This is a genomic window from Alteraurantiacibacter palmitatis, from assembly GCF_037154115.1.
Lineage (GTDB): Bacteria > Pseudomonadota > Alphaproteobacteria > Sphingomonadales > Sphingomonadaceae > Alteraurantiacibacter > Alteraurantiacibacter palmitatis.
Window position 1 is genome coordinate 54,731 of record NZ_JBANRO010000006.1, and the last position, 52,386, is coordinate 107,116.

The window sequence follows — 52,386 nt, forward strand, 5'->3', positions numbered from 1 at the left end:
CACGCAAGGGCACGTCGCTGCCCATAGCGATATAGGTGGCATAAGGATCGCGCGTGCCGATATCCGCTGCAAAATAATGCGGCACGGTCAGCGAATTGCCATCCGTGCCTGCGGCGCAACCCAGCGGCAAGATCGCTTCCAGCTCTTCCCACAGGCCATATTCGGGATCGGTCAGCCGCGCGCGCAGCGTGTCCACGCCCGCGCCGCCGCCGAAATCAAGGCCAATCGCCGGATCAGCCAGCGCCACAAGCGCATCCGCATCGCGGGCAATCACCGCCTGCGCCAAAGCGCGGCGAAATTCGGGCGCGCCCGCGAGATTGAGACATTCGTCACGCGGCGCGAACTCGCCTGCGGGCGACAAGGCCGTGTAGCGGGTGAGCAGTTCCTCCGGCGTTCCGGGCGCGGCGGTTGCCGCTTGCGTATCGCTGGCGACCGGCGGGCCTTCGGCTTCGCCGCAGGCGGCCATGGCGAGCAGCACTGGCAAGGTCAGGGCAAGGCGGGCGGGGAAAGCAGCCATCGTTTCACTCCTTCAACGGTAATGCCTTGCCAACGGCGGGGGCGTTATCCTGTTCCGGCATATCGGCGGCGTCTGCCTCACCATAACGCGGCAACGATTCAACCAGAGCAACTTCCTCAATTTCGCGGGAAATTTCCAGCCCCTTATCTGCCATGCGCCGCCCGCTGGCAAGAACGTTGCGTTCAAAGCTGCCGACGAATTTGTTGTAATTGGCGACCGCCGTTTCCAGCCCTCCGCCCACGCGTTTCAGATGCTCCGCCGCCACGCGCAGTCGGTCATACAATTCGGCCCCCATCCGCCCGATCTCGCGCGCCTCGTTCGCCATCTTGTCCTGTCGCCAGACCTGCGCCACAGTGCGGGCGATGGCAACGAGGTTGGTAGGCGTGGCCAGCAGCACGCCGTTCTTGAAGGCAAAGTCCCACAGCTCCGGATCGGTTTCGAGCGCGGCGGCTACGAAATGTTCGCCCGGCACGAACATCACCACATAATCGGGCGCTTCCTCGAACTGGTTCTGATAGCCCTTGCTGCCCAGCGTCTGCACATGGCCGCGCATGGATTTGGCGTGCAGTTCCAGATGCCGCCGCCTTTCGTCATCGCTATCCGCCTCGAACGCGGCCTGGTAGGCGTTGAGCGAGACCTTGGCGTCGATCACCAGCTTCTTCTGGCCCGGCACATGGACGATGGCATCGGGCCGCAGCCGCCCGCCATCGGTTTCCAACGAATGCTCCAGAATGAAATCGGTGTGCTGCGACAGCCCGCATTGTTCGAGCACATTCTGCAAGGCCCGCTCCCCCCAGCGGCCGCGCGCCTTGGGCGCGTTGGTGAGCGAATTGCCCAGCCGCTGCGCCTCGCGCTTCACTTCCTCCTGCCCCTTGCGCATCTCCTCGATCACACCGGCAAGTTGCCCGAAGGCATCGACGCGCTTTGATTCCAGCTCCGCCACCTGCTTTTCATAGCTTTCAAGCCGCTGGCCGACGGGCGCCAGCAGCGCTTTCAGCTTCTCCTCGCCCTTTTCCTCGGCCTGCTGGAAGCGCTGATCGGCGCGGGCCAGAAAGGCCTCCTGCGCCTTGGAGAGAACCGCATGGCCTGTGTTCTGGAACTCTTTGAGCAAGTCCTCGCGCGCCTGGATCAGCAGCCGCTTCTGCTCCTCAAAGTGTGCAGCATTGGCTTCCAGCGTGGCAAGGCGTGCGGCCAGCCCCTCCTTCTCGCCGCGCGTCTTATCGAGATCACTTGCCAGCGCGTCGGCGCGCGCGGCGCGCTCACTCATCGTCGCCAGATCGCGCACCAGCGCTTTGGTCTGTTCCTCCCGCTCGGCAGCGGCAGATTTCAGATCAGCCAGTGGACGGCTGGCGAAGAACCAGCCGAGGCCTGCGCCGATCAGCAGGGCGACAAGCACGGCGGCGAGGAGTAACAAGGGATCCATAAATATCCGGCACTATGGGAACGAAAAGAGAACCTAACGCAGGCGGAGCAACCGCGCAAGCGCGCGGGCCGCTTATCCCCACCCTGCCTATCGCTCGCCGGGCGCACAATCCGCTTGAGAAACGCGCCCGCAAAATTGTATGGGGTGCTTACAAATTCAGATTCGCGAAATTTTCGCGGCTGTGAAATGGACTGGTGAAACTTCTGCGGGAAGTCACATCCCGCCAGACACGAGAGGACGCCCCGATGCCCACCGATATCGAGATTGCCCGTCAGGCGACGCTTATCCCCATCACGCAAGTGGCGAAGAACGCCGGTGTGCCCGATGAGGCGCTGATCCCCTATGGCAAGTACAAGGCCAAGGTCGATACCGCCGCCCTGCCCACCACCAGCAACGGCAAGCTGATCCTTGTCACCGCGATCAACCCCACGCCTGCGGGCGAAGGCAAGACCACCACCTCGGTCGGCCTGTCGGACGCGCTGCACCGCATCGGCAAGAAGGCGCTGCTGTGCCTGCGCGAACCCAGCCTTGGGCCCTGCTTCGGCGTCAAGGGCGGCGGCGCGGGCGGCGGCAAGAGCCAGGTGATGCCGATGGACGAAATCAACCTGCACTTCACGGGCGATTTCCACGCGATCACCAGCGCGCACAACCTGCTGTCGGCCATGATCGACAACCACATCTACTGGGGCAATTCGCTCGATCTCGACCTGCGCCGCGTCACCTGGCGCCGTGTGATCGACATGAACGACCGCGCCCTGCGCCAGATCGTCGGCCCGCTGGGCGGCGTGTCGAACGGCTTCCCGCGCGAAACCGGTTTCGATATCACCGTGGCATCGGAAATCATGGCGATCCTGTGTCTGGCGGCTGACCTCGAAGACCTCGAAAAGCGTCTGGGCGACATCATCATCGGCTACCGCCGCGACAAGACCCCGGTGTTCTGCCGCGATGTGAAGGCAGAGCGCGCCATGGCCGTGCTGCTGAAGGATGCGATCCTGCCCAATCTGGTGCAGACGCTGGAAAACCGCCCCGCTTTCCTGCACGGCGGCCCCTTCGCCAACATTGCGCACGGCTGCAACAGCGTGATCGCCACCAAGACCGCGCTGCGCATGGCCGATTATGTCGTGACCGAAGCCGGCTTTGGCGCCGACCTTGGCGCGGAAAAGTTCATGGACATCAAGTGCCGTCTGGCAGGGCTCAAGCCCGATGCGGTGGTGCTGGTCGCCACGGTGCGCGCGCTCAAGATGAATGGCGGCGTGTCCAAGGCCGACCTGACCAAGGGCGAGAATGTGGACGCGGTGCGCAAGGGTGCGGTGAACCTGAAGCGTCACATCGAAAATGTGAAGAAGTTCGGCATCACGCCGACCATCGCGATCAACCACTTCTACCTTGATACCGATGCCGAAATCGCGGTGATCCAGGAAATGGCCGCCGAATACGGCGCGGAAGCGGTGATTTGCAAGCACTGGGCCGAAGGCGGCGCGGGCGCGGAGGAACTGGCCCGGATCGTGGCGGCCAAGGCCGACAAGGGCGCGCCCGATTTCAACCAGCTCTACCCGTCCGAAATGAAGCTGGCCGACAAGATCACCACCATCGCGACCGAAATCTACCGCGCGGGTTCGGTGACGATCCCGGCAGGCGTCCGCAGCCAGCTCAAGGCATGGGAAGAGATGGGTTACGGCCATCTGCCCATCTGCATGGCCAAGACGCAGTATTCCTTCAGCACCGATCCCACCGCTTTGGGTGCGCCGGAAAACCACGATGTGGCGATCCGCGAAGTGCGGCTGTCGGCGGGCGCCGGCTTCGTGGTGGCGATTGCGGGCGAGATCATGACCATGCCGGGCCTGCCAAAGGTTCCCAGCGCCGAGGCGATCTACCTCGACGAAAACGGCCAGATCGAAGGTCTGTTCTGATCGGATAGTGGGGGGTCCCAGCGCAGGCTGGGACCTCAGGCAGTCTGGCATAAGGCCTGAGACCCAAGCCTTCGCTGGGGTGCCGATGGCCAAGGAAAAAGGGCCGCTCCCACACGGGGGCGGCCCTTTTTGTTTGACGTTGCAGAAAGTTGCAGCGCCGCTCAGGCCGCCTGGCGCGCCTTTTGCAGCTTCTTGAGCGCCATGCTGCGCTTGAGGCGGCTGAGGTGATCGATGAACAGAACACCGTTCAGGTGATCCATCTCGTGCTGGATGCACACCGCCATCAGCCCGTCCATCGCCTCCTCATGTACATTGCCTTCCAGATCCTGCCAGCGCACCCGGCAGGTGGCGGGCCGGTCGACATCGGCATAGATATCGGGCACTGACAGGCAGCCTTCCTGATAGCTCTTGGTTTCGGCCGAAGGGTCGAGGATTTCCGGGTTCACGAACACGCGCGGTTCGCGCTTGGTCGGCTGGTGATGGTGAAGATGGCCGTCCCCATGGTCATGATCGCAGGGTTCCGGCTCGGCATCCGGGTCTTCGGGTTGCAGGTCGATCACCAGCAGGCGCAGCGGCACGCCCACCTGAATGGCGGCAAGCCCGATGCCATGCGCGGCGTACATCGTCTCGAACATATCATCGACAAGGATCTTGAGCTGATCGTCAAACGTGTCGACGGGCTTGGAGACGGTCTTCAGGCGCGGATCGGGCGCTTCGAGTATTTCAAGGATGGCCATGCAGCGTCATTTAGTAGCGGATGTGCCCGCTCGCAAGGCTGACCCGACCTGCTACCCCACCGGCCGACGCGCCCGCAGCGCCTGCGCCAGCGTCCCTTCGTCGAGGTAATCCAGTTCACCCCCCACCGGCAGGCCATGCGCCAATTGCGTGATGCGCACCGGATAGGTTTCCAGCCGCTCGGCAAGGTAATGCGCGGTCGTCTGCCCTTCCAGCGTGGCGTTCATCGCCAGCACCACCTCGTCCACGCCGCCATCCGCAACGCGCGCCAGCAGCCGGTCGATGCTGAGGTCCTCCGGACGCACCCCGTCCAGCGCGGAGAGCCTGCCGCCCAGCACGTGATAGCGCCCGGTGAACAGTTTCGCACGGTCGAGCGCCCAGAGGTCGGCCACATCCTCCACCACGCAGATCGCGCGCGCATCGCGGCGCGGATCGGTGCAGATGGCGCAGGGGCTTTGCGTGTCGACATTGCCGCATTGCGGGCATTCGGCCAACCGGTCACGCACCGCCGCCAGCGCCTCGATCACCTGGAGCAACGCAGTTTCGCGCCGCTTCACCAGCCACAGCACCGCGCGCCGGGCCGAGCGCGGCCCAAGGCCGGGCAGCTTGGACAGGGCGGAAGCCAGCGTCTCGATCTCTTGCGATGCCATAGTGCTACCCTCTTACCGCTCGGGCTGAGCTTGTCGAAGCCCATTTACGCGGCAGCGTGTCAGTTCACCCTTCGACAAGCTCAGGGTGAGCGGCTAGAGGGCCGGAATGCGCATCATCTATATCGGAACCCCCGATTTCGCCGTCCCGGCTTTGCAGGCGCTGGTGGCGGCGGGGCATGAGGTGATCTGCGCCTATACCCAGCCCCCGCGCCCCGGCGGGCGGCGCGGCAAGGAAGTGACGCCAACCCCGGTGCACAAGGCGGCAGAGGCGCTGGGCATACCGGTTCGCCACCCTGTTTCGCTGAAAAATGCCGACGCGCAGGCCGAGTTTGCCGCGCTGAACGCCGATATCGCGGTGGTGGCCGCCTATGGCCTGATCCTGCCGCCGGCGGTGCTCGACGCACCGCGCCTTGGCTGCGTCAATATCCACGGCTCGCTCCTTCCCCGCTGGCGCGGTGCGGCGCCGGTGCAGCGCGCGATTCTGGCGGGCGATGCGGAAACGGGCGTGGGGATCATGCAGATGGAGGCGGGCCTCGATACCGGCCCCGTGCGGGCCGAGGCACGCACCGCGGTAGATGGCAAAACCTGCGGCGAACTGACAGCAGAACTGGCGCAGATGGGCGCGGCGCTGGTGGTGCAAGTGCTGGCCGATTTCGAAGGTCACCCCGCCATTCCCCAGCCTGCCGATGGCGTGACCTATGCGCACAAGATCGCCAAGGCGGAAACCCGGCTCGATTTCAGCCAGCCCGCCGCGCAAGTGGAACGGCAGGTGCGCGCCTTTCACCCCGCCGCATGGTTTGCATGGCAAGGCGAGCGCTTCCGCGTGCTTGGGGCCGATGTCGGGGATAGGTCGGGAGAACCCGGCACCGTGCAGGATGATGCGCTGACCATCGCCTGCGGCTCCGGCGCAATCCGGCCGACAATAGTGCAACGCGCCGGGCGACCAGCCATGCCCACCGCTGACCTGCTGCGCGGCTTTCCCATCCCGGCAGGCAGCGTGCTGGCATGACCCGCTTTGCCCTCACCCTCGAATTTGACGGCGGCCCCTTCATGGGCCTGCAACGGCAGGATCACGGGCCATCTGTGCAGCAGGCGGTGGAGGAAGCCGCTTTCCGCGTGACGGGGGAGGATGTGCGGATGCACGCCGCCGGGCGCACCGACAGCGGCGTGCACGCGCTGGGCATGGTGGCGCATATCGATGTCGAAAAGCCCTTTGACCCCTTCCGCCTGATGGAGGCGCTGAATTACCATCTGAAGCCCGATCCGGTGGCCGTGCTCGCCTGCGCAGTGAAGCCGGATGATTGGCACGCGCGCTTTTCCTGCATTGGCCGGGCCTATGAATACCGCATCGTAAACCGCCGCGCGCCGCTGACGCTGGACAAGGGCCGCGCCTGGGCCGTCACCCGGCCACTGGATGCAGAGGCGATGCACGCGGCGGCGCAAAGCCTTGTCGGGCGGCACGATTTCACCACCTTCCGCTCCGTCCATTGCCAGTCGCAAAGCCCGGAAAAGACGCTCGACCGGCTCGATGTCAGCCGCCAGGGGGACAATGTGATCGTGCGGGCCGAAGCGCGCAGTTTCCTCCACCATCAGGTGCGCAGCATGGTCGGCACGCTGGCACTGGTGGGTCTGGGCCAATGGCGGGTGGAGCAGGTGGCCGAGGCGCTGCACGCGCGCGACCGCAGCGCGCTGGGCCTCAACGCACCGCCCGACGGCCTGTATTTCGTGCGCGCGGTGTATCCCGACGAGACCGTGACTAAGGCGGAGGCGGCTGGCCGCTGGGGGTGACGGTTAGTCCGTCGCCGTCCACCCGGATATCCAGCCCCACGCCTTCCACGCTGGTCGAAACGGTCGCGCCCTGCCCGTCCACGCTGAGGCGCGTCTGCCCGTCCTGCGTGAGCGGAATATTCTCCAGCCCCTCCACATCCAGCGGCTGCACCGGCCCGCCGGGGTCTTCGGACGCGGTGGGGCGCGGCGCGGGCCGTGTGCGTTCGCCCAGCGCGGCACTCATGAAATCACGCCAGATGCGCGCAGGCAGCCCGCCACCCGTCAGGCCGCGAATGGGGGAGTTGTCGTCGTTGCCGATCCATACGCCCACCACCAGCCGGTCATCTCCTTCGCCCGCATAGCCCACGAACAGCGCGTCGCGGCTGTCCTGTGTGGTGCCGGTCTTGCCGAAATTGGCGCTGCGCAGCATCGCCGCGCGGCCCGTGCCGCGGTTGATTGCCTGCCGCAACATCGCCTCGATATCGCCATGCACGCGGGACGAGAATGTGTCCGGCCCGTCGAACAGCCAGTCCCACCAGCCTTGTTCAGGCCGGGCGAGCGCGTGCGGTTCCACCGGATAGCCATTGCCCGCCACCCCGGCGTAAGCGGCCACCAGTTCCATCAACGTCATGGTGGACGTGCCCAGCGCCAGACTGGGATCGCCCCGGTCGAGCGGCGATGTGACGCCCAGCGCGCGCGCCATGTCGATCACGGCGTCATCGCCCACCTGCTCCTGCAAGCGCACGGCCGCGACATTGGAGCTTTGCGCAAAGGCATCGGCCAGCGTGATCTGGTTCGAATAGCGCCCATTGGCATTGCGGGGGCGGTAGGAGCCTTCGACAATCTCGGCATTTGAAATCGTGTCGTCAGGCCGCCAGCCCGCCTCCAGCGCGGCAAGATAGACGAACAGCTTGAAGGTGGAGCCGACCTGCCGCCGTGCCTGCGTGGCGCGGTTGAAAGGCGATTTGGCGTAATCGGTGCCGCCGATCATCGCCACCACTTCGCCATTGGGACGCATCGCCACCAACGCCACCTGCGCCCCACCCAAGGGCGCCCGCTGCACCGCCTGCCGGGCAATGTTCTGGAGCCGCGAATCGAGCGTGGTGGTCAGCGTCTGGCTGACATAACCCACTTCGCTGCGCGCCCGCGCCTCCGGCAGCGCCCAGTCCGCAAAATAGGTGCCGGTGGGCAGGCTGTCCCGCTGGCGTCGCACGTCGAGCCGTGGCACCGGCATGGCATCGGCCTGTTCCTGCGTCAGATAGCCGGCCGCCACCATGGCGCCCCGCACCAGCGCCATGCGCCGCGCGGCAGCATCAGGATTGCGCGTGGGGGCCAGCCGGCTGGGCGCCTGTAGCAGACCCGCCAGCATCGCCGCCTGTTCGGGCCGCAGGTTTTCCGGCTGGCGGTAGAAGTAATGCAGGCTGGCCGCGCGCAGGCCATAGGTGTTGTCCCCGAAATAGGCGTTGGACAGATAGCGTTCCAGAATCTGGTCCTTGGTCAGCCATGCCTCCAGCCAGAAGGCGATCAGCATTTCGCGCGCCTTGCGTGTCAGGGTCTGTTCGGGGGTCAGGAAGGTGAACTTGGCCAGTTGCTGCGTGATCGTGGAGCCGCCACCCACCCCGGTCAGCGCGGCGCGTGCAATACCACGCGGGTCGATGCCCCAGTGGCTGTAGAAACGCCGATCCTCGATCGCGAGGAAAGGCTGGACCACATGATCCGGCAGCGCCGCCACTTCCACCGGTTCGCCCACAATCGCGCCACTGCGCGCAATCGGCGTGCCATCGCTCGCCAGCAGCGTGATCTGCGGCGGCGCAATGGGTTGCAGCGATTTGGAAAGCGGGGCGGTCACCGCCAGATAGCCGATCAGCAGAATGAAGGCGAACAAGAGGCCTGCCACCCCGCGCACAATCCACCACCGCAGGAGATGGCCGCGCCAGATGCGCCCGGTCGACGGCTCCATCGGCGGCGGCGCGGCGGCGGTCGGCCCCGCGTCAGGCGCAAGCGGCCAGGCGTGGCCATCCCCCTCACCCGCATATTGCGGGTGCCAGGGCGCGCTTTCCAATACCGAGGTTTCGCAAGCCAGCCCGGTTGGGTCCGCCTTGGCCGAGCGATCGGACTGCCTGAATATTGCGCGAAGCCACTTCATTGCGCGCACTGTATTATCCAATCAACACAGCATTGGGTAGCCCCAAATGGCGGCCGCGCGCCGCTATCCGCCCGGTCCTGCAAAAAGGCGTTTGCGCTTGGGCCCTCGCTGGCGTTTAATGCGCGTCACATAACGAGAGGGCACCGGCAAAAGCCGGGCGGGGAGAGGATAATGCAAAGAAGGTTCGCCCTTGTGGCGGCTTTGGTTTCGAGTCTGTGGGCGATGGTGGCATTTGCGCCGCCGGTTGAGGCCCACCATTCCTTCGCCATGTTCGACCGCACGCGCACGGCCACGATCAGCGGCACGGTGCGCGAATTCCAGTGGACCAACCCCCACGCCTATATCCAGCTTGTGGTCCGCGACGCATCCGGGCGGGATGTGGAATACAGCCTGGAAATGGGCGCGCCGATGTATCTGTATGCCCGCGGCTGGCGGCCGCGCACGCTGCGTCCCGGATCGCAGATCAATGTGCAATACAACCCCCTGCGCAGCGGGGAGCCGGGCGGCGTTGTGCTGGAAGTGACCGATCAGGCGGGCAACCGCGTGGGGACCAACCAGTGACGGCGCGGGCATTCGCGTTGCTGGCAACGGCAGCGCTTGCCGTCGGCGCTTTTCCCGCCGCTGCCCAGCCCGAAGCCGCCGCGCGCCGCGTGGAAGCCTTTGCGCAATTGCCCTATTGGCCCGGATATTGGGTGGCCGAAGATCAGGCCGGCACCACCATTACCGGCCTTGCCCCGGTTGCAACCGCATCCACCGGCAGTTCGTTCTCGGTCCCGATCATGCCGCTGCGCGCAACAGATGCGCCGTGGAACGCGGAAGGCCGCCGGCGGTGGGACGAGGTGCGCCAGAGCGCGGGCGGGCGCAAGGCAACCGGCTGGGGCTATCCGATGATGATGGGATCGGCCACGCCGCTGCGCTTTCTGATCACGCCCGAAGAAACGATCATCATCAATTTCTACAACGAGGCGCGGTACATCTACACCGATGGCCGGTCGATGCCGGCAGAGGATGATATGTGGCCGACCACCTACGGCACCTCGATCGGCCATTGGGAGGGCGACACGCTGGTGATCGAAACGGTCATGGTCACCACCCCGTCCGACTTCTTCCACGGCTCCCCGCCCTTCAGCGAGGAAGCCCGCTATGTCGAACGCATCCGGCTGGATGGGCCGGACAGGCTGACGCTGGAAATGACCGTCACCGATCCCGTCACCCTGACCCAGCCGTGGAGCGTGCAGGCCGCATGGGTGCGCGACCCCGGCTTTGACCGGCAGATCACGCTGGACTGGACGAATGACCGCACCGGCAACGAGGACGGGCTCAACACAATCGAACTGGCTCCGGTGGAGTAGGACGCGATGAAAATCCCCTTCCCTTTCGCATTTCTGGCCGCGGCATCGCTCGCAAGCCTGCCCGCCCCGCTCGCCGCGCAGGCGCTGCAACCGGGCGAGGTCGAGGCAGCGATTCCCGCCATTCCCGGCGTGGTGGCTGGGGGCACGGCGTGGCAGACCGTCTGGACCGGCCCGATGACTGCCGACGGCATGACCACCGCGCCTGATGGTTCAATCCTGTTCGCGCAGGAGCAGAGCAACGCAATCTGGCGCCTGTGGCCCGACGGGCGCACCTTTGTCGAATACCCCTATGTGCTGGGCGCAGGCGCGGTTTCGGTGGACGCGCAGGGGCGCGTGCTGGCGGTGGAGCGCGGCTGCACCGATCCCGGCCTTGGCGGCCTCACCTGCTCGCAGCCCTCGCGCGTGGTGGAACTGGGCGAGACGCGAAGGGTGATTGCCGATGCCTTTGCCGATGGTTCATCGCTGGGCCGGTTGAACGACCTGCACGCCGATGGGCGCGGCGGGGCCTGGTTCACGCAGGGCGCGCTGTATCACGCCGCCGCCGATGGCACGGTGACGACGGTGGCGACGATGGACGCCTTCTCCAACGGTGTCGTGACGAGCCCTGATGGCCGCACGCTGTATGTCACCGACAGCCGCACGGTTCGCGCCTTCGATATCGATTCGGATGGCCGGCCTTCAGGCGCGCGCGTTTTCGCGACGCTTTCCCGCGACACGCAGGGATTTGGCGGAGACGGGATGGCGGTGGATGCCACGGGTCGCCTCTATGTCACGGGCGATGCGGGCATCTATGTCTTTGCGCCCGATGGAACCGAACTTGGGGTTATCCCCGCGCCGCGCCGCACGATCACGCTGGCCTTTGGCGGGCCGGATCGCCGCCAGCTCTATGTGGGGGCGATGGGCGCATCCACCCCTGCGGGCGTAGCCTGGGCAACGCCGCAAGGTGTGCGCAATGTGGCGATGACGATCTATCGCCTCGACATGGAAGCCAGCGGCCCGCGCTGAGACAGCGGCACCGCGAGTCAGGCGGCTTTTGGCGCGATGTGCAGCGTGCGGCGCAGATGGTCGAGCACGGCCTCGTGCAGCGGCTGTTCAAAAGCGATGCCGGCATGGGCATCTTCCACCCACACCACTTCGCCTGGCTGATAGGAAAGGCCCGGCAGCTTGACGAGCACCCGGCTGCCCGGTTCCGCCACCGCGCGGCGGCGGTCCACCATGCAGCCGCCATGCGACAGGTCCAACACTTCGAGTTCCTGCGCACCGCCAGTGGAAAAGCGGATGGTTGCCATCAGTTTTCCGGCAATATCGCTGATGCGGCTGCTGATCATCGCACAACTCCCCAATGGCGCCCGCAGCAGGACACTGCACGCCGTTGAGCTGTTTTTAACCGCAAACGGAAAGCAAAGCCTTAAGAACAGGATTTACGCGAACTTAACCCTGACTTCGGCCTGCATCACGCCTTGGAGACAACGCTTTCGGGCAATTCCACACCGAATACGCGCTGGTAATATTCCGCCACCAGCATCCGCTCCGCCTCGTCGCACTTGTTGAGGAAAGTGAGGCGGAAGGCGAAGCCGGGATCGTTGAAGATCTTGGTATTCTCGGCCCAGCTGATCACGGTGCGCGGGCTCATCACGGTGGAAATATCGCCGTTGATGAAGCCTTGCCGCGTCAGATCGGCCACACGGATCATGTCGGCCACCAGCTTGGGATCAAGATCGGTCTTGGCGCCCACGATCTCCCGCTCGGTTTCCTGCGGCAGGTAGTTGAGCGTGGTGACGATGTTCCAGCGGTCCATCTGGCCCTGGTTGATCGCCTGCGTGCCGTGATACAGCCCGCTGGTATCGCCCAGACCCACCGTGTTGGCGGTGGCAAACAGGCGGAACCACGGGTTCGGCCGGATCACGCGGTTCTGGTCGAGCAGCGTCAGCTTGCCCGCTTGTTCCAGCACGCGCTGAATCACGAACATCACGTCCGGGCGGCCCGCATCATATTCGTCAAACACCAGCGCCACGGGGTGCTGGAGCGCCCAGGGCAGCAGGCCTTCGCGGAATTCGGTCACCTGCAAGCCGTCGCGCAGCACGATGGCATCGCGGCCGACAAGGTCGATACGGCTGATATGCGCGTCGAGATTGATCCGGATGCACGGCCATTTCAGGCGCGCGGCCACCTGTTCGATATGCGTCGATTTGCCGGTGCCGTGATAGCCCTGCACCATGACGCGGCGGTTGTGGGCAAAGCCCGCCAGAATCGCCAGCGTGGTATCCGGATCGAACACATAGGTTTCGTCCAGATCGGGCACGCGGTCATCCGCCTGGCTGAAGGCGGGCACTTTCATGTCGATATCGACACCAAAGGTTTCGCGCACGTCGATTTCGGTATCCGGCGCGGCCATCAGCGTGCCGGATTGATCTGCTGTGGTGGTCATGTCGTTCATCTCAGCGGCGTGACTAGGGCGAGTGGCAGCGCGCCGCAAGGGCTAAGCTGCGCGGCGGGCGCCGCCTTCTCAGCGACCGGGGCGCGCGGGCAGGTGAAACAGGTCGATGAAGCAGGCCACCCTTGCCGCATCGCCCTCCACCTTCACCCCCTGATCGGCGTAGCGGGCCGGATCGACCTTGCCATAGATGATCGCGGCCAAGGGGGTGGCATCACTTGCGCGAAAGACGATGTCGGCCCCGTCGATCGGCCCACGCTGAAAAGTGATGGCGCCATCGGCCAGCGTTGCCAGAATCGCGGTTCGGCCAAAGTCGAACCCGGCCCGCATAGGCAAGGCGGCGGCCTTTCCCCGGTCGATCATGATCTGGAAGGAGACCATCAACCCCGCAGGCGACATATGCAGGCGTGGATTATGCAGCGGGGATTGCAGCGCCCAGCGGCCCATTTCCAGCACAACGCCTTCCGCGGCCTTTCCCCACGGCGTCAGCTCATAAACCTGCACCTTTCCCGGCGGCGGCAGCGTGCGCCGCGCCAGCGCGCCCGCCTGTTCCAGCCCCTCCAGACGCTCGGTCAGCACCTTTGCCGATATGCCGGGCAAGGCCGCACGCAGGTCGGAGAAACGCAAAGGGCCATACAGCAGTTCGCGCACCACCAACAGGCTCCAGCGTTCGCCCAGAACTTCCAGCGCCAAAGCCGTGCCGCAGGCATCGTCATACCAGCGGCCATGCCTCACCGAGACAGATTTAGTTTCTTCAAGTAACTTCATGGTTGCCTTCTGTAACTTGCATGGGCAAAATTGGCAAACCTTTGATTCGGAAAAGACAGCAAGCGCATTTTGAAGGGATGATCGTGCCATGCCTGATACCACTACCGGTTCGCCGGACACCCCCACTATCACCGCATTCGACTGGGTGCCCGATTTTGCCCGCGGCCTGGTGCGCGATATCCGCGTGCGCTGGGCGCTGGAAGAACTGGGCCTGCCCTACAGCGTCGAAGTGCTCAACGCATTCGGCGCAAAGCCGGGCAATTATGTGGATCGCCAGCCGTTCGAACAGGTGCCCGCCTACGCCGATGAGGATGTGCAATTGTTCGAAAGCGGGGCCATGCTGCTTTATCTGGCGGACAAGCATCCCGGCCTGCTCCCCGCCGGTCACGCCGCCGCCTGGACGGCGCGCTGCTGGGTCATGGCGGCGTATTCCAGCGTGGAATCCTTTATCAACCGCCTGAACAGCTACGACATTTTCCACGCCGACAAGCCGTGGGCAAAGGACGCGCGTGAACCCGCCGTCGCGCTGGTCAGCCAAAAGCTGAAGCGCGTGGCCGATGCTTTGGGCGGCAAGGACTGGTCGGTGGACGATTTTTCGGTGGCCGACATCGCCATGATCTGCGTGCTGGAAAATCTGCGCCATTCGGGACTGGTGACGCAGCAGCCTGCCCTGGTCGAATATCTGGCGCGCGGCAAATCGCGCGCCGCCTATGGCCGCGCCCTGTCGGCGCAACTGGCCGATTTCACGGGATCCCCACCTGACGGGTGGCAGGGGTAATCGCAAAGGAGGATCGAATGTATATTCAAGGGTTCATCGTACCGGTTCCGGGCGACAAGCAGGACGCCTATATCGAACTGGCCAGTTTCATCGGGGAAATCATGCGCGATTACGGCGCGGTCGAAATCATGGAAGCATGGGAAGCCGATATCAAGGACGGCCACACCACCGATTTCCGCATGGCTGTAAAGGCGGAAGAGGGGGAGAAGATCGTGTTTTCGTGGGTCGTCTGGCCGGACAAGGCCACTTGCGACGGCGCGCATGAAAAGATGATGCAGGACGAACGGATGCAGGGTGAATTTTCCATGCCGTTCGATGGCAAGCGGATGATCCTGGGCGGCTTCACCCCCGTCTGGACGCTGGGGCGCTGACGGTCAGCCGAAGGCGGCGGCGCGGCTGAGCAATTGGTAGGCCTCAACCACGCGTTGCAGGCGATCCTCGTGCGTACGGTCGCCGCCGTTTCTGTCCGGATGGTAACGCCGCACCAGTTCGGAATAGCGGCGGCGCAGCGCGGGCCGGTCGGTGTCGGGCGCAAGCCCCATCACCTGCAGAGCGGCGCGTTCAGGCGGGGTAAAGCGCGTCTGCATGGCGCGGTCAGCCTCGGCCGCCCGTGCACGCCCCGCGGCAGCGCCCCTGATATTCGCCGCGCGCGCACCGATGGCATCGAGCGGATCGGCAAAGTCCGCCCAGCGCGGCCCCTCGCCAAATCCGGCATTGGGGCGAAAGGGGCGGCTGTGCGTGTCCCATCCGGCCAGCGGCGATTGCGCGGCCCAGATTTCCTCCGCGCTCATCCCTTTGAAAAAATCATATCCGGCGTTGAAGGCCCGCACATGGTCAAGGCAGAACCAGCGCCATTCGCCCGGCCCGTCAAAGCCGTGATGCCGTTCACCCGGCGCGCGGTATTCGCCGGCTTCCTGGCACCCCGGCGCTTCGCATCGGCGCCCCTTGCTGTCATACCGTCCGTGTAATCGTCCCTCGCGCATCGGTTGAAAGTGGGGGATCATGCCCCAGATGAAAACCCCAGATGAAACGAAAATTCCCTTTTAAGGAGCACAAATTATGGCCGGCCCCGTTCAGCGCGAAATGGAAACCCTGCTGGCGGCGGCATTGGCGCCCACGCGGCTGGACGTCATCAATGACAGCGCCAGGCATCGCGGCCATTCGGGCGATGACGGCAGCGGCGAATCGCATTTCACCGTGGTGATCGAGAGCGCCGCCTTTTCGGGCAAAAGCCGGCTGGAACGCCAACGCATGGTCAACGCCGCGCTGGGCGACATTCCCGGCACCCGCGTGCACGCGCTTGCCATCAAGGCACTGGCCCCGGAGGAAACCGCATGAGCTTCGATACGATCGCCCCCGTCACCCACGATCTGGGCCAGTTTCAGGTGCGCCGCGTCCTGCCCAGCAGAGGCCGCACCATGGTGGGGCCGTTCATCTTCGTCGATCAGTTCGGCCCGGCCACGCTGGATCTGGGCACGGGGATGGATGTGCGCCCACATCCGCATATCAACCTGGCCACGGTCACATGGCTGTTCGACGGGACACACGCGGGCGCGATCGAGCACCGCGACAGCCTCGGCACCTTTTCCACCATTCGCCCCGGCACGGTAAATCTGATGACCGCAGGCCGCGGCATCGTTCATTCCGAACGCTCCCCTGCGGAGGAGCGGGACAAGGGCGCGCGGCTCTACGGGATGCAGACATGGCTGGCGCTGCCCGACGGGCAGGAGGAAATCGCGCCCGCCTTCGAAGCGGTGAGCGATCTGCCGCTGGTGGAGGACAACTGCGCCAAAGCCACGGTCATCATGGGCAGTCTGTGGGGCGCGCGCGCCGCCACCACCACCCACGCCGACACGATCTATGCCGAAATCAACCTCGCACCCGGCGGTGCCATCCCCATCGACAATGCAGCGGATGAACGCGCGGTGATGCTGGTGGGGGGCGAGGCGAGCCTCGATGGGGAGGCGCTGACGCTCTACACACTGGCGATCCTTGCGCCGGGCCAGGCCATGCGGCTGGCTTCCGACAAGGGCGGCAAGGTCATGCTGCTGGGCGGAGAGGCCTTTGCCACGCGCCGCCATGTCTGGTGGAACTTCGTGTCGTCCGACCGGGAACGGATCAACCAGGCCAAGGCGGACTGGGCCGAAGGCCGCTTTCCCAAAGTGCCCGGCGATGACGAGGAGTTCATCCCGCTGCCGCAGGTCGCCAAGACGGTGAGTTACCCTTGATCCCGAACCGCGCGCGGGGCAGATGGCGTACAATGAAGCTGATCGCCCTTCCTGCTGCCTTTGCAGCCTTCGCCCCCGCCCTCGTTCTGGCCACTCCCGCCGCCGCGCAGGATAGCGGCCCGAACGCCGGCCTGACCCGCGCGGAAATCATGCAATCTTCCGCGTGGTATAACCGCCAGCAGGCCGCGTTGGCCGAGTTGCAGCCGCAGGATGGCTGGGCCACGCTGGAAGGCGGGGTGCGTTTTCGGCGCATTGCGGGCGATGGCACCGGCCCTGCGCCCACTTTGCGCGATATCGTGACGGTGCATTACACCGGCACGTTGACCAACGGGATGGAATTCGATTCCAGCCGCGACGGTGATCCCGCCACTTTCCCCTTGGGCCAGCTGGTGCGCGGTTGGCAGATCGCCATTCCCTATATGGGCGTGGGCGACACCGCCGAAATCGCGCTTCCGGCCGAGATGGGCTATGGCGCGCGGGGCGCGGGGCCGATCCCGCCGGGTGCGACGCTGTTCTTCACCATTGAACTGCTCGACGTGATGGTGCCGCCGGGGCGCTGACCTTCACCCCAGCCAGCGCACCCATGCGCCGTGCGGATGCGCTTCGGCCAGCAGCGTCACCTTGTCCCCGCCAGGCCAGAATTTGACGGTCAATTCGTGGCGGAATGTCGCGCGATTCGTTTCCACGCGCAGCCAGGCAAGTGGCCTCTCCGGCGTCGCCTTCGCGCCCGCCTCCTCCATCATCGCACGGATCGCGGCGCGCGTGGCTTGCGGCAGATATTGCCACATCACCGTGTGGAACAGCACGCGGGAGACGCCTGCGGGCTGGTCAGCAGCAAGTCGCTCGGCCACGAAGGCGGCGGCATCCATCTGCACCAGATCGGGCGGCTGTGCCGTGGCCAGCGCAATCGCCACATCCATGCGCGCCATGCGATCCCTTGCATCGGCCCAGATATAGGCTTTCAGCCGCTGCGCCTGTGCCGGATCGGTCAGATCGACCGGCGCAATGTCGCAGCCCTTCACGCCGACGATCTCCACCGGCCCCGCAGGCGGCGGGGTGCCGCGCCATTCGGGAACAATCTGCATCGGGCTGTCCGTTATGCCCGCTTTCACCCCGCCAAGCCTGTAGCCATAGCGGTGCATCATGGTGTTGATGCCTGCGCTCGCGCCGATTTCGATCAGCTCAAACCGGGGACACAGCCGCTCGCCCAGCCACAGCAGGCCCGCCATCACGCTGGCCGATCTCCCGGCTTCGTTCGTCTGCGGCGGGCCATCCAGCCATGGCAGCAGCGCGGCATCGAAATCCCGCGCCACCCCGGCCACCAATGCATCGACTTCCGCCTGATCGGTTACCTTGCCCGCATAGACCGGGGCCAGCGCATCGGTGGCGCCTGTCAAATGCAGGAAATGCAAGGCGCCCGCCACGCGCAGCGGCATCGCGTCCTCCAGGCTGAGGCCCGGCCAGCTCGCCATGCGCCGCCCCGTCTGCGTATCCGCCGCGATGATCGCGGCCTCTGCCCGGATGATGCGCCCGGTGATCGGCGCGCCCGCTTCTTCGGCATGGCGCGCCTGCCAGGCAATCGCCTGCCCGACATCGGCAATCTCCATCACCTTTTGCGATTGATCTTTTGCGGCCAATGCCGTTGCCCTTTCCCGCCCTTCAAACTACATCGCGCGGGCCATGACTGACCCTGCATCCCGCCCGCTGACCTTTGCCGTGCCCAAGGGCCGCATTCTTGACGAAGCGCTGCCCGTGATGGCGCGCGCAGGCGTGGTGCCGGAAAGCGCGTTTCACGACAAGGCCGACCGTTCGCTCTCTTTCGCCTGCGAAGACCCGGCGCTGCGCCTGATCCGCGTGCGCGCCTTCGATGTGGCGACCTTCGTTGCCTTTGGCGCTGCGGATATGGGCATTGTGGGATCAGATGTGATCGAGGAGTTCAACTACTCCGAACTCTACGCCCCGGTTGATCTGGATATCGGCCATTGCCGCCTGTCGGTGGCTGAGCCTGTCGATGGCGCGGGCGCAGCTGGCCCCTACAATGCCAGCCATTTGCGCGTGGCGACCAAATATCCCGGCATCACCAAACGCTGGTTCGAGGCTGCGGGCGTGCAGGCGGAATGCATCAAGCTGAACGGCGCGATGGAACTGGCGCCGTCGCTTGGCCTTTCAGGCCGGATTGTCGATCTGGTCTCCACCGGCAAGACGCTGGCACAGAACGGTCTCAAGGAAACGCAGGTCATCATGCAGATATCCGCGCGGCTGATCGTCAACCGTGTGGCGCTGAAAACCGATCCGCGCGTGGCCGCTTTGGTGGAACGATTCCGCGCCAATGCCGAAAAGGAAGCCGGCTGATGCAATTCCTGAGCACGGGCGAGCCCGATTTCGAGAAGCGCTTTGCCCGGATCGTCAACGACCGGCGCGAGAGCGACAAGGATGTGGCGGGCGTGGTGCAGTCCATCCTGGCACGCGTGAAGGCCGAAGGTGACGCCGCGCTGGCCGAACTCACCCGCCGGTATGACGGGTTCGATCCGCAAGTGGATGGCTGGCAGATCGGCCGCGATGTGTGCGAGGCCGCCTTTCACGATCTCGACCCGGTGCTGCGCGCCGCACTGGAAACCGCGGCGCAGCGCATCCGCGCCTATCACGAAGCGCAATTGCCCGAAAACCGCGACTATACCGACGCGGCGGGCGTGCGGCTGGGTGCGCGCTGGGGCGCAGTGGAGGCGGCAGGCCTTTACGTGCCCGGCGGCCGCGCGGCCTATCCTTCCAGCCTGCTGATGAACGCGATCCCGGCCAAGGTGGCGGGCGTCGATCGGCTGGTGGTGACAACCCCCACGCCCAAGGGGGAGGTCAACCCGTTGGTGCTGGCCGCGGCGCATCTGGCGGGCGTCGATGAAATCTGGCGCGTGGGCGGCGCACAGGCGGTTGCCGCGCTTGCCTATGGCACCGACATGATTGCGCCGGTCGATGTAATCACCGGGCCGGGCAATGCCTTTGTGGCCGAAGCCAAGCGCCAGCTCTACGGCGTTGTGGGCATCGACATGGTGGCAGGCCCCAGCGAGATTCTGGTTATTTCCGATGCCAAATCCGATCCGGACTGGATTGCCGCCGACCTGCTCAGCCAGGCGGAGCATGATCCCTCCTCGCAATCGATCCTGATTACCGATGACATGGGTTTTGCCCGGCTGGTGGAGGATGCGGTGGATGTGATGTGCGCCGGCCTTCCCACCAACCGCACCGCCCGCGCCAGTTGGGATGATCACGGCGTCATCATCGTGGTGGACGACCTGCTGGCCGAAGCCCCTGCGCTGGCCAACCGGCTGGCGGCAGAGCACGTGGAACTGGCGGTGGACGATCCCGAACCCTTGTTCGCCACCATTCGCCATGCCGGCAGCGTGTTTCTGGGGCGCCACACGCCCGAAGCGGTGGGCGATTATGTCGCCGGGCCGAACCATGTGCTGCCCACCGGGCGGCGCGCGCGTTTTTCCAGCGGGCTTTCGGTGCTGGATTTCATGAAGCGCACCAGCTTTATCGCGCTGGACGAGGCGGCCTTGCGCGCCATCGGCCCCGCTGCCGTGGCGCTGGCCGATGCAGAAGGGCTTCCCGCGCACGCCAAATCGGTGCAGGTGCGCCTGTAATGACCAAAGCTGCCCGCTCCACCGCCCGTTCCGCCGCCCGGCTTGCCGCCGTGCAGGCGCTGTATCAGCACCAGATGGAAGGCACGCCGCAAGCGCGCCTGCTCGACGAGTTCCACCAGCACCGTCTGGGCCGCGAGATCGAGGATGTGCATTACGCCGATGCCGAAGTCGCTTTCTTCGACGATGTGGTGATCGGCGCGATTGCCCGGCTGGAGGAGATCGACGCGCTGGTTGCCTCCAAGCTGGCCGAAGGCTGGACACTGGCCCGGCTGGACAAGACCATGGTGCAGATCCTGCGCGCAGGCACCTACGAACTGCTCGCCCGCGCCGATGTGCCCACGGGCGCGGCGATCAGCGAATATGTCGATGTCGCCCACGCCTTCTTTGACGAGCGCGAGGCGAAATTCGTCAACGGGGTGCTGGATGCCGTGGCGAAACAGGTGCGGTGAGCCGCGAGGCTGCCTTCATTCAATCACTGCGCGCAATCGCCCGCCACCCCGCCGCGCGCAATCTGGACGATGATTGCGCCGTGCTGGAATTGGGCAGCGAGACGCTGATCCTGACGCACGACATGATGGTGGAAGGCACGCATTACCTTCCCACCGCTACCCATGGCGCCGACATGGCCGACGTGGCGTGGAAGCTGGTCGCCACCAATCTGTCCGATCTGGCCGCCAAGGGTGCGCAGCCGCTCGGCGTGCTGGTGGGGCATATGCTGGGAACAGGTGACGACCGCTTTGCCGAAGGTTTGGCCGAGGTGCTGGCCCGCTATGATGTGCCGCTGCTGGGCGGCGATACGGTTTCGGGGAGCGGGCCGAAATCGCACGGCCTCACCGCCATTGGCCGCGCCACGCATACGCCAGTGCCTGCGCGCAGCGGGGCAAGGCCGGGTGATGCGGTGTGGGTCACGGGCACGCTGGGCCGGGCCATGCTGGGCTATGAAGCCTTGCGGAACGGGACAGCCGCGGACAGCAGCGCCTATCGCCGCCCGGTGCCTTTGCTGGCCGAAGGCCGCGCGCTTGCCCCGCGCGTCACCGCGATGATGGATGTGTCCGACGGGTTGCTGCTCGATGCGTTCCGGATGGCGCAGGCAAGCGGCGTGGCGATTGCGCTGGACAGCGCTTCGGTGCCGCTCGCTGCCCCGTCAAGGCCGCTCGACTGCATGACCTGGGGTGATGATTACGAACTGCTCTTCACCCTGCCCCCGGACACCTCGCCGCCTGTGCCGGCCACACGGATCGGCATTGTGGAGCCGCAGGGCTTTGCCCCGCTGTTTCTGGACGGGGAACCGCTGGTGAACCCCGAAGGCCTTGGATACGCCCACAATAGCTAGCAAGGCAGGGGCTATCCCCAGCCAATCCCTTTTGCCCTTGCGCCTGCCTCCCGTCACCGATAGCCCTATGCACTGCTGCGGACCCGGGAAAACCGGGCCGCTTTCTTCTGGGAAGGGGGTAAACGGGTCATGGACCTCGTTGTTGTATCAATCATTCTGGGGGCGCTGGCCGTGGTTTACGGCTTCGTCACCTCCCGCCAGGTGCTGGGCGCCGATGCGGGCTCTGCCAAGATGCAGGAAATCGCCGCCGCCATTCAGGAAGGGGCGCAAGCCTATCTGAAGCGGCAATATACCACCATCGCAGGCGTCGGCGTGGTGGTGGCCGTGCTGGTCTTCGTGTTCCTTGACGCGGTGGCCGCCGCCGGTTTCGTGATCGGCGCGATCCTTTCGGGCGTCGCGGGCTTCATCGGCATGAACATTTCGGTGAAGGCCAATGTGCGCACGGCGCAGGCCGCCAGCACCGGATTGCAGGCGGGCCTGACGATGGCCTTCCGCGCGGGCGCGATTACCGGCCTGCTGGTCGCGGGCCTTGCCCTGCTGGCGATTGCGGTGTTCTACTGGTATCTGACCGGCCCCGGCGGATACACGGTGGGCGGCGAAGATCGCCACGTGGTCGACGGCTTGGTCGGCCTCGCCTTTGGTGCCTCGCTCATCTCCATCTTCGCGCGCCTTGGCGGCGGCATCTTCACCAAGGCGGCCGATGTGGGCGCCGATCTGGTGGGCAAGGTCGAAGCGGGCATTCCAGAGGATGACCCGCGCAACCCCGCCGTGATCGCGGACAATGTGGGCGACAATGTGGGCGATTGCGCCGGCATGGCGGCCGATCTTTTCGAAACCTATGTCGTCACCGTGGGGGCCACCATGGTGCTCACCGCGCTGCTGCTGAAGGGTGCGGGCGATCTGCTTTCGCCGCTGATGGCGCTGCCGCTGCTGATTGGCGGCGTGTGCATCGTCACCAGCATCATCGGCACCTATTTCGTGAAGCTGGGCAAGAGCGGCCCCGGCGCAACGAATGTGATGGGCGCGATGTACAAGGGCTTCCTCGTGTCCGCCGTGCTGGCCATTCCGGCCATCTGGTTCGCCACCGATTATGCCATTGGCACCGCATCGGTCATTCCGGGCACTGAGTTCACGGGCCGGGCGCTGTTCTATTGCGCGCTGCTGGGGCTGGTCATCACCGGCCTCATCATCTGGATCACCGAATATTACACCGGCACGGCCTACCGCCCGGTGCGCAGCATCGCCAAGGCATCGGAAACGGGCCACGGCACCAATGTGATTCAGGGCCTCGCCATCAGCCTTGAAGCAACCGCCCTGCCCACCATCGTGATCGTGGCGGGCATTATCATCGCCTACAACATCGCCGGTCTGATTGGCATTGCCTATGGCGCAACCGCGATGCTGGCGCTGGCGGGCATGGTCGTGGCGCTCGACGCTTACGGCCCTGTTACCGACAATGCCGGCGGCATTGCCGAAATGGCCGGACTGGACGAGAGCGTGCGCGAAAAGACCGACCTGCTCGATGCTGTGGGCAACACCACCAAGGCCGTGACCAAGGGCTATGCCATCGGTTCGGCGGGCCTTGGCGCATTGGTGTTGTTTGCCGCCTATACCACCGACCTGAAGGAGTTCTTCCCCACGCTGACCGTCAATTTCAGTCTGGAGAACCCCTATGTCATCGTGGGCCTGCTGCTGGGCGCTTTGCTGCCCTATCTGTTCGGCGCCATGGGCATGACGGCGGTGGGCCGCGCGGCGGGCGATGTGGTGATCGACGTGCGCGACCAGTTCCGCAATGATCCGGGCATCATGGCGGGCACCAGCAAGCCCAACTATGCCCGCACGGTGGACCTCGTCACCAAGGCGGCGATCAAGGAAATGATCATCCCCAGCCTGCTGCCGGTGCTGGCCCCGGTGGTAGTCTATTTCGTGATCAACGCGGTAGCGGGGCAGGAAAACGCCTTTGCGGCCGTTGGCGCCTTGCTGCTGGGGGTGATCGTGGGCGGCCTTTTCGTGGCGCTTTCGATGACCGCCGGCGGCGGCGCGTGGGACAATGCGAAAAAGTTTATCGAGGACGGCAATCACGGCGGCAAGGGCAGCGAAGCCCACAAGGCTGCCGTGACGGGCGATACGGTGGGCGATCCCTACAAGGATACCGCCGGCCCGGCCGTCAACCCGATGATCAAGATCACCAATATCGTGGCGCTGCTGCTGCTGGCGGCGCTCGCCTGACATATAATTGTCATATTTTGGTCGCTTCCGCCCTGCCCGGCAAAATCGCCGGGCAGGGTTTTCTTTACCTTTTGCCTTAAGCCTTCCTTCGCTGCGCCGTCCTAAAAGTTAACGGACGGATGCAGGGGGCATCCGGGAAAAGGGTTAAGATCGTTGGCCGCATTTGCGCCATTTCCTGCGACAATTCTTACCGGCTCGCCAGCAAATCCTAAGAATGTGAGCGTTACCAGAAGCGCTCCCTTCGTGGAGGTGCGGCGCTGGGCCGATGCCGATTGCCCCCTTTTCCGCGCCGCGTGGGATGCGCTGGCCGCTGCGGCAGGCGAACCCAATCCCTTTTACGAAAGCTGGTATCTTCTTCCCTCGCTGCGGGCACTTGATCCGGCAGGCGAAGTCGCGCTGTTGTGCCTGCATGAAGCGGGGGGCGAACTGGCGGGCGTGATGCCGCTGCGCCTTTACCCCTCCTATTACGGTTATCCCCTGAAGCACTGGCGCAACTGGGTGCATGACCAATGCTTTTGCGGGCAGCCGCTGGTGGTGCGCGGGATGGAGCGGGTGTTCTGGCGCGCGGCACTGGAATGGTGCGATGCGAACAATTCGGGCGGCCTGTTCCTTCACCTGCTGCAAATGCCCGCCAGCGGCCCGTTGCATGATGCCTTGAAGGCCGAACTCGCCGCGCAAGGCCGCCCCGCGGCCACCGTGCTGGAGGAAAGGCGTGCGCTGATCGCCACGCAGGCGTCGCCCGAAGATTACCTCGCCGCCTCGCTGACGGGCAAGAAGCGCAAGGAATTGCGCCGCCAATACCGGCGCCTTGCAGAGATCGGCACGCTGGAGATCGTGCGCTGTCGCAGCGCGGAAGATATTGCCGCGTGGACCAACGCCTTCCTGGCGCTGGAAGCCGCGGGCTGGAAAGGCCGCGCCGGCTCTGCCCTGGCCGATGATCCGGCCCACGCAGCGCTGTTCCGCGAAAGCCTGCTGGAAGCCGCGCGGCGCGGGCGCGTGGAACGGCTGACCTTGCTGCTCGACCACCGGCCGATCGCGATGCTGGCGACCTTCCTTACCCCGCCGGGCGCCTATGCCTACAAGACGGCCTTTGACGAGGCCTTCGCCCGCTATTCGCCCGGCGTGCTGCTGCAATGCGAGGCGATGAATCTGGTGGCCGATCCGGCGATTGACTGGATCGACAGCTGTGCTGCGCCCGATCACGCGATGATCGATCACATCTGGCGCGAAAGGCGGCGCATGGCGCGCCACTCCATCGGCATCGGCGGCCCGCTGCGCCGCACCCTCTTCCGCCTGCTGGCATGGCGCGAGAACGGGCATTTGCCAGGGGGAATATCATGATGGAAAAGCCCATTGGGCGCCCTGCCGCACCGCGCCCTTCGGGTGATGTGTTCTGCCCGGCATCCCGTGCTGATTTCGCCGCCTCCTATCCCGAAGGTGCGCACACGCTGATGCACGAACTTGCAGGGCATCCGCTGCTGGAACTGGAAGCGCTGGCCCTGCTTGCCGAAAGCCTGCCTGCGGCCAGCATCGAGTATAATCGCGGCGATCTGCCGGTAGGGGTTGACGGAAAGCCGGGGCCAACCGGCCTTTCCATCGGCGAAACCATCCGCCGCGCGGAAACCAGCAACAGTTGGGCCGTGCTCAAGAATGTGGAGCAAAACCCGGCCTACCGTGCGCTGCTGCTCGACCTGCTGGACGAGTTGCGCCCGGTCATTGAACGGCGCACGGGCCGCATCCTCAAGCCGCAGGCTTTCATCTTCGTGTCCAGCCCCGATGCGGTCACGCCTTATCATTTCGACCCCGAGCACAACATTCTGATGCAATTGCGCGGGGAAAAGGTGATGACGATCTTCCCCGCCGGCGCCAGCCGCTTTGCGCCGGACGAGGTGCACGAAGGCTATCACCTTGGCGGTGGGCGCGAACTGGGCTGGAAGGACGAGTTCCGCCGCCACGGCGTGCCTTTCGAACTGGTGCAGGGGCAGGCAATCTATGTCCCTGTCATGGCACCGCATTTTGTGAAGAACGGGCCGCGTGTTTCGGTATCGCTGTCCATTACATGGCGCAGTGACTGGAGCTTTGCCGAAGCAGATGCGCGTGCTTTCAATGGTTTGCTGCGCAAGTGGGGTTTCAAACCCCGCCCGCCCAAACGGTGGCCGGGGCGCAACACTGCCAAGGCGCTGGCGTGGCGCCTGCTGCGCCGTTTGGTCCGCAGTGATTGACGAACGCGCCCTTGCCGCCCATTGGCAATGGCCATGTTGTCCCAGCGCCCGAATCCGACTCCGGAGGAACTCGTCGCCGACCTGATGCTGCTGCTCGATCTGGAGCCGCGCGGGGGTGATCTGTTCATTGGCCGTCGCCATCCCGAAGGCATGGGCCGCGTATTCGGCGGGCAGGCGATTGCGCAGGCCTTGGGCGCGGCGCGGCGCACGGTTCCGGCGGAACGCTACACCCATTCGATCCACGCCTATTTCCTGCGGCCGGGCAATGACGAATACCCCATCGAATTTCGGGTGAAGCGCGATCTGGATGGCCGCAGCTTTTCCAACCGCCGCGTGGTGGCCAGCCAGCGCGGGGAGCCGATCCTGAACCTGACCGCCAGCTTCCACCTTCCGCAGGAAGGGCTGTCGCATCAGGATGCGCAGATGCCCGATGTGCCGCCACCCGAAGCGCTGCGCCCCGATGCCGAAATCCGTCAGGAAGTAGCTGAAACACTGCCCGATGGCCCGATCAAGAAGCTGCTGCTGCGCCCGCGGGCGATTGATTTCCGCTCGGTGGAACCGCGCGACTGGCTCGACCCGCACGTGCGCGAACCGCGCGCACATTGCTGGTTCAAGACGGTGGGCCCGCTGCCCGATTACCGCCCGATTCACCGCGCGGTATTGGCCTATACTTCGGACTTCCAATTGCTCAGCACGGCGATCCAGCCGCATGGCCTTTCTATGCATATCGGCCAGGTGAAAGCCGCCAGCATCGATCACGCCGTGTGGTTCCATGGCGATTTCCGCGCCGATGACTGGTTGCTCTATGTCACCGACAGCCCGTGGTCGGGGATGTCGCGCGGCTTTGGGCGGGGGCAGATCTTCACCCGCGATGGTCGCCTTGTCGCCAGCGTGGCGCAGGAAGGGATGATGCGGCCTACGGGTCGCTGATCACGGGGCGCTGAAATCAGCGGGCAGCGTTATCTGCCCTTCCCACACCGGATCACGCGCCGATGTGCCCAGCCGTAGGGCATAGGTTCCCGCCGCCAGCCGCCATTGCCGCGCCGCGCTGTCCCAATGGCGCAGTTCGCTCAGCGGCACGCGGATCGTGTGCGATTGCGCTTCGCCCGGACCAAGGCGCAGGCTGGCAAAGCCCTTGAGCTGCCACGGTGGCGAACCAGCGCCCGCAGGCAAGCCGACATACAGCTGTGGCACGGCCGTTCCCGCGCGCGTGCTGCGGTTGGCAAGGCGAAGTTGCACCTCCAGCTCCTGCCGATCGGCAGAAAGGCGAGCGCCCAGCACCTCCATCCCGATATCGGCATAGGACAGGCCGTAGCCGAAGGGGAACAGCGGCTCCTGCCCCGCCGCGTCGAAGAAGCGATAGCCGACGAACACGCCTTCATCATACAGCGCATCGCCCAGCGCGCCGGTGACAGGGTCGATCAGGCCGGGCATCTGATAGGGCTTTGTGCCCGCGCCCTGCGTCGCATCGGCAGGGAAGGTTATGGGCAAGCGGCCGCCCGGATCGCGATCACCGAACAGCAGCCCCGCCACTGCCGGGCCAAAGGCATCGCCGGGGTGCCACATCGCCAGAACGCCCGCCACATCATCCAGCCACGGCATCGCCACCGGCCCACCGGTGTTGAGCACCACCACGGTGCGCGGATTGACGGCGGCAACGGCAGCAATCAGCCGATCCTGATCGCCCTGAAGCGACAGGCTGATCCGGTCCATCCCCTCGCCCACCAATTCGCCTGCAAACACCACCGCAACATCGGCCGCACGCGCCGCTTCCACTGCTTGAGCGATCAGATCGTCGGGTCCCGCATGGCCGAAACGCAGGGTGAGCCCCATTTCCATCCCAAACATCGCCATCCGCTCGGCACGCAAGGCGGCGCGCGGTGTGTAGTCGATGCGGATTTCGACCGGCTGGCCCGCACGCAGTTCGACATTGGCAAAAATGGCATTGCCGAAATCGGCGTGCTCGAACGTGCCCACCTCCTTGCCGTCGATCCACAGCCGCGCGCTGCCCGATCCGTGCAGGGTGAATCGGTGGACGCCGCCCGTCGCGGGCGTAAAGCTGCTGTCATAGCGCACCGACCACTGGTTGCGCCCCGGCAGGCCCGCCGGTGCAGCGGCGAGCGCGGGATCGGCCACTACGGCCTCGCCCAGCAATTCCCCGGCAAAACCCAGATCGGCGCTGGCGTAATAGCGGGCGCGAAATCCCGCCTGCCCGCCTGGCGCGGTAAACTGCGCGGGGTCAGGCGGAGGCAAGGCAGAAAGGCCCAGCGTGCCGGGCGCATAGTTTACCGCTACGCCATCCCCTGCTCTCGCCGCAATTGCCGGGAACGCGGGCGCGAAATGCGCCGCCTCCACGAAAGGCGAGCCTTGCAGCGCCACCACCGCCGCCTCGCTCGCCTGCGGGCCGATCACCGCGATGGAACGGACATCCGGCCCCAGCGGAAGCACGCCGCCCGCATTGCGCAGCAGAACAGCGCCCGCCGCGATGATATCCGCCGCGGCCGCGCGGTGGGCGGGTGTGGAGACATTGTCGGCCATGCGCACCGGCGGATTGTCATACAGGCCCAGCCGGAAATGCGGGATCAGGCGGCGCAGCACCATGTCGTCAATGCGGGCCATCGGCACTTCGCCATCCCGCACCGCATCCGCCAGCGGCTTTTCGTGGGCGAGCGCGGCGTTGAAGGTGCTCGGCCCCCACGATCCGCTGTCGAGGCCCGCCAGAACAGCGCGGGTGATCGATCGCTGCGCGCTTGGGAAGTCCGGCCCGACATAGCCATCAAAGCCCCATTCGACTTTCAGAATATCAAACAATTGCGGATGCTCGCAGGCGAACACGCCGTTGATGCGCGGGAAGCTGCACATCACCCCGCCCGCGCCGCCGCGCCGCACGGCGGCTTCGAAACCGGGCAAGTAGATTTCCCGCATCGCCCGTTCGGACACGATATTGTTGCCCACCGGGCCAGAGCCGGAAGGCTGGTCGCCCACGCGGCCTGCATCCTGCGAATAGACGGCGTAATGCTTCATCATGGTCAGCACGCCGCCTTCAGTCAGCGCGCCCACTTGCGCGGCGGCCATTTCGGCGGTGAGGAAGGGGTCTTCACCCATGCTTTCGGCAAGGCGACCGAACCGCCAGTTGCGGGCAATGTCGTAGGCCGGGCCAAGGATCGTGCCGGTGCCCGCCGCACGGAATTCCGCCGCCACTATGCGCCCGTAAAGCGCCGCGATCTCCGGGTTGAAGCTGGCCGCCACGGTCAGCGGCGCGGGCATGGCGGTGGCGACCGCGCCGCGCGTCAGCCCCGCCGGGCCATCCGCACCCGCAATCACAGGCAGGCCCAGTTCGCGCGCCACATCGCGCACTTGCGGTGCGTTTTCATCCGCGCCCACATCAAGGCCGTAGCTGAGGCCGCCGAGGAACAGCAGCTTCTCCTCCAGCGTAGCAAACTGGCCGAGGACGAACCGCGCGCGGCATTCGGGGGAATAGCTGGTGTTCCACCACGGGGCAGCTTCGCCCGGTTCAGCGCCGCAATCCGCGCCTTGCGTTGCCCAGATTTCGGCCGAAGCAGAGGTTTGCGCATGGACTGGAACACACAGCGACACAAAGGCACCCAACGCTGCCGAAGCAGCCAAAGCCTTCACCAAACGCGCCATACGCCGATCCTCCCCACAGTAACGGGCGTTATAATCACGAAGAGCCGCAGGTCAAACCGCCGATCACCCGCCCGGATGGTAGAAATCGTAGATCGCTTGCGCCACGCTTTCACTCACCCCTGGCACCCGCTTCAGATCATCGAGCGCGGCGGCGCGCACTTTGCTGGCGGTGCCGAAATGCAGCAGCAGCGCGCGCTTGCGCGCCGGGCCGATGCCGGGAATCTCGTCCAGCGGGCTGGCAGTTATCGCGCGGCTGCGCTTGTCGCGGTGCGCGCCGATGGCAAAGCGGTGCACCTCGTCACGCAGGCGCTGGGCGAGGAAAAGGACCGGCGAATTCGTCGGCAGCGTCTTTTCGCGCCCATCGGGGAAATGGAACACCTCGCGCCCTTCGCGCCCGTGATGCGGCCCCTTGGCAATGGCGATTAAGGGCACGTCCTCGATCCCCATTTCCTCCAGCGTGTCGCGCACCGCGCTCATCTGCCCCTTGCCGCCGTCGATCAGCACCAGATCGGGCCACATACCGCCCGCACGATCCGGATCTTCCTCCAGCACGCGGGCAAAGCGGCGCTGCATCACTTCGCGCATCATCGCAAAGTCATCGTTCGTCTGTGCGGCCTTGATGTTGAACTTGCGATACTGGTTTTTCAGGAAGCCTTCCGGCCCGGCCACCACCATCGCGCCCAGCGCCTTGGTGCCCTGGATATGGCTGTTGTCGTAGATTTCGACGCGCGCCGGCACATCGGACAGTTCGAGAAACTCGGCCAGCTCGCGCCAGGTCTTGGCCTTCGTTCCGCTTTCGGCCAGCCGCCGCTCCAGCGCTTCTGTCGCATTGCGGCTGGCCTGCGCCATCAGGCGGCGGCGGTCGCCGCGTTGTGGCACCGAAATCTCGACCTTGCGGCCCGCCAGTTCCCCGAGCGCCTGTTCGAGCAAGGCGCAATCGGGCAATTCGCGGTCCACCAGCACCATGCGCGGCGGGGGCACTTCTTCGTAGAATTGCATGAGCACGCGGGCGAGCACCTCGTCCTCGGCCACATCCTGCGTATGCGCAGGGAAGAAGGCGCGGTGGCCCCAGTTCTGGCCGCCGCGTATGAAGAAGCTCTGCACCGCGATCGTGCCGCCCTTTGCCGCCAGCGCGAAGACATCGGCATCGCCCACCCCTTCGGCATTGATCGCCTGCGTGCCCTGGATGAAAGTCGCGGCGCGCAGCCGGTCGCGCAGCATGGCGGCGGTTTCAAAATCAAGCGCTTCGGCGGCGGCGGCCATCTGCGCTTCGATGCGGCGCTGCACCGCGTCGCTCTTGCCGGACAGGAACTCCTTCGCCTCGGCCAGCAATTCGTCATAGCCCGCCTTGTCGATCCGCCCGACGCAGGGGGCCGAGCAGCGCTTGATCTGGTAAAGCAGGCACGGCCGGTCACGCCGGGAAAAGAAGCTGTCGGTGCAGCTTCGCAGCAGGAACAGCTTTTGCAGCGCGTTGATCGTGGTGTTCACGCTGCCCGCGCTGGCAAAGGGGCCGTAATAGGCGCCCTTGTGCCGCCGCGCGCCGCGGTGCTTCATGATGCGGGGAAAATCATGCCCGTCGCGCAGCAGGATGAAGGGGAAGCTTTTGTCATCGCGCAGCAGCACATTGTAAGGCGGGCGGAACCGCTTGATGAACTGCGCTTCGAGCAGCAGCGCCTCGGCTTCGGAATTGGTGGTGACGATTTCCATGCTGCGCGTCTGGCTGACCATGCGCTGCAACCGGTTGGTGAGGTTTGCGACCTGCGTGTAATGCGCCACCCGGTTCTTCAGCGCGCGCGCCTTGCCGACATAGAGCACATCGCCGCGCGCATCGAGCATCCGGTACACGCCGGGGCGCGGTTTCAGCGTCTTTACCACATTGCGGATCGCCTCCACCCCGGCGGCCAGGTCGGGCTTGTCGCCCGCGCCCGAACCGCCACGCACCGTGCTGGCGGCGCGTTCCTCGTGGAAGCGTTCCTTGCCGCGCGGATCAAATGGCCTTCCGGACTTGGTGTCGGAACGGCTTTCGGCGCGGTTTTCGGGCGGGGTTTCGGACATGGCCCGCCACAGATAGGCAGGCCGCGCGCGCCGCACAATCGCCCGGCGGCAACATCTCCCCCACCCGCTGCGCCGCAGGTTGCACAAAACCTATGGAATCGCGCGTAACTGAAAGCGCGCCGCAACCCCGCCGTTCTGTGCGGCATGACCTACGCATCCCCATATCCCGAAATGCCTGACAACACGGGCGGATTGCTCAGCTGGCTGGGCTTTGGCCGCCAGCCGCGCCCGGCCGAAATACCGTCCGTCCCGTCCGTCCCGGTGGCGGATGATGCGTCGCAGCGCGCGCGGCGCCATCTGCTCGAACAGGTCAGCGCCTTCCTGCTGGAGAACGGGCTGGAAGTGACCGCGCAGAATCTGGTGACCGCGCACGGCATCTTCTCGGGCCTCAATCCAGGTCTGCGACGGCAAGTGCAGGCGAAGCGCGAAAGCGGTTGCCCGATCACGCAGGCCTGGCTGGACCGGGCGAGCGCCAATGATGCACTCGACGGAGACCAGTTCGTGAAGCAACTGGTCAGCCAGCTGGAACAGGGCATTGCCAGTTTCTCGCGCTCCACCAGCAATGCCCGCTCGGCCACGCGCACCTATGGCGATGCGCTGGCGCAGCACGTCGGCGAATTGGAAGCCGCCCCGCCCGATGCCGGAACGATCATCACCGAACTGGCGCAATATGCCCGCGCCATGCTCGAACGGTCGCGCAAGGCGGAGGCGGAACTGCGCCAATCCGAGCAGGAAGCCGCCAGCCTGCGCCGCAATCTGGACCGCGCGCGGCGCGATGCAGAAGTCGATTTCCTGACCGGCCTGCCCAACCGCCGGGCCTTCGAATCCGCGCTGGAACGGCACCGCAGTGAAGCGGCGGAAATGGGCGAGCCCTTGTGCGTGGCTTTTTGCGATATCGACCACTTCAAGCTGGTCAACGACACGCACGGCCACGAAGCGGGCGACCGCATTTTGTGCGTGGTGGCCAAGACGCTGTCGCAGATTTCGGGCGAGAAATGCCACATCGCGCGCCACGGCGGCGAGGAATTCGTGATGCTGTTTCGCGGATTATCGACCGAAGAAGCCTTTGAACTGCTCGACAATGCCCGCGCCGAACTGGCTGCGCGCAAGCTGGTGAACCGGCGCACGGAATTGCCGTTTGGGCAGGTGACATTCTCGGGCGGGATTGCCGATGTCTTTGCCTATGCCGATGCACGGCTGGCGCTGGCGGCGGCGGACGAGGCGCTCTATCGCGCCAAGGAAGCGGGTCGCAACCGCATCATGCTGGCCAAGAAGGAAGGCTGACAGGCTTTCGCAGGCGGACAAACGCCCCTAACGGCAGGGCATGGCCGAAACTTTTGATGCGATTATTCTGGGCGGCGGGGCGGCGGGTCTGTTCTGCGCTGCCGTGGCCGTGCAGCGCGGGCGAAATGTGCTGGTGCTCGAAAAAGGGGAGCGCGTGGGCGCGAAGATCCTGATTTCGGGCGGCGGGCGCTGCAATTTCACCAATATCGGGGCGGGGCCGGGCAATTACCTGTCGGCCAATCCGCATTTCTGCAAATCGGCGCTGAGCCGCTACACCCCGCGCGACTTCCTCGATCTGGTGGAACGGCATGGGATTGCCTGGCATGAAAAGACGCTGGGGCAATTGTTCTGCGATGGCAGCGCAAAGCAGATCGTGGAAATGCTGCTGGCCGAATGTGCCGCCGGGCCGGGCTTGGGCGATATTCGCTGCCATCAGCATATTGCCTCGGTAGGGCGGGACGAGGCGGGCTTTACCGTCACCACGCAGGACGGCGTGTTCACGGCGCCCCGGCTTGTCATCGCCACCGGCGGGCCGTCGATTCCCAAGATGGGGGCGAGCGATTTCGCCTACCGTCTGGCGCGGCAATTCGGCCTCAAGGTGGTGGAACCGCGCCCCGCGCTTGTTCCGCTGACACTGGGGGGCGAGGAAGTGCTGTTCCGCGAATTGTCAGGGGTCGCCGCCCCGGTGGAAGCGCGCGCCAACAAGGCCGCCTTCCGCGAGGCGGCGCTGTTCACGCACAGGGGATTGTCGGGCCCGGCGATCCTGCAGGTTTCCAGCTACTGGAAGCCGGGCGATCCGGTGGAGGTGAACCTGTTGCCCGATGCCGCGCCCGATTGGCTGCTGGCTGCCAAGCGCGCGCGCCCCTCCGCCACTTTGCGCACGCTGCTGCGCGAGGAATTGCCGCAGCGTCTGGCCGATGTGCTGGCCGACCAACTGGGTATCGGCACTGATCTGGGCAATGCGCCCGACAAGGCGCTGCGCGCGGCGCAGGAACGGCTGGCGCGCTGGCGGTTTCATCCCAATGGCACCGAAGGCTATGCCAAGGCCGAAGTTACCGCCGGGGGCATTTCCACCGCCGAACTGTCCTCGCAAACCATGGAAGCGCGCCGCGTGCCCGGCCTGTTCGCCATTGGCGAGGCGGTGGATGTGACCGGCTGGCTGGGCGGTTACAACTTCCAGTGGGCCTGGGCGAGCGGGTTTGCCGCTGCCCAAGCCCTCTGAAAGCGGATCAGAACAACTTCCGGAACTCGATCTCGAAGCTGCGGCCCACCGGATCGATCAGGAACGGCTGATACCGCAGCGGCACCAGGCCGGCGCTGTCGGTCACGCGCTGGCGGGCGTTGAAGATGTTGTCGACATCGAAGCTGATGCGCGATCCCGCCAGGAAGGGTATCGCCTCCACCAGCTTTGTCCGCTGGCCCAAATCGACGAAGCTGCGCACATTCAGCGTGAAATAATCGTTGAATGTCAGATCGGTGCTGCCCGGAAGGCCCGTGCCGTTGATGCGCGATTTGCCCGTATAGGTGCCGTTCCAGATCAGGCCATAGCCGTTGTAGAACGTGCCCACACGCAGATTGCCGCTGTGCCGCGCCTGCCCGCCGCCCGACAGCGCATCGCCATCAAGCAGGTCGAGAACCGGGCCACCCGGCGCGATCAGCACGTCGTTGCGCAATTCCAGATTGTATTGCAGGTTCACGAACCAGCGTCCCGCCGCGCCGCCGCCGCCGCCGCCGAAGCGGCCCATGCCGGGGATGCCGCCGCCACCGCCACCAAAGCCGCCTGCACCGGCAGGGGGGCCGCCAGCCGGAGGGCCCGCTGCCGGGGGCGCGCCCGCCGGGGCACCACCCATCGCAAAACCGCCGCCCGCGGCCGGCGCCTGTGCCGGATCGGCGCAGGCCTGTTCCCGCAGATTGGCAAACTCCTGCTCGTCGATCACGCCGTCCTCGCCCGCGAGCCGTTCGAGCAATTGCGGCGGGAAATTGACTGGCTGGCCGTTCGCATCGCGCGGAGGCTCTCCGCCGCTGGCCGCCGCCCGGATCGCCGCGTTCAGCTGTGTGCGCAGCAGCGTTCCATCGCCTTCGCAGAAGGTCGCGCGCATCCGGGCCACCGCTTCAGGGTTGGGGCGGAAGCCCGCGGGCGGGCCATTCGTGCCCATGCCGGTTCCCGCAGCCGCAGGGGCACCCGGCATCCCGGCAAAGCCCCCGACAGCGCCGCCCACCGGCCCACCCGCAGGCCCACTCGCAGGCGCACCGCCGCTCCGCCCGGCGGGAGCGCCGCCACCTTGCGGGGCCGCCGTCCCGATCTGGCCGGAGACGTTAAAGCCGAACTGCAGCCGTTCCTCCTCGCGGGCGGCAAGCGTGATCGGCCGCTGATCGATCTGCACCAGATTGCCCGCCAGATCGCGCGTGACGCGGCTCGGAAAAGCCGCTTCGATCGCTGGCGTCAACACCGGGAAAGCCGCTGCCACATTGCGCGAGGAATTGCGCAGGTAATCGACCGAGAAGCGCGCATTTTCCAGGAACGGCAAGGCCCATTGCGCGCCCAGCTTCCAGTCCTTCTGGCTTTGCGCAGGCAGCAGCGGATTGCCGCCCGAAATCACGGTAACCAGCACCGTTTCGTTGTTCACCAGATCGAATACCGGCACGTTCAGCGTGGCGATTTCGGGATTGCCCAGCTGGCCCAACGATGGCGCGGCATCGCGGTCCACATAGGTAGCGCTGAGCGTCAGCGTTTCGGTGATGCCCCATGAGAGGCCAACATTCCAGTCATACAGCGTGCCGAAATCGGAAAGATGATCGATCCCCGCGCCTGCGTTGAAGCTGATATCGCCCAGCGCCGCGCCGAAATCCTCGGCCCGGCTGGTGATGGGGACAGTGATATTGGCACCGCCATTCACATTGCCGCGCTTCAGCAGTGTCTGCGGGCCGGGATTGCGTGTGTCCTCGCTCTCGATCCGGTTCCAGTTGTATCCGGCGTCCACGGTAACACTGACATCGCCGCCCGGCAGATAAAGCGGCCTTCCCCGCAGCGTGGACAGCGTGTTGGCGGTGGTGGTGCTGGTGCGCGCTTCGTCAAACCCGGCATCGGCAAATGTGCCCAGATCGGCATCGAGCGCCAGCGTGCCATTCGCCGCAGCCGCCACCAGCGCCGCGGTGTTCACGCGGCGCTGAATGGCGCTGTTGGAATTGGACCTGCCGACATCGGCCGTGGTGATCACCTCCCAATCGCCCAGATTGAGTGTGAGGGTTGCCGCACTGGCATAAGAGGTAGAGCGGTTGTCCACGCTCAAGGGATCATCCGCGTTGAAGCTGCGCAGCACCGAATTGCCATCGGGATCGGTCAGCAACACGGTATCAAGACCCTGCAGGCGCAGGCTGTCATCCCGTTCGAACGTGGCATTGACGGCCAGCGAATGATCCGCACCCAGCTTGGTCGACCAGTTCAGCGTGGCTTCCACGCCCGCGCTGTCCGCCACCAGGCTGCGGTAGAGCGCCGGATCGGGATCGGTCGCCAGATCGGGCACCCCGCCCGACTGGATCACGCCGCGTTCCGCCTCGGTCAAAGTGCTCGAATTGTTCCAGCCCAGATTGATGTTGAGCCGCGAATCCCCGGCAATCCGCAGATAGGTGGCTTCCAGATCCTGTGTGGAATAGCCGCCGTCGAAAGGCTGGCCGTAATCACCCTCGATCTCAAAACTGGCATAACTGCGTTTCAGGATCACATTGATCACGCGCTGATCGGCGGAATAGCCATAGCGCAGCGCCACTTCCTCCGGGAAAACCTCGAACTTCTCGATCGCTTCGGGCGGATAGCTGCGCAATTCGCGGAAGGACCCGATGCGCACGCCGTTGACCAGGATCACCGGAAAGCCGCCGCCGCGCCCGCGCGCGCTGGTCACCTGCGGGCCCAGCGCCTGAATCAGATCGGCGATGGAGCTGGCGCCATAGGCCGCAATGTCCGCCTCGCCCAGTTCCAGCAGCGCCGGCTGGGGCGCGTCGACCTGACCGATCAGCCGCGAGCCGAGCACGAAAATGGTGTCGCTGTCGAACGTGTCCGCCTCTGCCGGCTGAGTGGAGGAAGCGCCGTCCTGCGCGGTAACCGGCGCGTCACTGGCCTGAGCAAGGGCTGCCGGGGAACAAGGCAGGGCGATCAGGCCGATGGCGAGCGCACGAAGGCTGGAGGAGGCAGACAGACGCAAGACAAAACTCCCTCAAGATAGCAGCATCCTTCCCCCCGCCGGGCATATGTGCCGCACTGCACAAAGGCACAAGCCACGCCGGGGTAATAAAGTGTCGCACCTGTCGCGTTGATGTATTAGGGCAGCAAGCCGCTACCGCACGTTATCCGTATCGCCCCTTTCCTTTTGCCGCGCCTGCGGCTATGGCGCCCGGCTTGAACGGCAATTGCAATCGGAACCGGATATTACATGGCGAAAGAAGAACTCCTCGAAATGCGCGGCAGGGTGGTGGAATTGCTGCCCAACGCGATGTTCCGGGTAGAGCTTGAAAACGGCCATGAAGTGCTGGGCCATACCGCCGGCCGTATGCGCAAGAATCGCATCCGCGTGCTGGTGGGGGACGAAGTTCTGTGCGAACTGACGCCCTACGACCTGACCAAGGCGCGCATCACTTACCGCTTCATGCCGGGACGCGGCGGCCCCGGCCCGCAATAAGCGGGGGCCGGCATGGCCACCCTGCCCGAACAGCCTGCGCTTATCCTGGCATCCGCCAGCCCGCGCCGCCGCGACCTGCTGGCGCGTCTCGGCATTGATCCGCAGCACATCTGCGCCGCCGATATCGACGAAACGCCGCTGAAGGCCGAATTGCCGCGTGTCTACGCGCAGCGCATGGCACGCGAGAAGGCGCAAGCTGCCGCCGATCCCAACGCTTTCGTGCTGGCGGGCGACACAGTGGTTGCCTGCGGGCGCCGCATCCTGCCCAAGGCGGAGGACGAAGCGACCGCGCGCGCCTGCCTCCAGCTGCTGTCGGGCCGCCGCCACACGGTGCTCTCCGCCATCGCCCTGCGCGCACCCGATGGAACGATGCGCGAACGGCTGAGCGAAACCAAGGTGCGCTTCAAGGGGCTGAGCGAGGCCGAAATTGCCGCCTATATCGCCAGCGGCGAATGGCAGGGCAAGGCGGGCGGATACGCCATTCAGGGCCGTGCCGAGGGATTGATTGCGTGGATCGCGGGCAGCCATTCGGGCGTGGTGGGCCTGCCGCTGTTCGATACGCGCGCCTTGCTCAAATCGGCGGGCTTCCCAATTGGCTAGGGCGATGGGGGCTAACTGGCTGATCGAGGACGGTATTGGCGAGGAGCGCGCACTTCTGGTCGAAAACGGGCAAGCGCTGGCAGCTGCCGTGCGCTGGCCGGGCGAACTGGAAGCGGGTTTGATCGAGGACGCCTTGCTCGTCGCCAAACCCCGCACATCGCCGCGCGGGCGGGCGCGCTTTGCCAGCGGCGAGGAAGCACTGGTCGACCGCCTGCCGCCCTCCGCCAGCGAAGGCGCGCGCCTTCGGCTGCAAGTGACCCGCAGCCGCATGGGCGAAGGGCGCCGCGTCAAGCTGGCGCAGGCCCGGCCCACACAGGCCGAACCGCGCCCCGCCCCCACTTTGGCCGAGCGGACGGGCGGACGCCTTGTTCGGCGCTTTCCTGCCGGCCTGTGGGAAGATGTGCTCGACGATGCGCGCGAAGGTCTGGTCACCTTTGCTGGCGGCTCGCTCATCCTGACGCCCACCCCGGCAATGACGCTGGTGGATGTGGATGGCACGCTGCCCCCGCGCGCGCTGGCGCTCGCTGCCATTGACCCGCTGGCCGCTGCGATTGCGCGGATGGGACTTGGCGGGGTGATCGGCATCGATTTCCCCACGCTGCAAGCCAGGGACGATCGCAAGGCGGTGGACGTCAATCTGGAAGCCGCACTGGCCGATTTCGATCACGAACGAACCGCGATGAACGGCTTTGGCTTTGTGCAATTGGTGGCGCGGCTCGAACGCCCATCCCTTCTGCACCGCGCCGCGTTTGATCCGGCGGGCTTCGCCGCGCGCGCGCTGCTGCGACAGGCCGAAATGCTGGATGGTGGGGGCCGCATCGAGCTTGCCGCGCATCCCGCCGTGCTGGCGCGCATCGGGGCAGACTGGCAGGCCGAACTGGCGCGGCGCAGCGGGCGGCAAGTGGTTCTGCGCGAGGCGGCAGGCCTTGCGATCAGCGGGGGCCATGCCCAACTGATCGCCATATGACCGCCGCTTCCCGCCCCTGCCCCATCTGCCGTGCCCCGCGAATCGAACAATTCGCACCCTTCTGCTCGCAGCGCTGCCGCGACCGCGATCTGGCGCGCTGGTTTTCCGATTCCTATGCCGTGCCGGGAGAGCCGGTCAGCCCGGATGATCTGGCAGGTAAGGATTAAAGCCCCAACGCTTCGGTGAAAGGAGTGGTGCCCAGGGGCGGGTGTGAATTGTTTTGATAGGCATCTGTAAACTCACCCTCATTTTTCCTGCTTGTTCTGGGATGCCCCCGCCAGTGCCCCCGGCGATGGCAAAAAAGGGGGTCAGCTGACCGTCTGGTCAGCCAACCACTTTTCGATTTCGGAGGCGCGCCAGCGGACGGCACGGGTGTCGCGAAAGCGGACCGGCTCGGGGAACGTGCCCTTGCTGATTCGTTCGTAGATCGCTGATCGGCGAAGGCCGATGCGCTTTTCCACTTCGCTGCGGCGGAGGAGACGTTCGGTCATTGTCCGTATCCCATCGAGGCCAGCGCCTTGGCGATCAGATGCCAGACGTGCAGCCGCAGGCGGGCGTGGCCTTCGATCTTTCCCTTGCGCGTCACTTCGTTGCGCTTCATCGCCCGCGCCAGAGTTTCGGCGGAGCGACCACGATATGTGCGCGCCTGATAGTCGCCCGAACTGGCGCTACCGCCGACATTGTTGATCATCATGCGCCCGATCTCGGTCACCTGGCCGGTAATCGCGGAATGCAGTTCAACCTTGACGACGATCATGGCTGCACCTCCGGGAAGGCGTCGTGCAGCTGGCCGTCGAGGAGGCGACCGGCGCGCTTTTTGCCGACCTTGCTGAAAGTGACGTGTTCAAGCTCTTCGCGCGCGTGGCCATACTCGGAAAGCGCCCATGCGGGCGGCCCTGATGGCATTGTGCGCCAAGGTGTTTCGTCGCCTTGATCGGGCAGCAACTCACACGGAAACCACTCCCCCCACTGCTTGAAGAAGAACGGCACGCCTGCCGCCGCGCACTGGTCGCGCAGGGAGCGTGCCCAGTCCGGGTGCATCGGGCGCGCGCCGGGGCCGCTCTCGCCGCCTGCGATTACCCAGTCGATGCGTGTGCATCCCTTTTCTGGGGTCCAGCCAATCTCCCCGGCGGGAATGCCGATCCCGCGTTCGACGTGAAAGCAATCACACGTAAGAGAATCAACGATATCCGCAGGGCTGAGTGCGACGTGCCGCAAATCCACCGGCCCCAGCAGGGGTTCGGCGCTGATGAAGCGGATGGCGGCGGGGGCGGCGAGCAGATCGGGGATGCGGCTGTCGGCGGCGGCCTGATCCTCCACCGACACGCCCAGCCAGACATTGGGGAGGGGCCAGACTTCCTCGATGATGGGGGCGGTTGCCCGCAGATCGTCGCTGCGCCGTTCGAGCGGATCGACGCGCTCCGCGATCAGGCAATCCATTTCGCAGTCGATCCGCTCCATAAGCTGATCGCCGGCAAAATACTCCCGCATCCTGCTGCTGCGTTTGGTCAGCACCTGAAAGGTGTGCTGCGGGCACAGCGCCATCACCGCGAACACGCGGTCGATCCATTCGTCGGGCACGCTTTCGTGGAACAGGTCGGCGGTGGAGCAGACGAACACGCGGCGCGGTTTCTTCCAGCGCAGCGGCTTCAGCAGTTCGGCATCGTCAAAGCGGACCTTGCCGGTCCAGCGGGGGTCGCGGCCCTGCGGCGTCTGCACCGTCTTCGCCAGGCCGTGGCCCCACTGGCCGGGCTGGCTGAAGCGCGCGGCCATCACTTCCGCATAGCAGTTGCGGCACCCCTCGCTGATCCGGGTGCAGCCCTTCACCGGCGTCCAGGTGGCGTCGGTCCATTCGATCTTGGTGTTGTCAGCCATGGCTCTTCCCTGAAGCGCGCGCCTCGATCGCGCTGCCCACCTTCTGGTTGAGGCGCGACAGGGCTGCGATGGCGATGTGGAAAAGGAGCAGGCCCAGCAATCGGCCCACGGTCCACCCTGCGCCCAGGAGGATACCCAGCAGGAAGACGTCAAAGCCTGTCATCGTGAAGTCCATTGGCGTTTGCCCTCCGTTCGCGCCCAGTTGAGCCGTTGTGCGGCCGCCTCACTGCCACCGGGGCGATCGGGGTGGGCGGCCTGCATCTTCTCGCGCCAGGCGCGGTCGATATCCTCGGGCGAGGCATGCGCCGGCACGCCCAGCACTTGGTGCCATTGTTCGGGGGCGGGCAGCGCGACGTGGCCGGCAAAGGCCTGTTTCATGTCGGAGACGCCCCAGCGTTCCTGCCCGCGCAGCGCCTCGATATGCGCGGCGATCGCGGCGATATTGTCGGGCACGGTATCCCACAGATCGCAGGCGAGGACGTGCGGCTGTCCGTCGAGCTCGAAGAAGAACGCAACCCCCGGATCGGCCGGCGCGCCGCGATCGCGCCGGGGGCGGCCGTCCACGCGCAGCTCAAAATTGGTCGAGAGCGTCTGCTCGAGGATCCGCCAGTCCTGGCTGTTGCGTGTAACAAGTGCGACCTGTTCGCGCAGGCGGCGCAGCGCAATGTCCCAGTTGATGCGCGAGCCGCCCTCGCGCCACATTGCCTGCTTGCGGCGATAGCTGGGGGTGCGCGGCCGGCCTGCCGGCCATGCGACGGGGTAGGCGAATTCGATCTGCGGCGGCGCGCTCATCCCGCTGTTCCCGCGTTGAAGAACACGAAGATGCAGCCGATTGCGAGCGGGGGCAGCACCGCCATGGCCCACATCCCAAGGCGATCCTCGAGACAGGGTGGCGGGGGCCGGTCGGTCTGGGCGTGCGCGCTGCGCAGCACGGGAGAGCGGGTGTTCATCGGCGGTCCTTTGCAGGGTCGAGGTGGCCGGCCGGGCAATCGGCGGGCAGGATTGTGACGATGGTATGGTCGCGCAGCACCGCGCGCTGGCCACCGGGCAGGCGGACGAAGGGGGCACCGAACCGGTCAGCCGCCTCGAAAGCACGGCCGCGCAGGAGCAGCAGGATCTGCGCCTCGGGCAGGCGGGCAACCCTTTCGCGGTAGCGGGTGATCGCGTGTTCGGTGACCTTGATCGCCATCAGCTTTCCTTTCCGATCGGCGACCATTGCGGCAGCAGCCAGATGCGCAGCACAACCGGATTGGACTTCCACAGATCGCGGTAGCCGAAGGACTTTCGCTGTTTGTCCCAGGTGGCCGCCCAGGCGCCGCGCGTGACGAAGCCCTCGCCGCGCGCCTCCTCCTCAGTCAGATCCTGCAGCCGCACCCGCTTTACGCCCATCACGATGGCGTGTTGCCGGTGCCAGCAGCGCAGCAAATTGCGGGCGGGCCATTTGCGGCCGAGCGTGGCGGAGTACTGCCCACGCGGATCGAGATCGGCCACGAATGCGGGCACGGCCCCCATCCGCTCAGCCGCGGTGGGAGAAAGATGGTCGAAACGCCGGGGAAGGCGGAAGGGTTCGCGGATCCACAGCAGATCCTGCTCCGCCAGATCGGCGTAGACGCCATTGGCGGGGCGCAGGATGGAATGGAGCCGATCCTCGGCGAAATTATAGGCGGCCTCGGCACTCAGCGAAAGCGGCAGGATGCGCCGGGCACGCGGAGGCGGGCCGTTACGAGGGCATTCGGGCACCTCGATCGTTCCCAGCACGGTCACTGCTCCACTCTCCGCGATTTCGCGCGGCGGGAGCGCCAGATTTCGAATTCGCGTGCGTGTGGGCGGCACAGATCCTTTCCCGGCTCGGGCGAGGTGGTGCAGCTGGCGCAGATCGGCGTGTCGCAGGTGCCGGAACGGCGCCCGTCTGGCCCTGTCAGCCGCCAGTCGCACAGCAGCGTGGCGGGCCTGCCGCAGCTGCATCGCTCGCGATTGCGGTGCGTTCCGCAGACGATGGCGTAGCCGCCGCCCGGCATCGTGACGCGTTCGCAGCCCATCAATCGATCTCCCCCTCGCCGGTGCCGCCCGCAATCCATTCCTCCAGCGAGCGAGGCGATCCGTGGCTGGGGCCAGGCGCGGCAGTGCAAAGGAACAGGATGATGTCGCGGATGGCAGGCAGACTGTTTTCATCGGCGCGCAACACCGCCTGGGCGAGATCGTTACGGATGACGGCCTGCAGAAATGCGCCGGGCCGGATACGATCGACCAGATAGCGCCGCAGCCCCTCGCGCAGATGCGGGCGGAGATTGATCAGGCCCTTCTCCATGTCATCGACGAACCAGAGGGCGTCCTCGTCCGGGATGCGGCGCGGCTCGGCCATCAGGCGGACACCTCTGCAAGCGGCATTCCCGGGAGGCGCAGCTGCACCGGGACCGGGCGGACGATTTCGGGGAAGCCGGGCTGGCGGCGCAGCTCCTCAATTTCCTCGGCCATGCAGCAAGGGCAGGTGCAGGCAATCATGAGCCCGGTTCCTCGAGTGCGCGGTGATCGGCGCCGGCGCGCGCTTCGCGGTGCCGGCGCATGGTTTCGAGCTCGAACCGCCCCTGCTCGGACATGGGCTGGATCGCGGACTTGCGCCGCCGACGACGAAGGCGCGGCGAGAGAAGCGAGAGGATCGGGCGCATCAGGCAGCCTCCTCAAACAGTCGCGCGGAGATCCGCACGCCGTCGGGATCGGTCGGGTCGACCAGCACACCGCAGCGGCGCAGCAGATCGATGACGGGATCGGCCGCGCCGGCCAAGGCGACAGGCGCGCCGCGCGGGTTCGCTGCCGGCAGCCGGACTGCAGCGGCACTGGGATCAGGGGGAAGCCTGCCCATCACCCGATCCCCAGCGCGGCGCGATAGGTTTCGAGCACCAGTTCCATCTCGTTGCGTTCATCAGGCTTCATTTTGCGAAGCTTGACCACCTGACGCATGATCTTGGGATCGTAGCCCACCGCTTTCCCTTCGGCGTAAACGTCGCGGATATCGTCAGCGATGCCCTTCTTTTCTTCCTCGAGCCGCTCGATCCGTTCGATCAGCAGGCGCAGGCGGTCGTCGGTGGCTTCGGCCATGATCAGTCTCCAAACAACAGGGTGAGAACAAAGAAGGCTGCCCCTCCTGCAGCGCCCGCAAATGCGATGAGCAGGAAGACCGCGGCATCGCCCAGGACAGTCATTCGGGGCACACCCTTGGGCGCTGCATGGGGCGTTCGGCAGGGTGGCGCGGAAGGGGGCACAGGGTCGGGCATCAGGCGGCCTCCTCGAGCATTTCAGCGGCGGCTTCCTCGAACGCTTTGCTGATGACGATTTCGGCGGCGCGGCGCAGATGAATGCCCGCACTTGCCGCGCAGCTGCCGATATCGCGGGCCCAGACGGACTGCTCCTCGGCCGAAAGCAGCATGATCAGCAGTTCATCATCTGCGCCTTCGGGCGGTGCGGCGAGCGCAGCCGCGATGCCGGGAAAGATCGTGCCGGCATAACGCAGCACCTGTCCTTCAAAAGAGACAGCCAGCACCCTGAGCGCCTGAGAGGTCACGATGTCGCCATGTTCGCGCCGTGCGCGTTCAATGCCCGAGACATTGGCTATTACCCCTGGCTTCCAGCTGTTGAAATTGGTGTGCGGCGCGAGCTGAAGGCCTGCGGCAGCAAGCATCTGCATCAGGGCCACAGACTTTTCATCCTGCCCGGCAATTCCGGCGCGCAGCAGGTCCAGCTTGGAAAGCGGCCTGCGCCTGCGGTTGCGGCCCACAAAGCTGGCCACTTCTTCCGCCAGATCGTCGCAGGCGCTGACCACGCATGGCAGATCGTAGATGTCCCGGCGCAGGCGGGCAGCGGCAAGGCGGTGTTGCCCGTCAACGACGAAGAAGCGTTCCCGGCCGTCAACTTCCCTGCGGCCAACGGCCAGCGGATCGCACTGGTTCCAGTCCCAATCGCGCGCGATCGCGCGGATCAGTGCCTGGCTCGATTTGGCTTCGAGCGATCGCTGGTAGCGTGGATCAACCTCAAGCTCCGCAATCGTGCAGTTCTGAAGCACCGGGCGCCGGCCGCGAATGGAGTTGCAGGCGAAGACGGCTTTCGAAGGCTTGGACGATTTGCTGCCTGGCATCAGACCATCTCCCCATGGCTGGTCATCGCCGCTTCGCCGCGGCAGGCGTAGGCGCAGATCGGCCGATTGATCTGCTCGCCGCTGGAATAGGTCCAGCAGCCGCGCGCGGGATCCCAGCGGCCGGAATGAAGGTGGTTGCGCTCGTCGCGCAGCAGGTGGTGGCCACCGTCGCGTGCGCCTTCGTCGATCGCGCGGAAGCGGGGGTTTGCGCTGCCCATCTCTCAGCACCTCCCGACGACAAGGATCAGGACAAGCGATGCGCCGACAAGGGCGCCCGACAATCCGCAGGCTATGAACACCACCAGATGCAGGCGGCGATCGGGGCGAGCGCGCGGCCGCTCATCCAGCGCGGGATCGGATAGCGGATGCGGGGGCTTTGCCATCGCGTCAGCCCCCCATTTCCACGCTGGCGGAAAACGTCTTCGCACCGGCATTCTGTGCCCAGCTGTGGAGGGCGTCCTGCAGCCGTTCGAGCGAATGGCTGAGCATGGAGTTGGCGAGCGAGAGCGCCGAGATCGAGATTGCGAAGTTATCCGGCCGGTCGAGCACCTCGAGCATGGCGCGGCGGCCGCTTTCGACGGCGTGAATCGCGATATCGACGATCATGTCGGCCTTTCCCGGGTCGAGCTCGGCATTGCCGATCAACAGGGCGCGGACCAGCTGGCGCGGGAAATCGGGGAAGGTAAGGCTGGAAAGGGTCATGCCACGATCTCCGCGCGAAGGCCTGAATCGATGGGCCCCGACCCACAGGGGGGCGGGCGATGGATGTGCGCGGCTGCGCAAGTGGAGCACAGATCGGGTTCGACCCAGCGGCAATGGGTGGATTCGCCAGGCGCGCCGACCGATTGGCCACAGGGAGCGAGGTCGCTGCAGGCGCAGCCGCGGCACAGGCGCGGGATGACCAGATGGCGCGCGGTTCCACGGCGAGCGCCGGGAGGCAAGGGCGTGGCGGAGGCTGCGAGCTCCAGTGCGAGCAGCTGCAGGTAGACCACCGGGTCGAGATGGACGACCGCAGAGTAGAGCTGGATCTGTGCGAGGGTGAAAGGCTCACCGCCCTCCTCTGCCTGCGCAAGGCGCGCCATCATCGCGCGAAGTTCGGCCGGCGTGGGGCGGCGAATGGCCCAGGGCAGGACAGCGAGCCGCGCTGCGGCCTCTCCCAGGCTCAGCCCGGCGGCAACGCGGCGCTTGTGCAAATAGGTTCCGGAGCGGATGACCATGAATGCCCCCCAAATATGCAAAAGGAAGGCAGCTCCCGGAACCCGCATTTTGTGGGACCGGGGCCGGAAGCTGCCTTCAGGTGAAGGCGGGGCCATGGTTTCGGACAGGCCACCCGCCGTGGTCAGGTCGCCCCGACGGGATGGGGCGACCTATGCGATCAGCCGGGCGGGCCACGCTCACGCGGAAGGTCCGCGCGGGGCGAAACCGGCGCGCCTGCATCGAGCAGGGCGAGCAACGGGCGCAGCGCCTCGAAATTTTCCGCGAGTTCGCGGGCGGCGATGCGGCGCTCCTGTTCGCCCGAGCCGGGCTGGACAAGGCGGACAAGCGCGGCGTGCGCCTGCCCGGCCTCAGTAATCAGCGTTTCGACCTGGCAAAGAAGCGAGAAGCGATCGCCAAAGCACTCGGCCTCAGCAATCTGGAGCTGTGCGTCGTAGCTTTCACGAAGCGGGTAGCCCTGCCCGCCAGCGCGGGCATAGGCGAGATCGAGCGCGATGGCATCGGTCACCGAAAGCTGTTCGCGCCGGTCGGGATCGCCGCACTGGCGCAGATAGGAAGCGGACTTGCCCAGCGCCTCGGCCATATCGTCCCACGCATTGGGCAGGTGCCCGGCGATGCGGGCAAGCGCCGCCTCGGGCGAGAGAGGGGCGCGCCGCTTGGTCATGAGGCCTGCACCAAAGCCGAAGCGCGATTGCAGAAGACCGTGAAGCGGCGGGGCGCCACAAGCAAGGCGATGCCAAGGATCATGCCGCGATTCCCTCCAGCCCGGCGACGTCTGCAGACGCAGCCGCCTCTTCGCGCGGGTAGATGTCGGGCCGCAGATCGTGGCGGGAGACACCGGTGGCAGCTTCGATTTGCGCGAATACGGCAAGACCAAGGTCACCCCAGATGGGCTGCCCGCCCGAAAGGCGCTTGGACACGGCACCCTGAGTCTTCCCGCAAAGGCGGCCGAGCGCAGTCTGCCCGCCTTCAATGCGTTTGGCAGCGGCGGCGAAGGCGGCCTGCGGCGAATCAAACTGGGCGGGAGTCTGTTCCATATGCCATTGGATATTCCCAAACTCATATCCAGTCAATCCCACTCTCCATTCCTGAAAGAATAGTTCCTGCGGTATGTTCTAATCCATGAGCATCACGGCGGAGCGGCTTGCCCAGGCAATGGAGCTGAGGGGCGTCGACCAGTCCGAGCTGGCCCGCCGGGTTGATGTTACGCAGGGCGCAATCAGCAAGATAATCGTGGGGAAAACCACGAATTCGAGAATGCTACCAAAGATTGCGGCCACACTGGGCGTCTCGCTGCCGTGGCTCTTGGGGACTACGGGGGATATGTTCGACGAAACCTGCGCCAGCGAGTTCACGGAAGAAGAAAGGAACTGGGTTCAGATGCTGCGCCGGCTCGACACTGGCGATCGTGCGGCCGTGCTGCAGCTTGCCGAGAACTTGGGCGCGAAGCGGGACACGAGAGTGCTGCATGACAAGCAGATGGCCTACAGGGTCGAATGATGCCCGTTCCGCTGAAATTCCTTCTGATTGCGGCACAGATTGCGCAGGATGAGCGTGCGCAAAAGATGGCCAGGAGTGTCTGGCAGGCCGGGACTGAGTTGCTCGACAAGCGCCGGAAGGGGGGAAGCCAAGTGTCCACGCCGCCGCCTGCCGCAGTTTCTCGCAAGGAGCCGGTTCGGCCAGGCTGGCAGGGGTCGGCCCGCAACCGCTGGCGCTTTCGCAGTGGGCAAAGGGGGGATTTGATCCGCTTCGAATATACCGACGGGCATGGACTGGTAACGCAGCGCATGGTGGGCAACTGGTCTTGCAAAGGCGGCGAACTCACCGGTTACTGTTTGAACCGGCGTGAGGAGGTGGCGTTTGCTATCTCCGGTATCGGCCACTGGGAGGAGATCGAAGTCAGATGCGAATAATTCACGCTGCACCGCTCGCTTTGCTCACGGTGTTTATGACTTCCCCGGCGTTCGCACAGCGCGATATCCCGAGGCAAATTCGCGAACTGGTGGCGATGTCTCCCGAACAGCACGCCGCCCTTGTTACGTTGGAGGATGATGATCTTGAGGCCGAAGCAACCTTTCACACAATGCGCTCATTTCAGGAGCGGCGTGGCCTGTTGAGGGTTGTCTGGAACGATATCTTCTTGCGTGCCTATGTCGAAAAACGAACAGGCACGCCACGCTACCAAGTCTATTTCGTTTTTCGCGGTCAGGCGCCCAGCTGGCCGAGGCTCAGAACGGCTAATGTTTCATCACCTGATGGGTTGCAGGTCATCGATTTAAGGCAGGTCAGTTCCGATGTCGATTGCGCTGGCGCCGGGATCTATGGCCAATGCACCTATACGGAACATGTGGTTTTTGACGTGGGAGAAGACGTTCTGAGGAGTGTGGCGGCCGCTTACTCTCCGAACAATTTTGTCGCCTGGCAAATGCGTTTCAAAGGTCAGAGCGGGATCGACGTCGACGAAGGTCTCGTGAGCGGGGAAGTGGCGGGTTTGCTCCAACGTGTTGATGCCTACCGCGCATCTCGAAGTTTCTCGAACGAGCCCCCAAATCCGCCGGACCAAGACAGCGAATGAGCTTCGCCTTCATCTGTGCCGCAGCGTTCGCGATTGACGGGGATACGCTGCGCTGCGCGAACATTGCCGAGGCGGGCGGGCGTGTTCGCCTGGCGCGCATTGACGCCGCCGAGCTGCACGAACCGGGCGGGCCTGAGGCGCGCGAGGCACTGCAGGCCATGCTGACGGGCCCGGTTTTCTGCCGGCAGGTCGATGTGACCCAAGACCGGCCGCAGGGCGTGCCACGAAACGACCGTTATGGCCGGATCGTGGCGCGATGCCGCGTGGGTGAGCGCGGGCACGATCTGTCGGAGCGCATGGTGCGTGCCGGCCAAGCGCAGCGGTGGGGGAGCTGATGAGTAAAGGTGATCGTCTGGGCAGGATTGTCGGAAAAATTCGGGAAGTGCAGGATGCCCGCGAAGCAGAACATCAGGCCGCGATTGACGCTGCAAAGCAAGAAGCTGCGCGGATCGCTGATCTTCGCGCGGAATTCGAGCGCAGGATCGATGGTTGCGCCAAGATACTGGATGCCATCAACGCCCAACTCGGGCAGGTCGGCTACAAAATCACGATTTCGCACGAATCTTCTGCCACCGGCAGCGGGTGGCTGACGGCAATAGTCGCTGAATTCGCTCGAAAAGACCTCAAAGCAGACCCGGTAAGAGGCGACAGGGTAAAGTATGTCACGAGCTGCCGGCTCGTCCTTACCCGTGACGGGCGGGTCAATTTTACTCGCTCGCACAACGGTTTCATGGTGCGTCAAGATCAGCGCGAGGTGAATAACCTTGGTCCTATTGATGAGGCATTCGCGGCTCACTTTGAGGAGTGGCTGCTGGACCTAGCCGAGGACGGTGCCGCTGTCGAAGCGTCCTCCGGATAGTTGGGAACCTTTCCTTTTTGGCGGGGGTATGGCGCTTTCTCGAGGGGGTACAGCAAGATTTGATCCGGTCTTGATCGCCCCGATACGCCTTGCACGGTCCTATTCTGCTCATCGCGGCGGAGGGCGTCTCCGCCGCGATGCAGTTCTTTGCATAAAGTGCAAATTGCTTGGAACTAGCGCTTTTCAGCGATTCTCCCTATGTTCCTCCTGCGGCCAGGGAGGCGCGCGATGGTTGGTGGCATTGGCTTCGACGCGCAGAGCTCGGACGACGAGCTGCGCCGCCTCGTGCCGGAGATGGTCAGTTTCAAGCTGCTCGTCCTTGGGTTTGTCCGGCATTACATCGCCACGCGCGGCGGGAGCCCCAGCTTGGGCGAGATCGCCGCACATACCGGCAGCAACCGCAAGCGGGTTCGCAACGCGGTCCTCAAGCTGGCGAATGAAGGTCTGTTGCTGCGCCGGCCGGGCGAACGTGGCCTGTCGCTTCCTGACATCGAGGCCGACGCGGTCCGCCAGCTGCGCCAGCTGGGCTGGACGGTTGAGGAAAGTGCGCGGATCGTGGCGCGCAGGGTAACAATTCATCCCCTCTCGACAGCGCGGGTGCTCGACTATTCTCCCCAAGGTTCAGAGGGGGAAATTCATGGGGAAGCGCAGATCGGCCGGGAAAAGCGCAAAAGGCGCGGCTGAAAGGATCCTTTCGGAGCGGCGGCAGGTCATTGAGCGTGGCTTTGCCCAGCGCCATCCCGAGCGGGTCAAGGCCGAGCGCGCCCTGCGCAAACACAACCGTCAGATCGCCAAGATGGCAACGGCTGCCGGATCGCACGCTCCTTGCGAGGCCACGCCCCAGACCCTTGCCCATGCTGCACGGGCGCATCAGGGTGCGATTGCACGCCTGTTTCATGCCGGAGCGATCGATGCCGTCCAGCTGGGCGCGGCGCATTCGATCCGGATGGTTTACGAGCGTCTCGGCCGGGACGTGCGGATCGGGTCCATGAGCATGGAAACGCGGGTGGACCAGAGCCGCAGCGGCGATGGCACATTCTACGAGCGCCTGGGCGCGGTGCGGGCCGAAATGGCCTACAGTCGCTGGCGTGCGCAGCTGGCCCGGCCGGCGGTTGTCCTGGCGATGGTGGTCGAGGATCGATCATGCCGGGAAGTGGCGCGCCAGAACGGCATGCGCGACAGCACCGCGCGGCGGTACCTGACCGATGCACTGGACGAGTGGGGGCGGATCATTGGCGGCGTTTGCAGGGAAGTGACCGATGCGGATCTGGCCGCTGCGCATGCGGGAATACTGTCGTGAGGTGGGCTATGGGCGAGAAAATCCAAGGGTAACAATTCATCCCCTGCCCAAATGTCACCGAATCGGCCAGAAACGACCCCGCGATAGCTGCGTCTACCCTGGGACGCGGTACCCCCGGAAGGCCCGTTCTCCCCTGCGGAGAGCGGGTCTTTTGCATTGTATCGGCGGAGCATGCATGCGCCAAACCACCTTTCGCCAGCTGGCGCCGCGCCCGACGCTTGAGCAGCTGCTCGACGAGCAGCTGGGCGAGATGGACCAGCTGATGGCACGGGTGCGAGGCGGTGTGCGCGGCCCAAGCGGCTACGACGAGCTCGAAGAGCAGGCGAACGCAATTGCCGATGGGCTGCGCGCCGCTTTCCGGAACGGCCGGCGTTGATGGCTACGCACGGGATCGATCTGGTCGCCCTGGCCGACGCGGCCACGGGCGATCCGGACGAGGCGGTGCCGGTCACCCGGCGCTGGCTGCAACAGGCGCTGGAGCAGCTGCAGGCCTGCCAGCGGTGCGGATTTGTCTTCGGCCTGCCGGAGAACACCCGCGTATGACTGCCGGATCCTTTCACCCCGCTATTGCCCGCCGGATCCGCAAGGACGAGGCTCTGGTGCGCGCGTTGAAGGAGATTGGCGCCGACGCCGGCATGATGATCATGCACGCGCAGCGCGAGTGGGCCAGCATAACCTTCAGCGGCGTGCGGCACAGTCTGACCTATGCCTTTGATGGTGCGGAGGCAGTTGCCCATGCCGAGCGCATGATCGCGCTGTTGCCCGAACACGAATTTTCGCTGCCCGGCCAGCTGGTGGCCGATGCTGCGGTGACGAATATTGAACACCGCATTGAACCGCCTCGCATCGTGCTTGATTGCGAGCTGCTGGTTCTCGACGAGGATTGATGATGTCGCCCATCCGCGAACCCAAAACGCTTGCGGCTGCAACGCGGCTGCTGGAGGATTATGCCGAGCTCGACGGGCAGATTGCCGCGATCGAAGCCAACCGGCAGCAATGTATCGCCGAGGTCAATGCACGCTGCGATACGGCCGCCAATGACCTTATCGACCGTCGTGCCCGCGTCGCCGAGAAGA

The 52,386-nt window shown here is 65.4% G+C and carries 69 protein-coding genes (2 of these 69 only partly in view); 36 read left to right on the plus strand and 33 right to left on the minus strand.

Features of this window, described 5'->3' with window-relative positions:
- Together WFP44_RS08460 and WFP44_RS08465 are read right to left on the minus strand one after the other, a co-directional pair.
- Positions 1-517: the 5' portion of a hypothetical protein gene (locus tag WFP44_RS08460; RefSeq protein ID WP_336926049.1), read on the minus strand. The gene continues 224 nt to the left of window position 1, outside the view; the window shows 517 of its 741 coding nt (coding positions 1-517); it begins with the start codon at positions 515-517; its stop codon lies off the left edge, out of view.
- Between the two features lie 4 nt (positions 518-521).
- Complete coding sequence (locus tag WFP44_RS08465; RefSeq protein WP_336926051.1) at positions 522-1,940, minus strand: DNA recombination protein RmuC; 1,419 nt, start codon at positions 1,938-1,940, stop codon at positions 522-524.
- Positions 1,941-2,185: 245 nt separating this feature from the next.
- On the opposite strand from WFP44_RS08465, the gene WFP44_RS08470 reads away from it, so the two are divergent.
- Positions 2,186-3,850, plus strand: a complete 1,665-nt coding sequence (locus WFP44_RS08470) for a formate--tetrahydrofolate ligase (RefSeq protein WP_336926053.1) — start codon at positions 2,186-2,188, stop codon at positions 3,848-3,850.
- Between the two features lie 161 nt (positions 3,851-4,011).
- On the opposite strand, the gene def is transcribed toward WFP44_RS08470, so the two are convergent.
- Together def and recR are read right to left on the minus strand one after the other, a co-directional pair.
- Complete coding sequence (def, locus tag WFP44_RS08475; RefSeq protein ID WP_336926054.1) at positions 4,012-4,587, minus strand: peptide deformylase; 576 nt, start codon at positions 4,585-4,587, stop codon at positions 4,012-4,014.
- Between the two features lie 51 nt (positions 4,588-4,638).
- The gene (gene recR, locus WFP44_RS08480) at positions 4,639-5,235 is read right to left on the minus strand and encodes a recombination mediator RecR (protein ID WP_336926055.1); all 597 of its coding nucleotides are present in this window, start codon (positions 5,233-5,235) and stop codon (positions 4,639-4,641) included.
- Between the two features lie 106 nt (positions 5,236-5,341).
- Between recR and fmt the strand changes: the two genes are divergently transcribed.
- Complete coding sequence (gene fmt / locus WFP44_RS08485) at positions 5,342-6,244, plus strand: methionyl-tRNA formyltransferase (RefSeq protein ID WP_336926056.1); 903 nt, start codon at positions 5,342-5,344, stop codon at positions 6,242-6,244.
- Positions 6,241-7,023 carry a tRNA pseudouridine(38-40) synthase TruA gene (gene truA, locus WFP44_RS08490; RefSeq protein WP_336926057.1) on the plus strand — a complete coding sequence of 261 codons (783 nt, stop codon included), beginning with the start codon at positions 6,241-6,243 and terminating at the stop codon, positions 7,021-7,023. Before fmt ends, truA begins: the two co-directional genes overlap by 4 nt.
- On the opposite strand, the gene WFP44_RS08495 is transcribed toward truA, so the two are convergent.
- Positions 6,992-8,962: a transglycosylase domain-containing protein gene (locus WFP44_RS08495; RefSeq protein WP_377922879.1), complete on the minus strand. Its 1,971-nt coding sequence runs from the start codon at positions 8,960-8,962 to the stop codon at positions 6,992-6,994. The genes truA and WFP44_RS08495 overlap by 32 nt on opposite strands.
- Before the next feature lie 357 nt (positions 8,963-9,319).
- Here WFP44_RS08495 and WFP44_RS08500 point away from each other — a divergent pair, with 357 nt between their 5' ends.
- The 3 genes from WFP44_RS08500 to WFP44_RS08510 are packed head-to-tail and all read left to right on the plus strand — an operon-like array spanning position 9,320 to position 11,505.
- On the plus strand, positions 9,320-9,709 hold the full coding sequence (locus WFP44_RS08500) for a DUF6152 family protein (RefSeq protein ID WP_336926059.1): 390 nt from the start codon (positions 9,320-9,322) through the stop codon (positions 9,707-9,709).
- Complete coding sequence (locus WFP44_RS08505) at positions 9,706-10,500, plus strand: hypothetical protein (RefSeq protein WP_336926060.1); 795 nt, start codon at positions 9,706-9,708, stop codon at positions 10,498-10,500. Before WFP44_RS08500 ends, WFP44_RS08505 begins: the two co-directional genes overlap by 4 nt.
- Positions 10,501-10,506: 6 nt before the next feature.
- Entirely contained in the window at positions 10,507-11,505 is a 999-nt protein-coding gene (locus WFP44_RS08510; protein WP_336926062.1) for an SMP-30/gluconolactonase/LRE family protein, read from the plus strand.
- A 17-nt stretch (positions 11,506-11,522) separates the two neighbouring features.
- On the opposite strand, the gene WFP44_RS08515 is transcribed toward WFP44_RS08510, so the two are convergent.
- From WFP44_RS08515 to WFP44_RS08525, 3 genes are all read right to left on the minus strand, one after another.
- Positions 11,523-11,828, minus strand: coding sequence for a PilZ domain-containing protein (locus WFP44_RS08515; protein WP_336926064.1), 306 nt, complete (start codon positions 11,826-11,828; stop codon positions 11,523-11,525).
- Positions 11,829-11,953: 125 nt separating this feature from the next.
- Positions 11,954-12,937 (minus strand): cobaltochelatase subunit CobS, encoded by a 984-nt coding sequence (cobS, locus tag WFP44_RS08520; RefSeq protein ID WP_336926065.1) that lies wholly within the window; start codon positions 12,935-12,937, stop codon positions 11,954-11,956.
- A 69-nt stretch (positions 12,938-13,006) separates the two neighbouring features.
- Positions 13,007-13,702, minus strand: a complete 696-nt coding sequence (locus WFP44_RS08525; RefSeq protein WP_336926067.1) for a winged helix-turn-helix transcriptional regulator — start codon at positions 13,700-13,702, stop codon at positions 13,007-13,009.
- 88 nt (positions 13,703-13,790) lie between these two features.
- Here WFP44_RS08525 and WFP44_RS08530 point away from each other — a divergent pair, with 88 nt between their 5' ends.
- Together WFP44_RS08530 and WFP44_RS08535 are read left to right on the plus strand one after the other, a co-directional pair.
- Positions 13,791-14,480: a glutathione S-transferase family protein gene (locus tag WFP44_RS08530; protein ID WP_336926068.1), complete on the plus strand. Its 690-nt coding sequence runs from the start codon at positions 13,791-13,793 to the stop codon at positions 14,478-14,480.
- A gap of 17 nt (positions 14,481-14,497) precedes the next feature.
- Positions 14,498-14,851 carry a DUF1428 domain-containing protein gene (locus tag WFP44_RS08535; protein WP_336926069.1) on the plus strand — a complete coding sequence of 118 codons (354 nt, stop codon included), beginning with the start codon at positions 14,498-14,500 and terminating at the stop codon, positions 14,849-14,851.
- Between the two features lie 3 nt (positions 14,852-14,854).
- Here WFP44_RS08535 and WFP44_RS08540 read toward each other — a convergent pair whose 3' ends face one another.
- Positions 14,855-15,463: a J domain-containing protein gene (locus WFP44_RS08540; protein WP_336926070.1), complete on the minus strand. Its 609-nt coding sequence runs from the start codon at positions 15,461-15,463 to the stop codon at positions 14,855-14,857.
- Between the two features lie 76 nt (positions 15,464-15,539).
- Here WFP44_RS08540 and WFP44_RS08545 point away from each other — a divergent pair, with 76 nt between their 5' ends.
- From WFP44_RS08545 to WFP44_RS08555, 3 genes are read left to right on the plus strand one after another with little or no spacing between them, the layout of a single operon-like run.
- Complete coding sequence (locus WFP44_RS08545) at positions 15,540-15,818, plus strand: BolA family protein (RefSeq protein WP_336926072.1); 279 nt, start codon at positions 15,540-15,542, stop codon at positions 15,816-15,818.
- A complete protein-coding gene (locus WFP44_RS08550; RefSeq protein ID WP_336926073.1) occupies positions 15,815-16,708 on the plus strand; it encodes a pirin family protein in 894 nt (297 codons plus the stop codon). The genes WFP44_RS08545 and WFP44_RS08550 overlap by 4 nt, the downstream gene beginning before the upstream one ends.
- Before the next feature lie 32 nt (positions 16,709-16,740).
- Positions 16,741-17,268 (plus strand): FKBP-type peptidyl-prolyl cis-trans isomerase, encoded by a 528-nt coding sequence (locus WFP44_RS08555; protein ID WP_336926075.1) that lies wholly within the window; start codon positions 16,741-16,743, stop codon positions 17,266-17,268.
- A gap of 3 nt (positions 17,269-17,271) precedes the next feature.
- Here WFP44_RS08555 and WFP44_RS08560 read toward each other — a convergent pair whose 3' ends face one another.
- Positions 17,272-18,345: a DUF2332 domain-containing protein gene (locus WFP44_RS08560; RefSeq protein ID WP_336926076.1), complete on the minus strand. Its 1,074-nt coding sequence runs from the start codon at positions 18,343-18,345 to the stop codon at positions 17,272-17,274.
- Positions 18,346-18,388: 43 nt separating this feature from the next.
- Here WFP44_RS08560 and hisG point away from each other — a divergent pair, with 43 nt between their 5' ends.
- The 8 genes from hisG (at position 18,389) to WFP44_RS08600 (ending at position 27,060) form a co-directional block, all read left to right on the plus strand.
- Positions 18,389-19,060 (plus strand): ATP phosphoribosyltransferase, encoded by a 672-nt coding sequence (hisG, locus tag WFP44_RS08565; protein WP_336926077.1) that lies wholly within the window; start codon positions 18,389-18,391, stop codon positions 19,058-19,060.
- Positions 19,060-20,346 (plus strand): histidinol dehydrogenase, encoded by a 1,287-nt coding sequence (gene hisD, locus WFP44_RS08570; RefSeq protein WP_336926078.1) that lies wholly within the window; start codon positions 19,060-19,062, stop codon positions 20,344-20,346. The genes hisG and hisD overlap by 1 nt, the downstream gene beginning before the upstream one ends.
- Positions 20,346-20,795, plus strand: a complete 450-nt coding sequence (nusB, locus tag WFP44_RS08575; RefSeq protein WP_336926079.1) for a transcription antitermination factor NusB — start codon at positions 20,346-20,348, stop codon at positions 20,793-20,795. The genes hisD and nusB overlap by 1 nt, the downstream gene beginning before the upstream one ends.
- Complete coding sequence (gene thiL, locus WFP44_RS08580; protein WP_336926081.1) at positions 20,792-21,679, plus strand: thiamine-phosphate kinase; 888 nt, start codon at positions 20,792-20,794, stop codon at positions 21,677-21,679. Before nusB ends, thiL begins: the two co-directional genes overlap by 4 nt.
- A gap of 129 nt (positions 21,680-21,808) precedes the next feature.
- On the plus strand, positions 21,809-23,908 hold the full coding sequence (locus WFP44_RS08585; RefSeq protein ID WP_336926082.1) for a sodium-translocating pyrophosphatase: 2,100 nt from the start codon (positions 21,809-21,811) through the stop codon (positions 23,906-23,908).
- Positions 23,909-24,124: 216 nt separating this feature from the next.
- Positions 24,125-25,249, plus strand: coding sequence for a GNAT family N-acetyltransferase (locus WFP44_RS08590; RefSeq protein WP_336926083.1), 1,125 nt, complete (start codon positions 24,125-24,127; stop codon positions 25,247-25,249).
- Entirely contained in the window at positions 25,246-26,130 is an 885-nt protein-coding gene (locus WFP44_RS08595) for a transcriptional regulator (RefSeq protein WP_336926084.1), read from the plus strand. Before WFP44_RS08590 ends, WFP44_RS08595 begins: the two co-directional genes overlap by 4 nt.
- 27 nt (positions 26,131-26,157) lie before the next feature.
- Complete coding sequence (locus WFP44_RS08600) at positions 26,158-27,060, plus strand: acyl-CoA thioesterase (protein WP_419716505.1); 903 nt, start codon at positions 26,158-26,160, stop codon at positions 27,058-27,060.
- Here the strand turns inward: WFP44_RS08600 and WFP44_RS08605 are convergent, their stop codons facing one another.
- Both WFP44_RS08605 and uvrC read right to left on the minus strand, forming a co-directional pair.
- The gene (locus WFP44_RS08605; protein ID WP_336926085.1) at positions 27,061-29,778 is read right to left on the minus strand and encodes a beta-glucosidase; all 2,718 of its coding nucleotides are present in this window, start codon (positions 29,776-29,778) and stop codon (positions 27,061-27,063) included.
- A gap of 63 nt (positions 29,779-29,841) precedes the next feature.
- A complete protein-coding gene (gene uvrC / locus WFP44_RS08610) occupies positions 29,842-31,833 on the minus strand; it encodes an excinuclease ABC subunit UvrC (RefSeq protein ID WP_336926086.1) in 1,992 nt (663 codons plus the stop codon).
- Between the two features lie 144 nt (positions 31,834-31,977).
- Between uvrC and WFP44_RS08615 the strand changes: the two genes are divergently transcribed.
- Positions 31,978-33,117 (plus strand): GGDEF domain-containing protein, encoded by a 1,140-nt coding sequence (locus WFP44_RS08615; RefSeq protein ID WP_336926087.1) that lies wholly within the window; start codon positions 31,978-31,980, stop codon positions 33,115-33,117.
- Between the two features lie 40 nt (positions 33,118-33,157).
- Positions 33,158-34,339: a BaiN/RdsA family NAD(P)/FAD-dependent oxidoreductase gene (locus tag WFP44_RS08620; protein ID WP_336926088.1), complete on the plus strand. Its 1,182-nt coding sequence runs from the start codon at positions 33,158-33,160 to the stop codon at positions 34,337-34,339.
- A gap of 7 nt (positions 34,340-34,346) precedes the next feature.
- Here the strand turns inward: WFP44_RS08620 and WFP44_RS08625 are convergent, their stop codons facing one another.
- A complete protein-coding gene (locus WFP44_RS08625; RefSeq protein WP_336926089.1) occupies positions 34,347-37,316 on the minus strand; it encodes a TonB-dependent receptor in 2,970 nt (989 codons plus the stop codon).
- Positions 37,317-37,544: 228 nt separating this feature from the next.
- On the opposite strand from WFP44_RS08625, the gene infA reads away from it, so the two are divergent.
- The 4 genes from infA to WFP44_RS08645 are packed head-to-tail and all read left to right on the plus strand — an operon-like array spanning position 37,545 to position 39,524.
- Complete coding sequence (infA, locus tag WFP44_RS08630; RefSeq protein ID WP_336918702.1) at positions 37,545-37,790, plus strand: translation initiation factor IF-1; 246 nt, start codon at positions 37,545-37,547, stop codon at positions 37,788-37,790.
- 12 nt (positions 37,791-37,802) lie between these two features.
- Positions 37,803-38,390, plus strand: coding sequence for a Maf family protein (locus WFP44_RS08635; RefSeq protein ID WP_336926090.1), 588 nt, complete (start codon positions 37,803-37,805; stop codon positions 38,388-38,390).
- A 4-nt stretch (positions 38,391-38,394) separates the two neighbouring features.
- Positions 38,395-39,357 carry a ribonuclease gene (locus WFP44_RS08640; RefSeq protein WP_336926092.1) on the plus strand — a complete coding sequence of 321 codons (963 nt, stop codon included), beginning with the start codon at positions 38,395-38,397 and terminating at the stop codon, positions 39,355-39,357.
- Entirely contained in the window at positions 39,354-39,524 is a 171-nt protein-coding gene (locus WFP44_RS08645; RefSeq protein ID WP_336926093.1) for a DNA gyrase inhibitor YacG, read from the plus strand. Before WFP44_RS08640 ends, WFP44_RS08645 begins: the two co-directional genes overlap by 4 nt.
- 141 nt (positions 39,525-39,665) lie before the next feature.
- On the opposite strand, the gene WFP44_RS08650 is transcribed toward WFP44_RS08645, so the two are convergent.
- The 20 genes from WFP44_RS08650 to WFP44_RS08745 all read right to left on the minus strand — a co-directional run bounded on the left by WFP44_RS08650 (position 39,666) and on the right by WFP44_RS08745 (position 47,613).
- Entirely contained in the window at positions 39,666-39,848 is a 183-nt protein-coding gene (locus tag WFP44_RS08650; RefSeq protein WP_336926095.1) for a helix-turn-helix transcriptional regulator, read from the minus strand.
- Complete coding sequence (locus tag WFP44_RS08655) at positions 39,845-40,114, minus strand: hypothetical protein (RefSeq protein WP_336926096.1); 270 nt, start codon at positions 40,112-40,114, stop codon at positions 39,845-39,847. Before WFP44_RS08655 ends, WFP44_RS08650 begins: the two co-directional genes overlap by 4 nt.
- Positions 40,111-41,232 carry a DUF5131 family protein gene (locus tag WFP44_RS08660; protein ID WP_336926098.1) on the minus strand — a complete coding sequence of 374 codons (1,122 nt, stop codon included), beginning with the start codon at positions 41,230-41,232 and terminating at the stop codon, positions 40,111-40,113. The genes WFP44_RS08655 and WFP44_RS08660 overlap by 4 nt, the downstream gene beginning before the upstream one ends.
- On the minus strand, positions 41,225-41,395 hold the full coding sequence (locus WFP44_RS08665; protein WP_336926099.1) for a hypothetical protein: 171 nt from the start codon (positions 41,393-41,395) through the stop codon (positions 41,225-41,227). The genes WFP44_RS08660 and WFP44_RS08665 overlap by 8 nt, the downstream gene beginning before the upstream one ends.
- On the minus strand, positions 41,392-42,024 hold the full coding sequence (locus tag WFP44_RS08670) for a J domain-containing protein (protein WP_336926100.1): 633 nt from the start codon (positions 42,022-42,024) through the stop codon (positions 41,392-41,394). Before WFP44_RS08670 ends, WFP44_RS08665 begins: the two co-directional genes overlap by 4 nt.
- A complete protein-coding gene (locus tag WFP44_RS08675) occupies positions 42,021-42,182 on the minus strand; it encodes a hypothetical protein (protein WP_336926102.1) in 162 nt (53 codons plus the stop codon). Before WFP44_RS08675 ends, WFP44_RS08670 begins: the two co-directional genes overlap by 4 nt.
- Positions 42,179-42,421 carry a hypothetical protein gene (locus tag WFP44_RS08680; protein WP_336926103.1) on the minus strand — a complete coding sequence of 81 codons (243 nt, stop codon included), beginning with the start codon at positions 42,419-42,421 and terminating at the stop codon, positions 42,179-42,181. Before WFP44_RS08680 ends, WFP44_RS08675 begins: the two co-directional genes overlap by 4 nt.
- Complete coding sequence (locus tag WFP44_RS08685) at positions 42,421-42,996, minus strand: hypothetical protein (protein ID WP_336926104.1); 576 nt, start codon at positions 42,994-42,996, stop codon at positions 42,421-42,423. The genes WFP44_RS08680 and WFP44_RS08685 overlap by 1 nt, the downstream gene beginning before the upstream one ends.
- A complete protein-coding gene (locus WFP44_RS08690) occupies positions 42,993-43,271 on the minus strand; it encodes a hypothetical protein (RefSeq protein WP_336926105.1) in 279 nt (92 codons plus the stop codon). The genes WFP44_RS08685 and WFP44_RS08690 overlap by 4 nt, the downstream gene beginning before the upstream one ends.
- Positions 43,271-43,594 carry a hypothetical protein gene (locus WFP44_RS08695; RefSeq protein ID WP_336926106.1) on the minus strand — a complete coding sequence of 108 codons (324 nt, stop codon included), beginning with the start codon at positions 43,592-43,594 and terminating at the stop codon, positions 43,271-43,273. Before WFP44_RS08695 ends, WFP44_RS08690 begins: the two co-directional genes overlap by 1 nt.
- A gap of 136 nt (positions 43,595-43,730) precedes the next feature.
- Positions 43,731-43,898 (minus strand): hypothetical protein, encoded by a 168-nt coding sequence (locus tag WFP44_RS08700; protein ID WP_336926107.1) that lies wholly within the window; start codon positions 43,896-43,898, stop codon positions 43,731-43,733.
- Positions 43,898-44,092: a hypothetical protein gene (locus tag WFP44_RS08705; RefSeq protein ID WP_336926108.1), complete on the minus strand. Its 195-nt coding sequence runs from the start codon at positions 44,090-44,092 to the stop codon at positions 43,898-43,900. The genes WFP44_RS08700 and WFP44_RS08705 overlap by 1 nt, the downstream gene beginning before the upstream one ends.
- On the minus strand, positions 44,092-44,328 hold the full coding sequence (locus tag WFP44_RS08710) for a DUF2312 domain-containing protein (RefSeq protein WP_336926109.1): 237 nt from the start codon (positions 44,326-44,328) through the stop codon (positions 44,092-44,094). Before WFP44_RS08710 ends, WFP44_RS08705 begins: the two co-directional genes overlap by 1 nt.
- A gap of 175 nt (positions 44,329-44,503) precedes the next feature.
- Complete coding sequence (locus WFP44_RS08715; protein WP_336926111.1) at positions 44,504-45,361, minus strand: DUF6551 family protein; 858 nt, start codon at positions 45,359-45,361, stop codon at positions 44,504-44,506.
- Complete coding sequence (locus WFP44_RS08720; protein ID WP_336926113.1) at positions 45,361-45,579, minus strand: hypothetical protein; 219 nt, start codon at positions 45,577-45,579, stop codon at positions 45,361-45,363. The genes WFP44_RS08715 and WFP44_RS08720 overlap by 1 nt, the downstream gene beginning before the upstream one ends.
- A 3-nt stretch (positions 45,580-45,582) precedes the next feature.
- The gene (locus tag WFP44_RS08725) at positions 45,583-45,744 is read right to left on the minus strand and encodes a hypothetical protein (protein ID WP_336926115.1); all 162 of its coding nucleotides are present in this window, start codon (positions 45,742-45,744) and stop codon (positions 45,583-45,585) included.
- 4 nt (positions 45,745-45,748) lie between these two features.
- Positions 45,749-46,063 carry a hypothetical protein gene (locus WFP44_RS08730; protein WP_336926116.1) on the minus strand — a complete coding sequence of 105 codons (315 nt, stop codon included), beginning with the start codon at positions 46,061-46,063 and terminating at the stop codon, positions 45,749-45,751.
- Complete coding sequence (locus tag WFP44_RS08735) at positions 46,060-46,578, minus strand: hypothetical protein (RefSeq protein WP_336926117.1); 519 nt, start codon at positions 46,576-46,578, stop codon at positions 46,060-46,062. The genes WFP44_RS08730 and WFP44_RS08735 overlap by 4 nt, the downstream gene beginning before the upstream one ends.
- A 158-nt stretch (positions 46,579-46,736) precedes the next feature.
- Positions 46,737-47,240, minus strand: a complete 504-nt coding sequence (locus WFP44_RS08740; protein ID WP_336926118.1) for a hypothetical protein — start codon at positions 47,238-47,240, stop codon at positions 46,737-46,739.
- A 79-nt stretch (positions 47,241-47,319) separates the two neighbouring features.
- A complete protein-coding gene (locus WFP44_RS08745; protein WP_336926120.1) occupies positions 47,320-47,613 on the minus strand; it encodes a transcriptional regulator in 294 nt (97 codons plus the stop codon).
- A gap of 85 nt (positions 47,614-47,698) precedes the next feature.
- Between WFP44_RS08745 and WFP44_RS08750 the strand changes: the two genes are divergently transcribed.
- From WFP44_RS08750 to WFP44_RS08800, 11 genes are all read left to right on the plus strand, one after another.
- On the plus strand, positions 47,699-48,076 hold the full coding sequence (locus WFP44_RS08750) for a helix-turn-helix domain-containing protein (protein ID WP_336926122.1): 378 nt from the start codon (positions 47,699-47,701) through the stop codon (positions 48,074-48,076).
- Complete coding sequence (locus WFP44_RS08755) at positions 48,073-48,489, plus strand: hypothetical protein (RefSeq protein WP_336926123.1); 417 nt, start codon at positions 48,073-48,075, stop codon at positions 48,487-48,489. Before WFP44_RS08750 ends, WFP44_RS08755 begins: the two co-directional genes overlap by 4 nt.
- Positions 48,480-49,151 carry a hypothetical protein gene (locus tag WFP44_RS08760; protein WP_336926124.1) on the plus strand — a complete coding sequence of 224 codons (672 nt, stop codon included), beginning with the start codon at positions 48,480-48,482 and terminating at the stop codon, positions 49,149-49,151. Before WFP44_RS08755 ends, WFP44_RS08760 begins: the two co-directional genes overlap by 10 nt.
- Positions 49,148-49,486 (plus strand): thermonuclease family protein, encoded by a 339-nt coding sequence (locus WFP44_RS08765; protein ID WP_336926126.1) that lies wholly within the window; start codon positions 49,148-49,150, stop codon positions 49,484-49,486. Before WFP44_RS08760 ends, WFP44_RS08765 begins: the two co-directional genes overlap by 4 nt.
- Positions 49,486-50,010 (plus strand): hypothetical protein, encoded by a 525-nt coding sequence (locus WFP44_RS08770; RefSeq protein ID WP_336926128.1) that lies wholly within the window; start codon positions 49,486-49,488, stop codon positions 50,008-50,010. The genes WFP44_RS08765 and WFP44_RS08770 overlap by 1 nt, the downstream gene beginning before the upstream one ends.
- Positions 50,011-50,238: 228 nt before the next feature.
- Complete coding sequence (locus WFP44_RS08775) at positions 50,239-50,694, plus strand: LexA family transcriptional regulator (RefSeq protein WP_336926129.1); 456 nt, start codon at positions 50,239-50,241, stop codon at positions 50,692-50,694.
- Positions 50,648-51,310, plus strand: a complete 663-nt coding sequence (locus WFP44_RS08780; protein WP_336926130.1) for a hypothetical protein — start codon at positions 50,648-50,650, stop codon at positions 51,308-51,310. Before WFP44_RS08775 ends, WFP44_RS08780 begins: the two co-directional genes overlap by 47 nt.
- A gap of 175 nt (positions 51,311-51,485) precedes the next feature.
- Positions 51,486-51,686 carry a hypothetical protein gene (locus WFP44_RS08785; protein WP_336926131.1) on the plus strand — a complete coding sequence of 67 codons (201 nt, stop codon included), beginning with the start codon at positions 51,486-51,488 and terminating at the stop codon, positions 51,684-51,686.
- On the plus strand, positions 51,686-51,853 hold the full coding sequence (locus WFP44_RS08790; protein WP_336926132.1) for a hypothetical protein: 168 nt from the start codon (positions 51,686-51,688) through the stop codon (positions 51,851-51,853). Before WFP44_RS08785 ends, WFP44_RS08790 begins: the two co-directional genes overlap by 1 nt.
- Positions 51,850-52,197 (plus strand): hypothetical protein, encoded by a 348-nt coding sequence (locus tag WFP44_RS08795; protein ID WP_336926133.1) that lies wholly within the window; start codon positions 51,850-51,852, stop codon positions 52,195-52,197. The genes WFP44_RS08790 and WFP44_RS08795 overlap by 4 nt, the downstream gene beginning before the upstream one ends.
- Positions 52,197-52,386 carry the start of a host-nuclease inhibitor Gam family protein gene (locus tag WFP44_RS08800; RefSeq protein ID WP_336926134.1) on the plus strand. 338 nt of this gene lie beyond the right edge of the window, so only the first 190 of its 528 coding nucleotides appear in the window; its start codon is at positions 52,197-52,199; the stop codon falls past the right edge of the window. Before WFP44_RS08795 ends, WFP44_RS08800 begins: the two co-directional genes overlap by 1 nt.

Bases quoted from the DNA above. Each gene is read 5' to 3' on its own strand.
- WFP44_RS08465 (WP_336926051.1), bottom strand. From the start codon at position 1,940: ATGGATCCCTTGTTACTCCTCGCCGCCGTGCTTGTCGCCCTGCTGATC.
- WFP44_RS08470 (WP_336926053.1), top strand. From the start codon at position 2,186: ATGCCCACCGATATCGAGATTGCCCGTCAGGCGACGCTTATCCCCATC.
- def (WP_336926054.1), bottom strand. From the start codon at position 4,587: ATGGCCATCCTTGAAATACTCGAAGCGCCCGATCCGCGCCTGAAGACC.
- recR (WP_336926055.1), bottom strand. From the start codon at position 5,235: ATGGCATCGCAAGAGATCGAGACGCTGGCTTCCGCCCTGTCCAAGCTG.
- fmt (WP_336926056.1), top strand. From the start codon at position 5,342: ATGCGCATCATCTATATCGGAACCCCCGATTTCGCCGTCCCGGCTTTG.
- truA (WP_336926057.1), top strand. From the start codon at position 6,241: ATGACCCGCTTTGCCCTCACCCTCGAATTTGACGGCGGCCCCTTCATG.
- WFP44_RS08495 (WP_377922879.1), bottom strand. From the start codon at position 8,962: ATGGAGCCGTCGACCGGGCGCATCTGGCGCGGCCATCTCCTGCGGTGG.
- WFP44_RS08500 (WP_336926059.1), top strand. From the start codon at position 9,320: ATGCAAAGAAGGTTCGCCCTTGTGGCGGCTTTGGTTTCGAGTCTGTGG.
- WFP44_RS08510 (WP_336926062.1), top strand. From the start codon at position 10,507: ATGAAAATCCCCTTCCCTTTCGCATTTCTGGCCGCGGCATCGCTCGCA.
- WFP44_RS08515 (WP_336926064.1), bottom strand. From the start codon at position 11,828: ATGATCAGCAGCCGCATCAGCGATATTGCCGGAAAACTGATGGCAACC.
- cobS (WP_336926065.1), bottom strand. From the start codon at position 12,937: ATGAACGACATGACCACCACAGCAGATCAATCCGGCACGCTGATGGCC.
- WFP44_RS08525 (WP_336926067.1), bottom strand. From the start codon at position 13,702: ATGAAGTTACTTGAAGAAACTAAATCTGTCTCGGTGAGGCATGGCCGC.
- WFP44_RS08530 (WP_336926068.1), top strand. From the start codon at position 13,791: ATGCCTGATACCACTACCGGTTCGCCGGACACCCCCACTATCACCGCA.
- WFP44_RS08535 (WP_336926069.1), top strand. From the start codon at position 14,498: ATGTATATTCAAGGGTTCATCGTACCGGTTCCGGGCGACAAGCAGGAC.
- WFP44_RS08540 (WP_336926070.1), bottom strand. From the start codon at position 15,463: ATGCGCGAGGGACGATTACACGGACGGTATGACAGCAAGGGGCGCCGA.
- WFP44_RS08545 (WP_336926072.1), top strand. From the start codon at position 15,540: ATGGCCGGCCCCGTTCAGCGCGAAATGGAAACCCTGCTGGCGGCGGCA.
- WFP44_RS08550 (WP_336926073.1), top strand. From the start codon at position 15,815: ATGAGCTTCGATACGATCGCCCCCGTCACCCACGATCTGGGCCAGTTT.
- WFP44_RS08555 (WP_336926075.1), top strand. From the start codon at position 16,741: ATGAAGCTGATCGCCCTTCCTGCTGCCTTTGCAGCCTTCGCCCCCGCC.
- hisG (WP_336926077.1), top strand. From the start codon at position 18,389: ATGACTGACCCTGCATCCCGCCCGCTGACCTTTGCCGTGCCCAAGGGC.
- hisD (WP_336926078.1), top strand. From the start codon at position 19,060: ATGCAATTCCTGAGCACGGGCGAGCCCGATTTCGAGAAGCGCTTTGCC.
- nusB (WP_336926079.1), top strand. From the start codon at position 20,346: ATGACCAAAGCTGCCCGCTCCACCGCCCGTTCCGCCGCCCGGCTTGCC.
- WFP44_RS08585 (WP_336926082.1), top strand. From the start codon at position 21,809: ATGGACCTCGTTGTTGTATCAATCATTCTGGGGGCGCTGGCCGTGGTT.
- WFP44_RS08595 (WP_336926084.1), top strand. From the start codon at position 25,246: ATGATGGAAAAGCCCATTGGGCGCCCTGCCGCACCGCGCCCTTCGGGT.
- WFP44_RS08600 (WP_419716505.1), top strand. From the start codon at position 26,158: ATGGCCATGTTGTCCCAGCGCCCGAATCCGACTCCGGAGGAACTCGTC.
- WFP44_RS08605 (WP_336926085.1), bottom strand. From the start codon at position 29,778: ATGGCGCGTTTGGTGAAGGCTTTGGCTGCTTCGGCAGCGTTGGGTGCC.
- uvrC (WP_336926086.1), bottom strand. From the start codon at position 31,833: ATGTCCGAAACCCCGCCCGAAAACCGCGCCGAAAGCCGTTCCGACACC.
- WFP44_RS08615 (WP_336926087.1), top strand. From the start codon at position 31,978: ATGACCTACGCATCCCCATATCCCGAAATGCCTGACAACACGGGCGGA.
- WFP44_RS08620 (WP_336926088.1), top strand. From the start codon at position 33,158: ATGGCCGAAACTTTTGATGCGATTATTCTGGGCGGCGGGGCGGCGGGT.
- infA (WP_336918702.1), top strand. From the start codon at position 37,545: ATGGCGAAAGAAGAACTCCTCGAAATGCGCGGCAGGGTGGTGGAATTG.
- WFP44_RS08635 (WP_336926090.1), top strand. From the start codon at position 37,803: ATGGCCACCCTGCCCGAACAGCCTGCGCTTATCCTGGCATCCGCCAGC.
- WFP44_RS08640 (WP_336926092.1), top strand. From the start codon at position 38,395: ATGGGGGCTAACTGGCTGATCGAGGACGGTATTGGCGAGGAGCGCGCA.
- WFP44_RS08645 (WP_336926093.1), top strand. From the start codon at position 39,354: ATGACCGCCGCTTCCCGCCCCTGCCCCATCTGCCGTGCCCCGCGAATC.
- WFP44_RS08650 (WP_336926095.1), bottom strand. From the start codon at position 39,848: ATGACCGAACGTCTCCTCCGCCGCAGCGAAGTGGAAAAGCGCATCGGC.
- WFP44_RS08655 (WP_336926096.1), bottom strand. From the start codon at position 40,114: ATGATCGTCGTCAAGGTTGAACTGCATTCCGCGATTACCGGCCAGGTG.
- WFP44_RS08660 (WP_336926098.1), bottom strand. From the start codon at position 41,232: ATGGCTGACAACACCAAGATCGAATGGACCGACGCCACCTGGACGCCG.
- WFP44_RS08665 (WP_336926099.1), bottom strand. From the start codon at position 41,395: ATGACAGGCTTTGACGTCTTCCTGCTGGGTATCCTCCTGGGCGCAGGG.
- WFP44_RS08670 (WP_336926100.1), bottom strand. From the start codon at position 42,024: ATGAGCGCGCCGCCGCAGATCGAATTCGCCTACCCCGTCGCATGGCCG.
- WFP44_RS08675 (WP_336926102.1), bottom strand. From the start codon at position 42,182: ATGAACACCCGCTCTCCCGTGCTGCGCAGCGCGCACGCCCAGACCGAC.
- WFP44_RS08680 (WP_336926103.1), bottom strand. From the start codon at position 42,421: ATGGCGATCAAGGTCACCGAACACGCGATCACCCGCTACCGCGAAAGG.
- WFP44_RS08690 (WP_336926105.1), bottom strand. From the start codon at position 43,271: ATGGGCTGCGAACGCGTCACGATGCCGGGCGGCGGCTACGCCATCGTC.
- WFP44_RS08695 (WP_336926106.1), bottom strand. From the start codon at position 43,594: ATGGCCGAGCCGCGCCGCATCCCGGACGAGGACGCCCTCTGGTTCGTC.
- WFP44_RS08700 (WP_336926107.1), bottom strand. From the start codon at position 43,898: ATGCGCCCGATCCTCTCGCTTCTCTCGCCGCGCCTTCGTCGTCGGCGG.
- WFP44_RS08705 (WP_336926108.1), bottom strand. From the start codon at position 44,092: ATGGGCAGGCTTCCCCCTGATCCCAGTGCCGCTGCAGTCCGGCTGCCG.
- WFP44_RS08710 (WP_336926109.1), bottom strand. From the start codon at position 44,328: ATGGCCGAAGCCACCGACGACCGCCTGCGCCTGCTGATCGAACGGATC.
- WFP44_RS08715 (WP_336926111.1), bottom strand. From the start codon at position 45,361: ATGCCAGGCAGCAAATCGTCCAAGCCTTCGAAAGCCGTCTTCGCCTGC.
- WFP44_RS08720 (WP_336926113.1), bottom strand. From the start codon at position 45,579: ATGGGCAGCGCAAACCCCCGCTTCCGCGCGATCGACGAAGGCGCACGC.
- WFP44_RS08725 (WP_336926115.1), bottom strand. From the start codon at position 45,744: ATGGCAAAGCCCCCGCATCCGCTATCCGATCCCGCGCTGGATGAGCGG.
- WFP44_RS08730 (WP_336926116.1), bottom strand. From the start codon at position 46,063: ATGACCCTTTCCAGCCTTACCTTCCCCGATTTCCCGCGCCAGCTGGTC.
- WFP44_RS08735 (WP_336926117.1), bottom strand. From the start codon at position 46,578: ATGGTCATCCGCTCCGGAACCTATTTGCACAAGCGCCGCGTTGCCGCC.
- WFP44_RS08740 (WP_336926118.1), bottom strand. From the start codon at position 47,240: ATGACCAAGCGGCGCGCCCCTCTCTCGCCCGAGGCGGCGCTTGCCCGC.
- WFP44_RS08745 (WP_336926120.1), bottom strand. From the start codon at position 47,613: ATGGAACAGACTCCCGCCCAGTTTGATTCGCCGCAGGCCGCCTTCGCC.
- WFP44_RS08750 (WP_336926122.1), top strand. From the start codon at position 47,699: ATGAGCATCACGGCGGAGCGGCTTGCCCAGGCAATGGAGCTGAGGGGC.
- WFP44_RS08755 (WP_336926123.1), top strand. From the start codon at position 48,073: ATGATGCCCGTTCCGCTGAAATTCCTTCTGATTGCGGCACAGATTGCG.
- WFP44_RS08760 (WP_336926124.1), top strand. From the start codon at position 48,480: ATGCGAATAATTCACGCTGCACCGCTCGCTTTGCTCACGGTGTTTATG.
- WFP44_RS08765 (WP_336926126.1), top strand. From the start codon at position 49,148: ATGAGCTTCGCCTTCATCTGTGCCGCAGCGTTCGCGATTGACGGGGAT.
- WFP44_RS08770 (WP_336926128.1), top strand. From the start codon at position 49,486: ATGAGTAAAGGTGATCGTCTGGGCAGGATTGTCGGAAAAATTCGGGAA.
- WFP44_RS08775 (WP_336926129.1), top strand. From the start codon at position 50,239: ATGGTTGGTGGCATTGGCTTCGACGCGCAGAGCTCGGACGACGAGCTG.
- WFP44_RS08780 (WP_336926130.1), top strand. From the start codon at position 50,648: ATGGGGAAGCGCAGATCGGCCGGGAAAAGCGCAAAAGGCGCGGCTGAA.
- WFP44_RS08785 (WP_336926131.1), top strand. From the start codon at position 51,486: ATGCGCCAAACCACCTTTCGCCAGCTGGCGCCGCGCCCGACGCTTGAG.
- WFP44_RS08790 (WP_336926132.1), top strand. From the start codon at position 51,686: ATGGCTACGCACGGGATCGATCTGGTCGCCCTGGCCGACGCGGCCACG.
- WFP44_RS08795 (WP_336926133.1), top strand. From the start codon at position 51,850: ATGACTGCCGGATCCTTTCACCCCGCTATTGCCCGCCGGATCCGCAAG.